General features: G+C 62.8%; 32 protein-coding genes and 1 tRNA gene. 15 read left to right on the forward strand and 18 right to left on the reverse strand.

Annotated features, from left to right (window positions below):
* Positions 1-594 (reverse strand): DNA-3-methyladenine glycosylase 2 family protein (locus FJ222_03370; protein ID MBM4163466.1); only part of this gene is annotated, 594 nt, incomplete at its 3' end.
* 185 nt (positions 595-779) lie between these two features.
* On the opposite strand from FJ222_03370, the gene FJ222_03375 reads away from it, so the two are divergent.
* The 3 genes from FJ222_03375 to hydG all read left to right on the forward strand — a co-directional run bounded on the left by FJ222_03375 (position 780) and on the right by hydG (position 4,009).
* Complete coding sequence (locus FJ222_03375) at positions 780-1,442, forward strand: 3'-5' exonuclease (protein ID MBM4163467.1); 663 nt, start codon at positions 780-782, stop codon at positions 1,440-1,442.
* Positions 1,439-2,308 carry an SDR family oxidoreductase gene (locus FJ222_03380; protein MBM4163468.1) on the forward strand — a complete coding sequence of 290 codons (870 nt, stop codon included), beginning with the start codon at positions 1,439-1,441 and terminating at the stop codon, positions 2,306-2,308. Before FJ222_03375 ends, FJ222_03380 begins: the two co-directional genes overlap by 4 nt.
* 228 nt (positions 2,309-2,536) lie before the next feature.
* Entirely contained in the window at positions 2,537-4,009 is a 1,473-nt protein-coding gene (gene hydG / locus FJ222_03385) for a [FeFe] hydrogenase H-cluster radical SAM maturase HydG (protein ID MBM4163469.1), read from the forward strand.
* A 7-nt stretch (positions 4,010-4,016) separates the two neighbouring features.
* Here the strand turns inward: hydG and FJ222_03390 are convergent, their stop codons facing one another.
* The 3 genes from FJ222_03390 to FJ222_03400 form a co-directional block, all read right to left on the reverse strand.
* Positions 4,017-5,723, reverse strand: a complete 1,707-nt coding sequence (locus FJ222_03390; GenBank protein ID MBM4163470.1) for an iron ABC transporter permease — start codon at positions 5,721-5,723, stop codon at positions 4,017-4,019.
* 239 nt (positions 5,724-5,962) lie between these two features.
* Entirely contained in the window at positions 5,963-7,768 is a 1,806-nt protein-coding gene (locus FJ222_03395) for a phosphoenolpyruvate carboxykinase (GTP) (protein ID MBM4163471.1), read from the reverse strand.
* A gap of 370 nt (positions 7,769-8,138) precedes the next feature.
* Positions 8,139-8,215, reverse strand: a tRNA-Arg gene (locus FJ222_03400).
* Positions 8,216-8,351: 136 nt separating this feature from the next.
* On the opposite strand from FJ222_03400, the gene FJ222_03405 reads away from it, so the two are divergent.
* From FJ222_03405 to hisF, 3 genes are read left to right on the forward strand one after another with little or no spacing between them, the layout of a single operon-like run.
* Positions 8,352-9,239, forward strand: coding sequence for a YicC family protein (locus FJ222_03405; GenBank protein MBM4163472.1), 888 nt, complete (start codon positions 8,352-8,354; stop codon positions 9,237-9,239).
* Between the two features lie 8 nt (positions 9,240-9,247).
* A complete protein-coding gene (gene hisH, locus FJ222_03410) occupies positions 9,248-9,874 on the forward strand; it encodes an imidazole glycerol phosphate synthase subunit HisH (GenBank protein MBM4163473.1) in 627 nt (208 codons plus the stop codon).
* A gap of 29 nt (positions 9,875-9,903) precedes the next feature.
* A complete protein-coding gene (hisF, locus tag FJ222_03415; GenBank protein ID MBM4163474.1) occupies positions 9,904-10,683 on the forward strand; it encodes an imidazole glycerol phosphate synthase subunit HisF in 780 nt (259 codons plus the stop codon).
* 7 nt (positions 10,684-10,690) lie between these two features.
* Here the strand turns inward: hisF and FJ222_03420 are convergent, their stop codons facing one another.
* From FJ222_03420 to FJ222_03430, 3 genes are all read right to left on the reverse strand, one after another.
* Positions 10,691-11,200 (reverse strand): hypothetical protein, encoded by a 510-nt coding sequence (locus tag FJ222_03420; protein MBM4163475.1) that lies wholly within the window; start codon positions 11,198-11,200, stop codon positions 10,691-10,693.
* A gap of 10 nt (positions 11,201-11,210) precedes the next feature.
* Complete coding sequence (locus FJ222_03425; protein ID MBM4163476.1) at positions 11,211-13,235, reverse strand: elongation factor G; 2,025 nt, start codon at positions 13,233-13,235, stop codon at positions 11,211-11,213.
* A 286-nt stretch (positions 13,236-13,521) separates the two neighbouring features.
* Positions 13,522-14,937, reverse strand: a complete 1,416-nt coding sequence (locus FJ222_03430; GenBank protein MBM4163477.1) for a B12-binding domain-containing radical SAM protein — start codon at positions 14,935-14,937, stop codon at positions 13,522-13,524.
* A gap of 271 nt (positions 14,938-15,208) precedes the next feature.
* Between FJ222_03430 and FJ222_03435 the strand changes: the two genes are divergently transcribed.
* Positions 15,209-15,934 (forward strand): isoprenylcysteine carboxylmethyltransferase family protein, encoded by a 726-nt coding sequence (locus FJ222_03435; protein ID MBM4163478.1) that lies wholly within the window; start codon positions 15,209-15,211, stop codon positions 15,932-15,934.
* Here FJ222_03435 and FJ222_03440 read toward each other — a convergent pair.
* Both FJ222_03440 and FJ222_03445 read right to left on the reverse strand, forming a co-directional pair.
* Complete coding sequence (locus FJ222_03440; GenBank protein MBM4163479.1) at positions 15,912-17,099, reverse strand: response regulator; 1,188 nt, start codon at positions 17,097-17,099, stop codon at positions 15,912-15,914. The two genes, FJ222_03435 and FJ222_03440, sit on opposite strands and share 23 nt — an antisense overlap.
* 81 nt (positions 17,100-17,180) lie before the next feature.
* Positions 17,181-18,422: a hypothetical protein gene (locus tag FJ222_03445; GenBank protein ID MBM4163480.1), complete on the reverse strand. Its 1,242-nt coding sequence runs from the start codon at positions 18,420-18,422 to the stop codon at positions 17,181-17,183.
* A gap of 354 nt (positions 18,423-18,776) precedes the next feature.
* On the opposite strand from FJ222_03445, the gene FJ222_03450 reads away from it, so the two are divergent.
* The 4 genes from FJ222_03450 to FJ222_03465 are packed head-to-tail and all read left to right on the forward strand — an operon-like array spanning position 18,777 to position 25,936.
* Positions 18,777-20,033: a beta-ketoacyl-[acyl-carrier-protein] synthase family protein gene (locus FJ222_03450; GenBank protein MBM4163481.1), complete on the forward strand. Its 1,257-nt coding sequence runs from the start codon at positions 18,777-18,779 to the stop codon at positions 20,031-20,033.
* A complete protein-coding gene (locus FJ222_03455; protein MBM4163482.1) occupies positions 20,030-22,561 on the forward strand; it encodes a PAS domain-containing protein in 2,532 nt (843 codons plus the stop codon). Before FJ222_03450 ends, FJ222_03455 begins: the two co-directional genes overlap by 4 nt.
* Positions 22,558-24,564: a PAS domain-containing protein gene (locus FJ222_03460; protein ID MBM4163483.1), complete on the forward strand. Its 2,007-nt coding sequence runs from the start codon at positions 22,558-22,560 to the stop codon at positions 24,562-24,564. The genes FJ222_03455 and FJ222_03460 overlap by 4 nt, the downstream gene beginning before the upstream one ends.
* Positions 24,542-25,936, forward strand: a complete 1,395-nt coding sequence (locus FJ222_03465) for a sigma-54-dependent Fis family transcriptional regulator (protein MBM4163484.1) — start codon at positions 24,542-24,544, stop codon at positions 25,934-25,936. The genes FJ222_03460 and FJ222_03465 overlap by 23 nt, the downstream gene beginning before the upstream one ends.
* A gap of 5 nt (positions 25,937-25,941) precedes the next feature.
* Here the strand turns inward: FJ222_03465 and FJ222_03470 are convergent, their stop codons facing one another.
* The 8 genes from FJ222_03470 to FJ222_03505 form a co-directional block, all read right to left on the reverse strand.
* The gene (locus FJ222_03470; GenBank protein ID MBM4163485.1) at positions 25,942-26,703 is read right to left on the reverse strand and encodes a YebC/PmpR family DNA-binding transcriptional regulator; all 762 of its coding nucleotides are present in this window, start codon (positions 26,701-26,703) and stop codon (positions 25,942-25,944) included.
* 72 nt (positions 26,704-26,775) lie between these two features.
* Positions 26,776-27,753, reverse strand: coding sequence for a radical SAM protein (locus tag FJ222_03475; protein ID MBM4163486.1), 978 nt, complete (start codon positions 27,751-27,753; stop codon positions 26,776-26,778).
* 41 nt (positions 27,754-27,794) lie between these two features.
* A complete protein-coding gene (locus FJ222_03480) occupies positions 27,795-30,782 on the reverse strand; it encodes a hypothetical protein (protein MBM4163487.1) in 2,988 nt (995 codons plus the stop codon).
* A gap of 2 nt (positions 30,783-30,784) precedes the next feature.
* Entirely contained in the window at positions 30,785-31,732 is a 948-nt protein-coding gene (locus FJ222_03485; GenBank protein ID MBM4163488.1) for a sugar ABC transporter substrate-binding protein, read from the reverse strand.
* Complete coding sequence (locus tag FJ222_03490; GenBank protein ID MBM4163489.1) at positions 31,729-32,748, reverse strand: ABC transporter permease; 1,020 nt, start codon at positions 32,746-32,748, stop codon at positions 31,729-31,731. The genes FJ222_03485 and FJ222_03490 overlap by 4 nt, the downstream gene beginning before the upstream one ends.
* Positions 32,745-33,710 (reverse strand): ABC transporter permease, encoded by a 966-nt coding sequence (locus FJ222_03495; GenBank protein ID MBM4163490.1) that lies wholly within the window; start codon positions 33,708-33,710, stop codon positions 32,745-32,747. Before FJ222_03495 ends, FJ222_03490 begins: the two co-directional genes overlap by 4 nt.
* Complete coding sequence (locus FJ222_03500; GenBank protein MBM4163491.1) at positions 33,677-35,203, reverse strand: sugar ABC transporter ATP-binding protein; 1,527 nt, start codon at positions 35,201-35,203, stop codon at positions 33,677-33,679. Before FJ222_03500 ends, FJ222_03495 begins: the two co-directional genes overlap by 34 nt.
* Positions 35,181-37,658 carry a glycoside hydrolase gene (locus FJ222_03505; protein MBM4163492.1) on the reverse strand — a complete coding sequence of 826 codons (2,478 nt, stop codon included), beginning with the start codon at positions 37,656-37,658 and terminating at the stop codon, positions 35,181-35,183. Before FJ222_03505 ends, FJ222_03500 begins: the two co-directional genes overlap by 23 nt.
* 495 nt (positions 37,659-38,153) lie before the next feature.
* On the opposite strand from FJ222_03505, the gene FJ222_03510 reads away from it, so the two are divergent.
* The 4 genes from FJ222_03510 (at position 38,154) to FJ222_03525 (ending at position 43,013) form a co-directional block, all read left to right on the forward strand.
* Positions 38,154-39,296 carry an FAD-dependent oxidoreductase gene (locus FJ222_03510; GenBank protein ID MBM4163493.1) on the forward strand — a complete coding sequence of 381 codons (1,143 nt, stop codon included), beginning with the start codon at positions 38,154-38,156 and terminating at the stop codon, positions 39,294-39,296.
* Positions 39,297-39,317: 21 nt separating this feature from the next.
* Entirely contained in the window at positions 39,318-40,619 is a 1,302-nt protein-coding gene (locus FJ222_03515; GenBank protein ID MBM4163494.1) for a trehalase / alfa-L-rhamnosidase / mannosyl oligosaccharide glucosidase, read from the forward strand.
* Between the two features lie 101 nt (positions 40,620-40,720).
* On the forward strand, positions 40,721-42,433 hold the full coding sequence (locus FJ222_03520; GenBank protein ID MBM4163495.1) for a hypothetical protein: 1,713 nt from the start codon (positions 40,721-40,723) through the stop codon (positions 42,431-42,433).
* Positions 42,434-42,602: 169 nt separating this feature from the next.
* Positions 42,603-43,013, forward strand: coding sequence for a hypothetical protein (locus FJ222_03525; protein ID MBM4163496.1), 411 nt, complete (start codon positions 42,603-42,605; stop codon positions 43,011-43,013).
* 40 nt (positions 43,014-43,053) lie between these two features.
* On the opposite strand, the gene FJ222_03530 is transcribed toward FJ222_03525, so the two are convergent.
* Positions 43,054-44,167, reverse strand: a 1,114-nt coding sequence (locus tag FJ222_03530; protein ID MBM4163497.1) for a DUF3387 domain-containing protein, incomplete at its 5' end; no start/stop codon positions are given.

Raw genomic sequence — 44,167 nt, forward strand, 5'->3', positions numbered from 1 at the left:
GCCGTCGGCTACCCGCCAGAGGTAGAGAGCGGCGAGGGATCGGTGCGGCGCCCAGCGCTCGCCCGCGAGGGCCAGAGCCTTGGGCGCGGGCATTTCCGGCAGGGAGTAGGCAATCGAGTAGCCCCGGCGCACGCCGAAGTCGCCCGAGGGGAGAACATCGGGTCGGCCGAGGGTGAAGATGAGAAACATATCGACGGTCCAGGGGCCGATGCCGCGGATGTCGGTGAGTCGTGCGATCAACTCCGCATCGCTGAGATCGCGGCAGGCGGCGAGCGTGGGCAGGCGGCCATCGCGGGCGTGTGTGGCGATATCCCGCAGCGCGGCGATCTTGTTGCGGGAGAGGCCCGCCGCTCGCAGGGCCTCATCCGGCGCGTCGAGCATCCCCTCCGGATCCGGCAGGACGCCGTTCCCGATCTGGGCGACGAGGCGGCCCATGATGGTGGCCGCCGCCTTCGCATGGAGCTGCTGGTAGACCACCGCCTCGCTCAGCGCCTCATACGGTTCGCGCCGATCAGCCATCACCCGCAGCTTGCCGAAGCGCGCAATCAGCCCGGCCATGACGGGATCTCGGGCGAGATGGAGATGCTGGTTCATAGGAGGTGCCTTTCGTACGACGCGCAGTCGGCGCTGATTCGAATGATACCCCGATACCGGCACACCGTGCAATCGTGATTTCGGGGTCACGGGTCAGGTCCGTTCAAGTCGTATCCATGAACGGATTGCCAGAGCAGCCAGATCATGTTATAAATTGGACCGAACCAACACGGAAAAAACGACGCATGACAGAAATCAAAAACGCATCGCGACAACCGGCGGATGAGCCGGTGTCAGCGGCACCCGGGCGCAAGGTCCGCACGCCGCGGTCGCCGGTTCCGAAACCCGCGTTGACCGGGCGCTACGCCGCGCTTGATTTTGAAACCGCTGATTATGGCCGCGACAGCGCCTGCGCGTTATCCGTCGTCCTGCTTGAGGACGAGCGGATTATTGATCGCTGGACCAGCCTGATCCGTCCGCCCAGACGGGAGTTCGTCTTCACCTATCTGCATGGTATTTCCTGGCAGGATGTGAAAGACAAGCCGGCCTTTGGAGAGCTCTGGCCGGCAGTTTCACACTGGATGGGCCCGGTTGACTTTCTGGCGGCGCATAATGCGTCGTTCGACCGTTCTGTCCTCCGGGCCTGCTGCGACATGTCGGGCCACGAACCGGTGAGCGTCCCCTTTCTCTGTACCGTGAAACTGGCGCGGGCTACCTGGGGTATTTTTCCAACCAAACTGTCGGATGTGGCGCGTCATTTGCAGATCCCGCTGCAACACCATGATGCCGCGTCGGATGCTCTTGCGTGTGCGCAGATTCTGGTCAAGGCGCGCGAAAAAGGGCATCAGTATGAGGAATTGCTTCAGAAACATGGGCTGAAGCCGGTCAAAAAGGAACAAGGATTATGATCAAAAAAGGCGGAACGTACGTCGTGATGGGTCTTTTGAACACCGATTCCATCGCTTATTCCACGGGTAAAATGATTGAGGAACTGGGCGGGAAGGTCATCTATACGGCGCAGAATGACCGCATGAAGAAGATCTTCTTTGACCGCGGCTGCCCCGAGCTGTCGCAGGCGGAGAAAGAGGCGATGTGCATCAAGTATTGCGACGTCACGATTGAAGACGAAGTGCGCAATCTGTTTGTGGATCTGGGCGAGGTCGATGGCGTTGTCCATTCCATTGCGTATGCCAATCCGAAAACCTGCCTCGGCCACCACATCTACACGAATTCATTCGATGACATCAAGCAGGGGTTTGGCATCAGTTGCGCGTCGCTGGCGACCGTTTCGCAGTTTGCCCAGGAGCACATGCCCAAGGGCGGCTCCATTGTCACGTTGTCGTTTTCATCGCAAGTGGCGTTTCCCTATTACAATTGGATGGGGGTGAACAAGGCGGCCCTGGAGGCGCTGGTCCGCGCATTGGCCCGTGAATACGGCCGCGAACATGTTCGTGTCAATGCGGTTTCCGCTGGGCCGCTGACCACGAAGGCGGCAAAATCGATTCCGCATTTCGCCGCCCTGACCCATACGTGGAAGAAAATGAGTCCCCTGCCGTGGGATCCGTTGAAGGACAAGCAGGCAGTCGCTCATGCGGTGGTTTTTCTGTTGGGAGACTATTCCCGGAAGATTACGGGGCAGACGTTGTATGTGGATGGCGGCGCTTCCGTTGTGGGCGGTGAACTCCTGCGGCACGAAAAGCCGATCAAGAGCATGCCGGCCAAGAAACGCTTGATCCGGAAGGTGGCGGCGGATTCGGAGCAGCCTATCACCTAGAGATTCTCGCTTATTGGCGCCTGAAGCGTGCCGGTTTTCGAGGGTCATTCAGGGGCAGCCGTTTTAACGAAGGGCCTGTTATTGAGCGAAGTCGTTTGCTATAATGACGCTGTTTTCTGAAGACAAGGAGTGCGTGTGCGCTCTGAATCCAAGGAAGGGGAACGCATGAACGAATCGGCTATCGGTGATATTCGTAAGTTTTCCGGCGCCGCGGATTATACGCGCCGGATGATCCGCCCGGAGCAAATCGGGCCCTATCTGAGCGGCGGCACGCACTTCATCGACACTGCGGCGATCGGATACGCGTTGGCGGCCGCCGCTGCACATCGGAATGACCGCGGACGCGTGCGTGACATTCTGGCCAAGTCGTCGGCCATCGAGACCCTGCTTCCGGAAGAAACCGCCGTGCTGCTGCATGTGACCGATCCGGATCTGCGGGCCGAGATGGAGGAGACCGCCTTCCGCGTGAAGACCGCGGTTTACGACAACCGGATCGTGACCTTCGCGCCGCTCTACATGAGCAACCTCTGCGTCAACCGCTGCGCCTACTGCGGCTTCCAGGCGGGCAACCTCAGCCAGATGCGGCGGACGCTGAGCATGGACGAGGTGCGCCAGGAGATCGACGTGCTCGCCGGACGCCTCGGACATAAGCGGCTGATCGCGGTCTATGGCGAGCATCCGAACACCTCCACCGCGTACATCGCCGAAACCATCCGCACCGTCTATGCGCGGGAGATCAAATCCCGGACCGGGGCCACGCTCGGCATTCGGCGCGTGAACGTGAACGCGGCGCCGCTGCCGGTTGAGGATCTGCGGGTCCTGAAAGGTGTGGGCATCGGCACCTATCAGGTCTTTCAGGAGACCTACCACCGGCCGACGTATGAGCGGTTGCATCCTGCGGGAACGGTGAAGGGGAACTACGACTGGCGCACGACCTGCATGCACCGGGCACTGGAGGCGGGGGTTGACGATGTCGGCCTGGGCGCATTGTTCGGCCTGTACGACTGGCGCTTCGAGGTTCTGGCACTGGTCTGCCATGCCCGCGATCTGGAGCGGCGGTTCAATATCGGCCCTCACACCATCTCGTTCCCGCGCCTCGAACCCGCCAGCGGAACCGATGTGCCGACCGAATCGCCGTACCTCGTGAACGACGACGATTTCCAGAAGATTGTCACCGTCACCCGACTGTCGGTGCCGTACACCGGAATGATCGTGACCTGTCGCGAGTGCAAGACGGTGCGCGACCGCGCCGTGCTCCGAGGGGGAGCCACGCAGATGGATGCCAGCAGCAACATTGCAATCGGCGGCTACAGCGAGTTTGCGAGCGAGACTCAGCAGGTGATCGACCGGCAGCAGTTTGTCTTGGCCGACATCCGGACGCTCGACGAGCTGATTCGCGACCTGGCGGGGATGGGCATCATCACCTCGTTCTGCACGGCGGGCTACCGGTGCGGCCGCACGGGCGGCTGCATCATGGACGCGCTCAAGACGGGCAAGGAGGGCAAGTTTTGCAAGATCAACGCCGTGCTCACGTTCCGCGAGTGGTTGGAGGATTTCGCCTCGCCCGAGACGCGCGCGATCTGCGAACCGGTGCTGCAGCGCGAGCTGCGCGAGGTCGAAACGAACCTGCCCAAGTTCTATCCGTCGTTCAAGGACGCCTACGACCGGATTGTGGCCGGCGAACGCGATCTGTTTTTCTGAACGCCGGCTACGCCCGGAACAGCGCTCCCATTTTGCGTCCGAGCAGAAGGCTGCTGCCGATGATCGCCACGCCCAGAAAGCCCATCGCCCACACCCCGAGGGCGGCGGCCAGGTAGCGCCCGATGCCGATGAGCTGGAATAGCTCGAAGATTGTCTTGGTGATGGGATAATAGTCGATCTTCTGAGCCAAAATCAGGCTGTCGCTCACCTCCAGCATGCTGAAGGCAAAGGCCAGCAGCGCGCCGGCGATCAGGTTGGCGGCGATCAGCGGCACCGTGATCCGCCGCAGGACTTTTAGCGGCGGCGCGCCAAGGTTGGCCGCCGCCTCTTCCAACGTCACAGACGTCTGTTGCAGCCCCGCCACGGCCGCGCGCACCATGAAGGGGAGCCGCCGGACCGCGTAAGCGATCACCAGAAACAGCGTGGGATTCTCCCGCACGTCCACCAGCGCCGCCCATGCGGGCCGCGCGTGGAACCACGGCAGATTGCACAGGCGGGTGCTCAACGCCAGAAAGCCGAACGCCATCACCAGGCCGGGCACGGCCAGGGGGATCATCGCCGCTGCGTCGAGCAGACCCCGGACCGGCAGGGTGGAGCGGACGACCACCCACGCGACCGCGACGCCCAGAATCACGTTGAGCACGACGGCCAGCGAGGAGAAAGCCAGGCTGTTGCGGATCGCGTCCAGGGTCATGCCGTGCCCCAGCGCCTCGGTGTAATGAGCGGCCGTCAGCGCCTCGGGAATGACCTGCCGGTACCACGCACCCGGCGCGCTGAAGCTGGTCAATACCACGCCGGCATGGGGCAGCAACGCCACCAGCGCCACCGCCAGAAAGGGCAGGGCTGTCATCAAACCGCGTCCGCCCGCCCGCCTGATCTGCGTGCGCGAGACGGACGACTTGGCGGTCATGGCGTACGCCTGGCGTCCGAAGAGGGCGCGGCTTGCGGCATAGAGTAGCACGCTGGTCGTGAGCACCACCGTCACCAGCGCAAAGGGGAACGGACTTGAACTCACCTCTTTCAGCGCGTCATACACCTGGACCGCCGAGCAGCGGGTGTAGTTGAGCATCAGGGGTGTTCCCAGCTCGGTGAAGCTGGCGATAAACACCAGCGTGGCACCGGCGAACAGGCCTGGCAGTATCAGCGGCAGCGTGATGCGCCGGAAGGCTCGGAATCCGTGGCATCCGAGGTTTGCGGCGGCCTCCTCCATCGCCGGGTCGACATTGGCCAGCGCGGCCGAGGCGTTCAGAAAAAGGATCGGATAGAGCGCCAGCGCCTGCAGGAGGACCACACCGGCGTATCGGGACTGTCCGAGCCAGTCCACCGGCCCAAGCCCCAGCAGCGCGTTCAGCGCGCCGTAGGGGCCGAGGATCTGGGTTAGACCGATCGCGCCGACGAACGGGGGGAGGATCAACGGCACCAGGATTAGCGCGCCCAACAGCCCTTTGCCTGGAAAGTCAAAGCGGTTCGCGAGCCAGGCCAGCGGCAGAGCGATACCGAACGCCAGGAGTGTTGTGCCGACGGCGATTCCAAAGCTGTTCAGCAAGCCCTCGGCGTAGATCGGATTGCGGAAGACGTCGGCGACATAGCGCCCCGTCCATCCATCCTCCGTCTGAAAGCCGCCCACCACCACGATTCCGACCGGCAGTACCAAGGTCACCAGAAAGATCGCAGCCAGGACGCCAAACAGAATCCAAGCCGTTTGATTTCGCATCATGTCTGGGTACCCGTTTCTCTTTTTCGCAGTGAGTGCGCGCGACCGGGATAAAGCGTAGTCAGATTTACGCGCTGCGGCAAGCCGGAAAGAGAAGACGTGAAGAGAAGGGATGTGATGCGACGGGCCACCGGATGACCGGAGAGGAATGGGTGACGTCTGTGTACGTCAACGGCGTCGAAATGCCCGAGGGGAAGGACGACGTCCTTCCCCTCGGGGGATCGGCTTCGCGCCGTTTATCACAGACCGATGCGTTTTTTCAAACCGGCGAGCTGTGTCTTCATCCGGGCTGGCAGCCTGGCTCCGGCCGAGTTGAGATAGTCCTCGATCTCCGGCACCTCGCCCTTCCAGCCGTCCACGTCGATACGCAGCAGCTCGGCGACCTCGGCCTGGCTGATCTTCAGCCCGCCGACGTCCAGGTCGGCCGCTTTCGGCACATAGCCGATGGGCGTTTCCACTGCACCGACCTTGCCTTCGATGCGCTCGCACATCCATTTCAGGACGCGGATGTTCTCGCCGAAGCCCGGCCATAGCCACTTGCCGTCGGCTGACTTGCGGAACCAGTTCGCATAGAAAATCTTCGGCGCTTTGGCTCCGAGTTTTTCGCCCATGTTGAACCAGTGCTGCCAGTAGTCGCCGATGTTGTAGCCGCAGAAGGGGAGCATGGCCATCGGATCGCGACGGATGGCCTTCTTGGCATCCAGCGCCGCTGCCGTGGCTTCAGAGGCGGACGTGGCACCCATGTAGACGCCGTGGTCCCAGTCGAAGGCTTGGCTGACCAGGGGCACCAGCTTGGAGCGCCGGCCGCCGAAGATGAAGATGTCGATCGGCACGCCGTTGGGGTCTTCCCAGTCGGGGCAGATGACCGGGCACTGCTTCGCCGGGGCGGTGAAACGGGCGTTGGGATGGGCGCCCAATACAGGCTTGCCATCGGCGTCCTTCTTGTCCGGCGTCCAGTCGTTGCCCTTCCAGTCGATGCCGTGCTTGCACTCCTTCGCCATGCCCTCCCACCAGATGTCGCCGTCATCGGTCAGCACGCAGTTGGTGAAGATGGAGTTGGTCTTGATGCTCTCCATGGCCATCGGGTTGGAGTCGTAGCTCGTACCCGGACACACGCCGAAGAACCCCGATTCGGGATTGATGGCGTGCAGGCGGCCGTCGGGCCGGATCTTCATCCAGGCGATGTCGTCGCCGATGCACTCGCATTTCCAGCCGGGGATGGAGGGCTGGAGCATGGCGAGGTTGGTCTTGCCGCAGGCGCTGGGGAAGGCGGCGGCGATGTGGAAGCGCTTCCCCTGCGGGTTGGTCAGGCGCAGGATGAGCATGTGCTCGGCCATCCACCCCTCGCGGCGGGCCATGGTGGAGGCGATGCGCAGGGCCAGGCATTTCTTGCCGAGAAGGGCATTGCCGCCGTAACCGGAGCCGAAGGACCAGATCAGGTTCTCTTCGGGGAAGTGGGCGATGTATTTCTTCTCGATGGGGGCGCAGGGCCACGTGACGTCCTTCTGGCCGGGTTCGAGCGGCGCGCCGACGGAGTGCAGGCAAGGGATAAACTCGCCCTTTTCGCCAAGCGCTTCGATGACCTTGTCGCCCACGCGCGTCATGATGTGCATGTTCACCACGACATAGGGCGACTCTGTGAGTTCGATGCCGATCTTCGAGATGGGCGAACCAATGGGGCCCATGCTGAAGGGGATCACGTACATCGTCCGGCCCTTCATGCAGCCTTTATAGAGTTTGCGCATGGTCTCTTTCAGTCCGACCGGATCGATCCAGTTGTTGGTCGGACCGGCTTCGTCCTGAGTCACGGACGCGATGTAAGTCCGATCCTCAACGCGCGCCACGTCACTGGGGTGGCTGCGGAACAGATAGCTGTTCGGCCTTTTCTTCAGCGGGGTTGCCGCGCCTGCGTCCACCATGATCTTGATCATGGCGTCGTATTCCGCCTGCGAGCCGTCGCACCAGACGACCTTGTCCGGCGTGACCATTTCCTGAACTTCTTTGACCCATTTGACCAGCTTCTCGTTCTTACATGTGAGTGCCATCTGTGTTCCTCCCTTTCGTTTTACCGACCGGTCGGCCCAATAGTGGAAAACAAAAAGACCGGCACGGAGTCCAATTGGTTACCCCATACCGGCCTGTTTGCACCTGACGGGCCGTCCCGCCTTGAGCTCTCCTGCCTCTGTTGTCGGGTGACCTTATAGCACAAGATCCCCCACACAGGCAAGCATGAATTTTTGGCATGGGTCATGGCCATGCATCCCTACGGGCGGCTTGACGGGCAACCCGTTACCTGAAATAATGGCTTCCACCTTCACCGACTGCCCGCACACCGCACAGGCCGCAAGGTGGGGGTGTGTCCGAAGTGTAACCAAAAAGTGGCGAGAATCCCAATAAAAACGGGTTTTTTTGAGGTGGCGCCCCTGGGGTGACTCGAACACCCGACCCGCGGATTAGAAATCCGCTGCTCTGTCCAGCTGAGCTACAGGGGCATGACGAGAAGACAGAATAGCCAAAAACGGCGTGGTGTGGAAGTCCTGTTTCAGAAGAGTCAGCCGTTCAGTGTGTGCAAATGAATCTGTAGCGGGATTCAATCGGGGTGACCAGAACACGGGGAGTGTGTCGCGTATGGGAGTTGTGAGCATGACCGGCTTTGGCCGGGGGGAATCCGCCGCCAACGGGCTCCGGGCGGTTGTCGAGATGAGTTCGGTCAATCGCAAGCAGTTCGATTGCCAGACCACGCTGCCACGGTCGCTTGCCGGGTTCGATGCGCGTGTGCAGACTGCGGTCAAGACCGCAGTCTGTCGCGGCCATGTCAAGACCGTGATCACGCTGGTTGCTGAAGCGGCTTCTGCGGACGCCGCATGCATCGACCTAGCCAAATGGGGGGCGCGGGTCGCCGCCGTGCGTGCGGCCGCCATGGCGTTGGGACTCCCCGACGATCTCTCCGCCTCCAGCCTCCTGAACAGCTCTGATTGTGTGGCTGCGACGGAGCGGACGATCAGCGCCGATGAAGCGTGGGCGGTCATCGAGCCTGCCTTGGGCCGGGCGCTGGATCAACTGGTTGAGATGCGCCGCCGCGAGGGCGATGCGATTCGAGCCGACATCTGCGCCCGCTTTGCCGGCCTCAGGGGCGTCGCTGCGGAGATCGCCGCGCGCGCGCCCGAGATTCCCAGACAGTACCGCGACACGCTGCGCATACGGATCAATGACCTCCTCGCAATACAGGGGCAGCTGATCGACGAACAGATCCTCGCCCGCGAGGTCGCGCTCTTCGCCGACCGGTGCGACATTAGCGAGGAACTGAACCGGCTCGCCAGCCATTTTGACCAGGCCGACGGCTTCCTGGCCGGCAGCGAACCCTGCGGCCGGACGCTCGACTTTCTGTGTCAGGAGATTTTCCGAGAGATCAACACGGTCGGTTCCAAGGCCAACGATGCAGCCATTACCCGGGCCGTCATTGCCTTTAAAACAAGTCTTGAAGCCGTGCGCGAGCAGGTTCAAAACATCGAATGAGAGCGAGCATGATAGCCATCATTGATTACCGGGCCGGCAACCTCACCAGCGTCAAGCTGGCCTTTGATGCCTTGGGCACGGAGTCGGTTGTGACTTCCGATCCCGCAGTTATCCGCTCGTGCGCGCGGGTCGTTTTTCCGGGCGTCGGTGCTGCGGGTTCGGCGATGCGCAACCTTGCCGACCTCAACCTGATCACCGTTCTGCGCGAGGTCATCGCCGCCGGGACGCCCTTCCTGGGGATCTGCGTCGGCACGCAGGTCCTGTTTGATTTTTCGGAGGAAGACGGCGGCACGGACGCGCTTGGGCTTCTGCCCGGCCGCGTGCGGCTTTTCAAGCCCGCCGACAGCCGTGACAAGGTTCCGCACATGGGCTGGAACCAGGTGCGAATCGTCCGCCCCCACCCGCTGCTCGCGGGTGTCGCCGACAACACCGACTTCTATTTTGTTCACAGCTACTATCCCGATCCATCCGATCCGGCCGTGACCATCGGGGTCACCGACTATGCGGGCGTTGCCTTTGCCGCCATGGTCGGCCGCGGCAATCTGGTGGCGACGCAGTTCCACGTTGAAAAGTCGGGGCGTCCCGGCCTGCGCATGCTGAAAAATTTCTCAACGTGGAATGGAACCGACCGCTGAACACGGCACACCCGTAATCGAGGCCACCCATGCTCACTCGCCGCATTATTCCCTGTCTGGACGTAATCCGCCGCCGCGTCACCAAGGGCGTGAAGTTTCAGAACAATGTCGACCTTGGCGACCCGGTCGAACTCGCCGCCCGTTATTACGAGGAGGGGTGCGATGAGTTGGTGGTGTACGACATAACCGCATCGGCTGAACGTCGGCCCATCGACATTGACATGGTGCGCGAAGTGGCCCGCGCCGTGCGGATACCCTTCGCGGTGGGCGGCGGAATTTCGAGTCTGGAGGACATGTCGCGGGTGTTGCTCGCGGGTGCGGAAAAGGTGTCGGTCAACTCGCTCGCCGTCCACAACCCGGCGGTGATCGCCGAGGGTGCCCGGGCGTTTGGCGCGCAGTGCGTGGTGCTGGGCATGGACCCCGTAGCCAATTTCGACGCCTCCCGCTTTCCCAGCGGCTACGAGGTAACGGTGAGGGGCTTTCGCGAGCGGACCGGCCTGGATGCAGTGGAGTGGGCCCGGCGGGCCGAGGGGCTGGGCGCGGGGGAGATCGTGGTCAACTCGGTTGACGCCGACGGCACCCGGCGGGGGTTCGAGCTGGCGATCACGCGGCGCATCGCCGAGGCGGTGCGCATCCCGGTCATCGCATCCGGAGGCGCGGGGACGCCCGAGCACATCCGCGACGCCTTCCTCATTGCCCGGGCCGACGCCGCGATCATCGCGGGGATGATCCATACCGGCGACACCACCATCGCGGCGATCAAGCGCGCGCTGGCCGGCTACGGCGTGCCGATCCGGCGAACGTTCTGAGCGGCCGCTACAGGTGTCCCGTGCCCCCGAGCAGCTCGACGACCTGTCGTTGCACGTCGCCGATCTGGTCCAGGCGCAGGCGTGGGTCGAGCACCACGAACGAATCGCCCGAGGCGCGATGTTCATAGACACGGAGGATGGTGCTGTCCGCCTGCGGTTTCGCATCGCGCTCGATGAGCTGCTTGCCGCGTTCGAGCATCACCGCCAGCACGTAGATCACGTTCTGCATGGCGGGGTCGCCCATCGTCACCAGCCGGCGCAACAGTGTCTCGGCCGACTCCTTCGTGACCGGCTCTTTCTTCGGCGCCGCCGGGGGCTTCTCGTAGACGCCCTCCCACTCGCTGAACGGCTTCCAGTCGCGACCGCCGGCCTTCCAGCAGCCGGCGCACGCATCCACGCGGTCATACCCCGCTTCCGACTCGCGCAGGGCCGAGATGCAGGGTTGTTTGGCCGCAAACGGCGCGCCGCACAGCAGGCAGGCATGCCCGCGTGATTTGATGTTCCACTCTTGCGCCATGCGTGTCTGCCTATTCGTCCGTATCCGCAGTGGCGTGTTTGGCCGCCTCGGCGATGACCTTCTGGGTGATGTTCGACGGGACGACGTCGTAACGGGTGAAAGCCATCTCAAACGAGCCCTGGCCGCCGGTGATCGATCGGAGCTCTGCGGCGTACTTAAAGATTTCGGCCAGAGGCGCTTCGGCGGTGATGACGTGCATTCCCTTGACCGAGTCGATTCCGAGGACGCGGCCGCGCTTGTGGGTGAGGTCGCCGTTGATCGTGCCGAGGAAGATCTCGGGGATAGTGATGGTGAGGGTCATGATCGGCTCGAGCAGCACGGGGCGCGCCTTGCTCATGGCATCTCGGAAGGCCCGCGATCCGGCAATCTTGAACGCCACTTCGGAGGAGTCCACGTCATGATAGGATCCGTCATAGACGCTGACCTTGACATTCACCACGGTGCAATGCGCCAGAACGCCCGATAGCATCGCATCGATGAGACCCTTTTGGATGGCGGGGAGGAAGTTGCCGGGAATGGTGCCGCCGACGATATCGTCGATGAACCACTCCTCCTCGTCGGGCCGCTTCGGGCTGACCCGCAGGTAGACCTCGCCATACTGGCCGCGGCCGCCGCTCTGTTTCTTGTGTTTGTAGTGCCCCTCGCCGGTTCCGGCGACCGTTTCGCGGTAGGGGACTTTGGGCATGGAAAGCTCGACTGTGACGTTGGATTGCGATTTCATCAGGCTCACGGCCACATCGATATGGACGTCGCCGAGGCCCTTGACCAGCATCTGTTTGGTTTCGGCGTTTTTTTCGACGAGCAGCGTCGGATCCTGTTCGCACAACCGATGGACTGCGGTGCCCAGTTTATCCTCGTCGGCCTGAGTTTTGGCCTGAATAGCCATGTAGTAGACAGGCGAGGGGAACAGGATCGGAGGGAAGACGCATTTGATGGTCGGCGCGCACAGCGTATGACCGGTCTTGGTCGCCTTAAGCTTAGTCAGGGCGACGATTTCACCGGGCCCGGCCTTTTCGAGAGGGATCTGCTTCTTGCCGACAATGGTGATGAGCGCGCCGACCGATTCCTTGGCGCCGGTGGAGGCGTTAAGCAACTCCATGCGCGGGGTCAGCGTTCCTGAGACAATGCGCACATAACTGAGATGCCCCAGAAAAGGGTCGATCACGGTGCGCCAGACGAGGCCGGTGAACGGCCCGTTGGGATCGGGATCGATGGTGCGGCCCTCGTGGTCCGCAAAGCTGCGGGCGACAGGCGAGGGGAGGAGGCGACAGATGCCGTCCAGCAGTTCCTTCACGCCGACGTCGGTCAGCGCGGAGAGGGCGAAAATCGGATGAAACCCCCCCGAGAGGATGGCATGGTCCAGACCATTGGCGACCTCTTCGGGGCAGAGATCCTGGCCGTCGAGATATTTCTCGAGGAGCGTCTCGTCGGTTTCGGCCGCCTCTTCGATCAGCGCGGTCTTGATGGTTTTAAGTGCGGCGGGGAGTTCCTGCGTGGCGAGGATATCGGTCACGCGCGTCTTGCCATCGGGAACGACCACGGGGATGCAATGGGTTCCGAACGCAGCCTGAATCGAGGAGACCGCCTTTTCAAAGTCGGCATTTTCCTTGTCGATCCCCGTGATCACAAAGCTGCGGGCCATGAGGCCGACCGCTTCGCAGGCCTCCCAGGCGCGGCGGGTGCCGACCTGAACGCCCGCCGTCGCATCGACGGCGATGAGGACGTTGCCGACGGCGCGCACGGCGCCGACGACCTGACCGTGAAAATCGGCAAATCCCGGGCAATCGGTAAACACGAGGCAGAACGTGCCGGTGGGGTTGGTGTAGACACCTTCAAAGTTCGCCGCAAAAATCGAAATCTTCCGGGCTTTCTCCTCATCTGTGAAATCCGACACGCTGGTGCCGTTGGAGACGGATCCGAAGCGATCATTAAGCCCCAGTTTGAAGGCGATGGCGTCGGTGAGCGTGGTTTTACCACTGCCTGAGTGGCCCACGATTGCAAAGTTCCGAATGTTTGCGACGGCAATGTCTTTCATACGAGACGGTTCCCCCTGTCTGTTAAAAGGTTCAGCCTTGACTGTGTCTGGTCCTTCTCCCCAACCACGAGTGGCCGGAGAGACCGGACATCGCTGTCCACACGCCAGCGTGTGTTTTGCGCACAGAACCAACGTGGGTGGTATAATACACGGATCGGGCGATTCGTACACGGAAAAACGAGCCCGACCGTGCCGGGGGTCATGGGAGGTGTTGCCGATCAAGTGAAAGCAGAAAGAATCTGTTGGGGGCAGTGAACGTGTCTACGTCCTCCGCCCGGCGGGAAAACTAACGGAGTATCCCGGCCTGCGGATCGGCCCTGTGCGTGCGCGGCACACCGACACCCCTGCCGCCGCAGAGGGGATGCACGCGCTGTTGAATCGCCTTCCGGTAAAACCGGTTGCCCATGCCGGTGTAGATGACCGGCGTCACCGGGTGCTTCAGGGGCCAGCGCACCACATTCGAAAAGCGCCGGGCGATATTGCCAACCGAATAAAAGCGGGCGAACGATTCCCAGTAAAGGGCTTCCAATTCAGCGGCATCCATGTTCCGCGGTCTGAAGACGGCGTGTGTGCCGTCGTAGAAGGAGTAGTCCCGGTGCAGGATGCGCCCCTCCTGATCAAGCTGTGCGTGAAGCTGGGTGCCTGGGATTGGTGTCAGAATAAACAGGGTCATCAGATGCACCTTCAGCGCGATGGCGATATCCGTGGTCTCCCGGATGGTCTGTGGCGTGTCGGTATCAAAGCCCACGATCAGGCTGACGTTCAGGTCGATCCCGGCGGAACGAAAGGCGGCCAGCATCTTGCCGAAATCCTTGCCGACATTGTGCCGCTTGCCCACCGAGTTGAGGCTGTTGGCGTGAAAACTCTCCACTCCCACGAAGGCGTTGATGCACCCCGACTGCCGGGCGAGATCGAGCAGCTCAGGGTCGGCTGCAGCGAGCGAGCTGAACTGGCCAATCCAGCGGTTCTTCAGCGGGATCATCGCCCGGAACAGCTCCTTGGCGCGCGTCCGATCGGCGGCGATGTTGTCATCGACCAGAAAGAAATAGGCGCCGGGATAGTGGCGCATCTCGGCGATCACGTGTTCGATCGGCCGGAAGCGCATCGTGCGGCCGAAATACCGGGTCACGGAACAAAAGGCGCACCCGTGCGGACATCCGCGCGAGGTCTCGATGGGGATGCGAGGCAGGGCGCTTGTTGAAATGGCGCGACCGGGGCGGACAAACGACGAGGTTCTGAGCAGATCGAAGCGCGGAACGGGAAGGTGATCCATGGAGCAGAATGCGGGCGCCTGATAGCGGTGCTGCAGGCGGCCTGCGGCGAAGTCGTCCAGGACGCCGCCCCAGACGGTCTCGGCTTCGCCGATGACGAGGCTGTCCACATGCGGCAGCACGAGCTCCGGCACAGCGCTCGCGCCGACGCCGCCCATGATCACCTTCACCCCGCGTGACCGGAAGCAATCGGCGATCTGGATCGCCCGTGGCACCTGCGAAATGAGCGTTGTGATGCCAACGAGATCCACCTGCGCATCGTAGTCGATCGCATCGATGCTGTCATCCGTGATGACGGTGTCGAAGTTTTCCGGCGTCAAGGCGGCCAGGTAGGGGAGGGCACGCGTCGGGGTGAGTGCTTTTTCAAGTTTACGGGGCTCGCCGTTCACCAGTTCGGCGGGCTTGATCAACTGCAGTCTGTAGGATTTCATCGGCTTTGATTCTCCCGAGCGCGCGTCCAGTGGGTCGCCTCAGAATAGACCATGTGTTTCAAACCTTAGCAGAAGGGGTTGGATGCGTCAAGATGCGGATACCCGTGATCCATCCTGACAGAAGATCGTTTGACAGTGGCGATAGAATAAGCGATGATCTAAAAACAGTCGCTTCCGAGCACAGGGAACGGTCCTGTGTACTGTTGACAGCTTCCGGAACGGTCTGCGCGAACGCGGCGGCGACGGGACGACACGCACGAAAGAGACGAGGATGAGTGACACAGAAACAAATTCGGCGGGTGAGAAAGCGGGCCGGCCGTCCCGGTATGTTGTGCTCCTGTTCCACGGCGTGACGATGCTGGTCGCCCTCGTGGTGCTGCTCCCGGTGGCTCTGTTTCCGGTCACACCCGGGTTTCCGGGAAAGGTTGCGGGCGTGATCCTTTTCGTCGCGGTGTGCGCGGAGCGCATCTGGGCCATGTACGTGAGGCAGGGGCTTGCGCGCGTCCGGGATGGAGCGGGGCGGGACTGGACGGCGATTGCCGTAGGCTATGCGTACCCGCTGACGCTGGGCGGCGCGATTGCCGAGTTTCTGCTGCGGCAGCATGCGCCGCCTTCCGGTCTCTTCGCGACCGGCCTGGCGGTTTACGCGACGGGTGTGGCGTGGCGGTATTGGGCATTCCGAGTGTTGCGGCATCAGTGGCATGTGGATGTCTCGGATACCGACGGCGAACGACATCTGGTGCGCGAGGGCCCCTACCGGCTCATGCGGCATCCGCTCTATTTCGGCGCCTGTCTGGAGATCGTCGGGATACCGCTGTTCCTGGGCGCGTGGGGCGCCCTGCTGTTCGGCGTGCTGGTCTTCATGCCGCTGGAGGTGGCGCGCGGATATTACGAGGAACGCTTCCTGCGCGAACTGTTCGGCGCGGACTACCGGCGGTATGCGGACGACGTCTGGGCATTCTTCCCGTGGCCCGTCAGGCGGCGCCGTCGGCCTTGACCGGCGCGGATCGGGGGAGCGTCAAGGTGAACGTCGATCCTTGGTTGACGGCGCTTTCCACCGTCAGCGTGCCGTTGTGCGCCTGGGCGACTTTCTGCGCGATGAACAACCCCAGCCCCATGCCGCCCAGGGCGTGGCGGGTGGTGAAGTTCGCCGTGAAGATGTGCTTCAGGTTCTGCTCGGAAATGCCGCATCCGTTGTCCGCCACGCTGACGCGGACGGAGGTGTCGAGGATTTCCGATCGGACGCGGATCAGCCTGTTGTCGGGCCGCAGAGCGTGGATCGCATTGGTGATGAGATTGGCCAGCACGCGTGCGAGTTGCACGCGGTCGCCGGTGATTGGGATGTCGGCGCCCGAGGTCTCGCACGCAATCTGGGCGTGGGCGGCGTCCGCAGCGGGCCGCACGTTTTCGACGCAGGTGCCGACGAACTCGTGGAAAAGGAACGAAGCCTGCTGGGGGGGGGTCTGGCGGATCAGGCGCTGCCAGGAGTCGAGCATGTCGACGCACTGCTGCATCGCGTTTTCGAGCATGTCCAGATAGCGTCCGGTTTCCGGCTGAGCGTCGGGCTGCCCTTGCTGCAACCCTTCGAACTCCAGCCGCAGCAGGCTTGAGGATCCGCTGGCCACGGTGAGGGTGTTGCGCAAGTCATGGACAAACTCTGCGGAGGCCTGCCCCAATTCGGCCAGCCAGCCCTTGTCCTGGAGTTCGCGGATGCGCCGCTCCAAGGCGTCCGCATCACCCAGAAGCTTGCCGCGTTTACGGCGCAGCCGGGTCTGTTCGACATGGCGCTGAACGGTGAGACGCATTTCCGGCGCGTCAAAAGGTTTCTCCATGTAGTCGCTGGCTTCGTGGCGGATTGCTTCCTGCGCTGTGCCGAGGGCGGCGAAGCCGGTGAGCAGGATCACGGCCAGATCCGAATCCAGCTTGCGGATTTCGCGAAGCCCTTCGATCCCGTTGCAGCCAGGCATGCGGATGTCCATGATCACGGTATCCGGCGTATGTTCGCGCAGGAGAGCCAGACCGCGTTCGACCGAGTCCGCGCACAACACGCGGTAGTCGTTCTTAAGCAGGAAGCGGAGGCTTTCGCGCGGTCCGAGCTCGTCATCAATCACAAGGATGGTCGGCCGCGCGTCATTATTCTGGACAGGTTCGCCGTGCTTCATGTGGGCCTCTTAGTTTACATCCACCCAAAAGTACGCAACAGAAACGGTCAGCGTCAAGCATACCAGTTTCCGGATGGGAGGTCAAAAGGCATACGTGTAGGTCAATGCGGCCAGATGGCCTTCAAAGTCATAGGTGCCCTGCCGATAAAGCGGATTCTGATTGTCACCGACCCGGCGCGTATTGAAAAGGCCGATGGCGTAGGCGATGTCAATGGCATGGCGGCCGGTCTGGTAGCCGAGGCCGACGCTGACGACCGACTGATCGACGTCCAGGGCCATCGGCGCGAATGTCCGGTTCGGTATCGGGCTTTGGAGGTGGAGGTAGCCCGCCCGCAGCGTCCAGTCGGGAACGAAGCGCCAGTCGGCGCCCACGCCGAACGTCCAGGTGTCGTTCCAGTTTTGCGGGGTGTTGGCGAGGCCCAGCATGCCCGCCAGAGGATTATTGCCGCTGGCGTCGATCACCATCGTCTTGAAACGCGAGAACTGCAGCCACTCGGCGTTCGCCTCGACACGCAGGGTGTCTGTGAGGCGCACGCCATAACCGAGTGCCACGATGGTCGGGTATTTGAACGTGGTTTCGATATCGCTCGTGGGAACCGACGGTAGAGGGAAGGGGATGCCGGCTGTCTTCATTTCGCCGCTGAATTTCAGGTCGAACGGCGAGCGGCAGGTCAGGGCGAGGCGCTGGCCGGGCGTGATGCGCCAGGTGATGCCCGCATTGGCGCCTGCGGCGAGGCCGTCCGCCTCGGCGGTGATGCGGCTGCCGGGGCTGAACGGGAGCAACTGGCGCAATTGGAGGCGCCCGTAGTACACGTCGAGCCCGGCGCCGATCGAGACCGATTCGGAGACGCGCCAGGCGAGGGCGGGCGAGATGTCCATCACGGACATTCTGCTGAATACGGGCGCCGCGTAACGGAACACGCCGTCGGTGTCCCACCGGGTCTGACGTCCGAAGGGGACGTGGACGCCGAACCCCAGCGTCAGATCGCTGCCTTCGGGCAGCGGCCAGGCGATGGCGAAGGCGGGCAGGAGGCTCCATGGCGACCCCGTGTCGGTTCGTCCGAGTTGACCCACGTAGTCGGCGTGGCTGTAGCCGAGCAGGGACGATATCTGGACCTGGCGTGACGCGACCTCGGTCAGATTGGCCGGGTTGAGAAAGACCGCCGAGGCATCGTCAACCCAGACGATGTGTTTTCCCGATTTGCCGAGCGCCGCCGCCGTGTCGGGCGGATTCCTGAAACCATCCGCCAGAATATTCAGAACCCCAAGCCCCATCAGGGCCAGCGCCAAATGAAAAACAGAATGCCGTTTCATCAAGACCATCCTCCAGTCGCTTTGCGTGTTAGGAACATTTCTGCACGGGATCACTAAGGAACATGTCTACAGCACCATTCGTGCCACCGCCATCAGCAGGCCGGGTGGCCCGGGAAAACGCATCTCAATGATGCCAATACGCCATCAGAAGGACCTCTTCGTTGGTTCTGTAAGCGCCGTATTCAGAAGCCAATCTTCAGAATTCAGAATGCGTCATTATCACACTTCGCGAAGTGTGATAAAGGCGCACGCTGTGTTCAATAATGTACGCGATGGGTCTTGTCACTAGAACAAACATCAATCGCGTACAATATTGTACTGGACATTCCACTCGGTTTGGTGCGAAACTACGGGCATCAATACATGAGGAATGTCTATTCCAATGATGATCGGCGTGCTGTTGTCACCGGAATCGGAGTGGTGGCGGCCAATGGCATCGGCGTCGACGCATTCTGGCAAACACTCATCGATGGACAATCAGGGGTCGGCCCCATCACATTGTTCGATGCCTCTGCCTTGCCCATTCGTATCGCGGCTGAGGTGAAGGGGTTTGACCCTGACATCCATTTACCGACGGGTATTAAGTGGAAGCGTATTCCACGACAAGCGCATTTTGCTTTGGCGGCTTTGGACATGGCGTTGGCAGACGCCGGACTAAGTGCTGGAAGTCTGACGAAGTCCAGGCGTCAGGTGAACGTGTTCATTGGGGTCAGCACAAGTGCAATCGAGGTGGTCGAAGGGGCGGCGCACAATGTGTACAAGGGAAGTCCGAACCACGTGCGCCCCTGGGTGGTTTGGGCCACACAACCCCATTGCGTCGCCACGACATTGGCGGAATATATTGGCACACAAGTTTCGTACCAGACCGTGGCGGCAGCGTGCAAAGCCGGATCGGATGCGGTCTTGGACGCAGCCGAGGCGATTCGCACGGGGCGAACAGACATTGCGATCGCCGGCGGCACGGATGCGTCGATTTGCGCGACCACCTGTGCCGCGTTCTGCACGAGCAAGATGCTCTCCTGTCGCAACGGGGATCCCCAGCGCGCCAGCCGGCCTTTTGATCGTGATCGTGACGGGGGTGTGTTAGGGGAGGGGTCAGGCATCCTGGTGCTGGAGAGTTTGGCCCACGCACGTGCCCGTGGCGCACGGATGAGGCTGGAGATCTGCGGCGGGGCATCGTATGCCGACGCGTTCGGCACGCCAGCGGCTGAAGGTCTGGGGGTGTGCATGTCTCTGGCCATGGCCAATGCGCGGATCGATAGCGGGGCGATTGATTACGTCTGTGCGCACGGGCCGAGCGATATCGGGATTGATCGCGTGGAAACAGCCATGATCCGCAACGTGCTGGGATCCCGCGCCTATCGCATTCCGGTTTCATCCATCAAGGGCGTCACCGGCAACCCGCTGGCGTCGGCCGGTCCGCTGGAGATCATTGCCTGCGCGCTGGCGATGCGCGACAATCGGGTCCCGCCGACGGCGAATTACACGACGCCCGACCCGGCCTGCGATCTCGACTACGTGCCCCAGGCGCGGCGGATGCGGATTGAACACGCGCTGATCAACGTCCACGGCATGGGCGGTGGCAACACCACGCTCGTGGTGCGGAGGCCGCCGCCATGACGAACCTGTTCATCATCGGGCTCCCTGTTGTGATCACGATCAACCTGCTGCTCGGCATGATCGTGTTTCTGACGAATATGGGCCGGCTGGCCAACCGCGTTTTCGTCCTTCTCTCTTTGGTGTTCGCCCTCTGGCTGGCCTGTCAGTACTTTGGGTCGATAGCAGTGAGCGAGGCGTGGCTGGAGTTTTGGATCCGCCAGGCCTGCGCCACCAGCGTGTTGATCCCCTTGTTATTCCATCTGCTGCGGGCTGCCGCTGTGCAGCCCTCGACGACGCTCGCCAGCCTGCTGCGCCGTGCGTGGCCGTGGGCGGCGGCGGTGGTTGGCGCCGCCGTTCTGTCTCAGACCCGCTTCTTCCTGGTTGGCGCCCGTTTGTCGATCGGAGGGAACGCGATCGGAGAGCCGCTCTACGGGCCGGGGTTCACCCTGTTTGTCGCCTTCTGGCTGGTCGCCGTGGTGGCTTTGGTCTGGAGTTTCTTCCGGGCGCTGGCTCGGGCGGAAGGCGTCTACCGGATGGAAATGCAGATCATGGCGTATGGATCGCTGTTCTCGTTTGTTCCTGGCGTCGTCCTGGTGCTGCTGATCCCCCTGTTCACCGAATCGTCGCAAAGTGCGCGATTCACGCCCATCACGGTGGTTATCTGGCACAGCGCGATGGCCTACGGAATCGCCACCCGCCACATCATGGGCGTGGGCGAATTCTTGCGGCGCGGGATTATCTGGTCGCTGGTGGCGTGTGCCTTGGCGATCATGTATTACGCGGTGTTCCGCCTGGTCATGCGACTTCCCTCTTATGGAGCCGATGAGTTGCAGCATCACATGGCCCATGTGTGCGCCGGCATCGTCATCGCGCTGAGTCTCGCGCCGGCGAATGCGTTTCTTCGGAGCCGGGCCGATTATCTGTTCGAGAAAGACCACGATGCGTTGTCCCAACTGGTTCGCAGGGGGGGCGATCTGGCCCGCTCCATTACCACGGTTGACGCGCTGTGCACCGATTTCAGCCGGTTGCTGCAGCACGCGCTCGGCGTCTCCCGGATGCAGGTGTACCTCCAGGACGGTTCGCGCTTCGTGCCGCATCCGGTCCCGGGAGAGGAAGCGGCGGAGCCTGTCGGGGAGGCCGATCCGCTGGTGCAGGCCTTGCGGGCGGAGCGTTACCCCTTGATCCGCGACGTGTTACGGCGCGGCGGCAACACGCCACTGGAGGTGCGGGCCGAACGCGTGCTGGCCCGGCTGGACGTCGAGGTGGCGGTCGCGCTCAAATCCAAGAACGGCCTGGCGGGCTTTCTTCTCCTTGGCCGTCGTGCGAACGGCCGGGTTTTCGGCCAGCGCGAAGAGGATGCGCTGGCGTTTCTCGGGGATCAGTTGGGTTTTGCGATCGAGAACGCCACGCTCTATACGCGGCTCCAGGACGCGCGCCTCTACAACGAGGTGCTGCTCGACAATCTGGTGACCGGCGTCGTCGCCGTCGGCGCCGACGGGCATGTCACCGTCTGCAACCGCGAGGCGCAACGCATCCTGCGCCTAGCCCCGGACGGGGAGGTCATCGGCAGATCCGCCGCTGACGTTCTGCCCGAGCCGGTCTGGAACGATTTGCGCGCCTGCCTTTTTTTGGGCCGGGGTGTGCGCGATCAGGATATGCGGCTGTATCCGCAGTCGCCCCGCGAGCAGGCGGTTCGTCTCTCCACCGCCGTTTTCGGCGGCAACGCCGGAGCCTCGACGGGCGCGCTGCTGGTCATTCAGGACACCTCCGCCATTCGGAAGCTGGAGGAGCAGATCCGGCGCAGCGACCGGCTGGCGAGCATCGGAACGATGGCGGCCGGCATGGCTCACGAGATCAAAAATCCGCTCGTCGGCCTCAAGACGTTCATCCAACTCCTGCCTGACCATTACGAGGATCCGGATTTCCGCAACACCTTCGTGCCGCTGCTCGGCAACGAGGTCGAACGAATCAACGCGATCGTCTCGCAGCTCCTCAATTTCTCCCGGCCGGTCAAGCCGACGTTGAATCCGCTCGCACTCCACGCCACGCTCGATGCCGCACGCACGCTGGTCGCGCAGCAGATCAAGGCGCGCGGACTGGTCTTCGAACGCCACTATGAAGCGGAGAACGACCGTCTGCTGGGCGATCAGGGGCTGCTGAGTCAGTTGTTCATCAATTTGTTCTTAAATGGCATGGACGCGATGGAGCCCGGCGGCACGCTGACGGTGACCACACAGGCCGTCAGAAGGCCCGATCCGCGTTGGGCTCACGCCGGGACACCGGCGGAAGCGTGGATCGAGGTGCGGGTGCAGGACACCGGCCGCGGCATTTCGCCGGAGGACAAGCCGCAGATTTTTGATCCGTTCTTCACGACCAAGGCCACCGGTACCGGTCTGGGTCTGTCGGTCGCCCACGGAATCGTGATCGAACACCGGGGCATGATCGACGTGGAGAGCATTCCTGGTGCGGGCGCCTGCTTCCGCGTGCTGCTGCCCCTGCTTGCCGGTGGAGACCCCATCGGCGATACTGAATCGAAAGGAGAGGCATGACAACACCCGCCCCCGTGTGCTTGCTGCTCACGCTCGCCCCGGATCTGGCCGATCGCCTCGCTCGATCCGCCGGCGGATTGGCCGATATTCTCGCCGTGTCGGACCGTTCCGAGCTGGCGCGCGCGGAACAGCGGCTCGGTCCGACGGTGCGGGTGCTCGATCTGAGGCACCCCGATACTGAGGCGGTGCTTGCTGCCGCCTCTGCGGAATCACGCGGATGCATGATCGCCATCGGCCTGCCCGAGTCCGAGGCTTTCCTGGCCGGTCGCGATGCCGACCTCTTTGCCGTGGAGCCGCTCGACGTCCCCGCAGCCCAGTTCCGGAGAACCGTGCGCCACGCCATCCTCCTGCATCAGGCCCGCGAGGATCTGGCCCTGGAGCGGCGCCCGCGCGCCGCCCGTGCGCCGGATCCGCATCCGGCCGCCGCCGAACCGACGATCAACCTCGCGCCGCTCCATGAATTGTGGCGCGCCTCGCGCCATTTCCGCGATCCTCAGAAGCTGCTGGAACAATTGGCCGAAGGCATTGCCGCCGTCGGCCGATTCGCCCGGGTGGGCGTTGTGGTCCGGCTCGACGAAGACTCGTCCTATCGGCTGCGGGCGGGCATCCGCTGCCCGGATGGATCCGACACGCTTGTGTTGGATCCCGCAGATCCGCTGGTGCGATGGCTGGATCGTCAGGCGCATCTGGTCTGCCGTGCCAACCTCGACCATGTCGCCGACCTGCGCGACCAGCAGATGCTGCGGCGAGCGCTGGACAGCGCCGGCGCGGAGGTGATTGTGCCGCTGATCGGCAAGCGGGGGCTGCTGGGCTGGATCGCGGTCGGCCACCGCGCCACCGGCATCCCGTTTGCGTCACACGATCTCTCAGATCTGGCCGTCATCGGCGAGCAGGTCGCCACCCTGCTTGAAAACGCGTTGCTGGTCGAGGAACTGGCCGTCCAGAAAACGCTGGCCGAAAACCTGCTGGAAGCTCTTCCCGTGGGCATTCTGGCCGTTGCCGGGGACGGAACGGTGCGCTGGTTCAACCGTGAGGCGGAGCACCTGCTGGGCGTGACCGCTGCGGAAACGGTCAACCGCCCCGTGGAGCAATCGGGCAGCCGCATCGCGGATCTGGCCCTGCGGACGATCCGGAACGGCTCAGACGTTGCCCCCGCTATTTGGACGGATACCGCAAGCCGGCGCACCCTGCGGGCCGTCGTCCAGCGCATCGGGGCGAATGACGCGTGCTGGGGCGCCATGCTACTGCTGACGGACATCACCCGCGAGCGTCTGCTGCGCGAGAAGCAGGAGGAGATGGAGCGTCATGCCTTCTGGAACGACCTCGCTGCGGCCATGTCGCATGAGGTCCGCAACCCGCTCGTGGCCATCAGCACCTTCGCGCAGCTCCTCCCGGACCGCTACGCCGACCCCGAATTCCGCCAGCAGTTCTTCAGCATCGTGACCGGTGAAGTCGGCCGGCTGAATGCCATCATCACCCAGATCAACACATTCGCCCATCCGCCGCAGCCGGTCTTCCGCAAAATCGCGCCAGGCGAGATTGCGACGCGCGCCTGCGCGCTTGCCGCGCAGCGAGCCGCTCCCGGAACATTCGACGGAGTCCGGGAGATTGAGGCGGGACTGCCGTTGATAGACGCCGACGCCGAGGCGCTGATCGACGGCCTCGCCCACGTGCTGGTCAATGCGCACGAGGCGGTCGTCGGACTCGCCTCGCCCCGCATCGTCCTGCAGGTCCGCTGCAGCGGCGTCGGCCCGGCCCAGACCTTAATCTTCGCCGTGTCCGACAACGGACCTGGCGTCGCTGTGGAGGTTCGGGACAAGCTCTTCTCCCCGTTCTGCACGACCAAGCCGCGCGGGCTGGGGCTGGGTCTGCCGCTCGCGCGGCGGACGGTCGTCGACCACGGTGGACGGATCGACGTGGATACCAACGAGAACGGAACCACTGTGACGATTACCCTGCCGCTGGAGGGACGCATCAGCTATGCTGAAACTTCTGATCGTTGACGACGAACGGGGAAGCCGCGAAGCGCTTCGGCTGATCTTTGCGCGCGACTATGCCGTGTTGTCGGCCTCCACGGCGGAAGAGGCGCAGGCGGTCTTGTCGGGCGAACACGTCGATCTGGTGCTGCTGGATGTCGTGATGCCCGGACGTTCCGGGCTCGATTTCTTGCGCCAGATACTCGCCGACCATCCCGAGATGCCGGTCATCATGGTCAGCGCCTCGACCGCCATCCCGCCCGTCGTCGAGGCCATCCGCCAGGGAGCCGTTGACTTCGTCGGCAAGCCCTTCGACGTGGCGAACATCCGCCATGTGGTGCGGCGGGCGATCGAAACCAAACGGCTGCACCGCCGGGTCGCCGTATTGGAGACCGAACTGTCGGCCGCCTTTCCGACCCAGGAGATCATCGGCCGAAGCCCCGCCTTCGCCGCGGCCATTGAGCATGTGCGGCAGGCGGCTGTCACCGACGCCACAGTGCTGATCCAGGGGGAGAGCGGGACGGGCAAGGAACTCGCCGCCCGCCTGCTGCACGCGCAGAGCCCCCGCCGGGACGAACCGTTCGTTGCCGTCCATTGCGCGGCCCTTCCCGAAAACCTCCTGGAGAGCGAGCTATTCGGACACGAGAAGGGGGCGTTCACCGGCGCAGACCGTCAGAAGCAGGGCCGGTTCGACCTGGCCGGTTCAGGGACGCTGTTTTTTGACGAGATCGGTGAGATGACGATCGCCACGCAGGTGAAGCTGCTTCGCGTGCTGCAGGAACGGGAATTCATGCGTGTCGGCGGAACCCGGCTGCTCCGCACCAACGCCCGCATCGTGGCGGCCTCGGCACGCGACTTGAGGCGGGAGACCGCTGCGGGACGTTTTCGGGAAGACCTCTTCTACCGCTTCAACGTGGTTCAGGTGCGACTGCCGCCGCTTCGCGAGCGGCGCGATGACATTCCGCTGCTGCTCGCGCATTTTATGGCCCGGCTTGGCCCCGCCCTGCATGCCGAAACCCGCGGGTTCGATGCGGAGGCCCTGAGCCGGCTGTGCGCCTATGACTGGCCCGGAAATGTGCGCGAGTTGCGCAACGTCGTCGAACGGGTATTGGTCCTCCACAGCCGCGAGCCGGAGATCGCCGTGCGGCATCTGCCTGAGGAGTTCCACGCCGGATGGCCGCAATCGGCGCCCGCTGCGGACACGGCCGCCGTCCCCGGTGCCGCGCCGCCGGACGCTGGCGGGCTGAAACTCGAAGAGGCTGTCAGCGCCTGCGAGCGCCGGATCATCTCAGAGGCCCTGCGTCGGGCCGACGGCGTTCAAACGCGCGCCGCCGAAAGCCTCGGCACCACCCGCCGCATCCTCCGCTATAAAATGGCCAAACTTGGCCTCGCCGGATAGAGGGCCTATTCTGCGTCAAGCGCGTCGGAGATCGCGTCCGGAACGTCCATGTTGGTGAACACGTCTTGGATATCGTCGAGATCTTCGAGGGCGGCAATGAACTTGTTGACGGATCGGGCGATAGCGATGTCGTTGACCGCAGTCAGCGCCACGGGGACGAGTCCGACGCGCGAATTTTCCTGATCAAACGCGATGCCCGCCTTTTCCAGCGCTTCGCACACGGCGGAGTAGGAGGACGGCTGGCAGGTGACGGTGTACCCGCCCTCTTCGGTGACCATGTCATCGGCACCCGCGCCGAGGGCGACCTCCATGACCTGATCCTCCGAGACCCCTTGGGAGGGAATCATGATCGTGCCTTTGCGCTCGAAGTTGCGCGAGACCGAACCGAGGGTGGCAAAGTCGGAGTTGTTCTTCTTGAAGACGTTGCGCACTTCCGCGGCAGCGCGGTTCTTGTTGTCGGTGAGCACCTTGACGACGAGTCCGACGCCGCCGCCGGCGTACCCTTCGTAGGTGATCTCTTCGAGAACGTCGGCCGCAAGCTCGCCAGTGCCCTTCTTGATCGCCCGCTCAATGTTGTCATTGGGCATGTTGACAGACTTGCCTTTGGCGATCAGCGTGCGGAGGGTCGGATTATTGCCGGGGTCGCCGCCGCCCTGCTTGGCGACAACCGTCATTTCCTTGGCGAGCTTGCTGAAGATCTTGCCGCGCTTGGCATCCGCCGCGCCCTTTTTGTGCTTGATGGTTGCCCATTTACTATGACCGCTCATGGTGTCTCCCCGTTTCGTTAACGCTCCCGCGCCTCAGCGCGTGCTGTGTCAGTTGAAAGCCGTCTCTCTTACTCACCGTCCCACCGCCCCTGCGCCGGCAGGCATGTCGCATCCCAGCAGATCGGCAGGAGCCTCGGCCCCGTACTCCTGCACCCATCCATTCTCAAAGCCCAGTTTCTCAAACGCATCGGTCACGCGCCCGTATTCTCTGGCGGTGACCGTTCGGTCCCATCCGAGTCGACCGAGCGCGTGATGCGTCGGCGTGTACTGCGACATCACGCTGATGTGGATGTCCACACCCACATGCGCCGCCAGCCAGTGCAAATTGTCAACCGCCTCGTCGGCGCGCCCAGGTAGCACCAACAAGCGGCAAATGACGCCTCGTCGCGCTGTGCCCGCCGCATCCACCTCCAGCGGCCCGAGATGGTCCCAAAACCACTGGACACACGCCCGCGCGACCTCGACATACGTGTCGCATGCGGAAGCCTCTCGGGCCGTCTCGTTGCGCGCATAGCGCAAGTCGACCAGCGCGATATCGAGGAGGTCGGCATAGGCCGACAACGTCTCCGGCAGCTCAAAACCGGATGTATTATAGACAAACGGCAGACGAATGCCAGCCTGAATTAACGGACGTGCCGCCTCGCGTATCCACGGGAGCCAGGGCGTAGGCGAGACGAGGTTCCAGTTGTGGCACCCCTGCTCGGCGATCGAGCGCATCCGGGCGGTCAAGCCGGCCACCTCCAGGTCCTCTCCAAGCCCCCCCTGGCTCCAGGGGTGGTTCTGGCAGTAGATGCAGCGCAGGGTGCAATGCGAGAAGAAGAGTGTGCCCGAGCCTCGCGTGCCGGAAATCGGCGGCTCCTCGCCAAAATGCGGCCCGTAACGGAACAGCCTGGGCACGGCACCCGCCCGGCAGAAGCCCGTCTCCCCGGCGAGCCGGTTCACCCCGCACCGGCGCGGACAGAGTGCGCACGCCGCCGCTGCGGCGTCAGGTGCGGATTCCCCGTGAGCGGTCGAACCCCCAGAGTCATGAATGGTTGTCATTCTGTTCATCGCGGCGCACGCTTTGTCTGATTCGTCGAAAGGGGTGTGATTCATTTTGGGTTCATCACGCTCACGCTCATCAAACCAATGACGACTTCCTGGGAGAGCGTTTCCAGCGTGACGTCTTTCACGTCCACATCGGGGCGCAGCTTGTGGCCATAGACCATGGCCCGGCAGTTCTCGCCGAGTTGGACGTGCGGGGGCGGCGTCTTGGGCAAGGCGAAGCCGTCCCGCTTGTAATCATAATCTACGCGGCCGAACCCGCAGAGCGACCAGAAATTCAGCGGCGGCACGAGTTCGAGTGTCTCTTCCTGGCCGTCGGTGTACCGGAAGCGCAGCACGGCGTTGACAATCCTGCCCTGCATCGGATTGGTCGAACCACAGACGAGCAGCCACAATGCGTCGCCGCGCGCATTCACCGGTACCATCACGGATTTTGGCCAGTTGTCCCAGAGCGACGTGAAGGCGATGTTCTTCTCCGCGCCGATCGTGCCGAACGGTACGCCTTGCGGCGTCGTGACCGGCTCGCCGGGCTTGGCGAGTTTGACTTTCGGTGTCGCAATCTTCCACGGCGTGAACGTCCACGCCCGCCAGCCGTCGTACCCGATCCGCATCGAACAGGTGTTCGGGCGCGGCGACCGGTATTCCTGCTGGAAGATCGTCCGCACATCGCCGTTAAAGCACCCGGAGATGTCGAGCGTCTTCCACGTCGCGCCAGCCGGGACGATCATGGGTTCGATCACGGGCGCGACGGCGCGGACTTTGGTGACGTGATAACGCGGCACGTCGCCAGCGACGGTCTCAAGCACCAAACCGGGCGTACTTCCGGTCTTCTCGGCGACCGGGAGCGAAACCATCGGGCCGTCTGTTTCGATGACGACATCGGCTGTGCTGCACGCCGGCACGTCCACGAACAACGCGCCGTAACCGGCCCACGGTTCGAGGCGATACGTGGCGGACTGTCCGTTGACGAGCACCTGTTTCACTTTCGCCGCGCGCACGGGCAACCGAAACTTCATCGCGGCCGGTTTGGTGAGCGTGACCTGATACCGGTTTTGCCGGTAGGACAACGTAAAATCGGGGGTGCGGATCGAGGCGTGATCCCATGCGGACGGAAACGCCGGCTCGATGCGGACAATGGCGTTCGGGTAGTCGGGCCGGTAACCGAACAGACCCTCGACCACGGCGCGGGCGAACTGTGTGGTGATATCGTTGAAATCAATGCCGCAGTTCGGGTGGCTCAGTCCGCCGGGCGAACGGATATTGATCCGGCCGCTGACACCAGCCTCGTTGCTGAAGCCGCTGCGCGGCGACGGGTCGCCGTACATCGATTGCAGCATCGTGCCGCGCAGGAGGTCCCAGCCGGTGTCACCGATGCCGCCGAGAAAATAGCCGAGGGCCATCGCGAAGTTGTCGCCGTGGTACAACTCGCGGATGGACCACTGGCCGGGCACGAAGTTGGATGTTTGCCGCATCTCGCCGCCGAACGGGAACAGAAACCGCTCCATCGCCCACTCGGTGTAGTCCATCGCGCGCCACGCCTGTTCGGGCGTCGTCATCCCGGCTTCGATGGGGACGTGCTGGGCGTAGATCCAGGCGTCCTCGTGGACGCGCTGGTGCCCGCCCTGTTCGATGTGCGAGGCAAAATGACCTTTGTCCTTCAACCAGAGCACCCGGTTCAGCGCGGTGTGAATCGTGTCCGCCTGGGCGGTGTATTTTTTCGCAGCGGTGTTGTTGCCGGCGCGTTGCTGCATCTCGGCGGCGGCCCGGAAGCCATAATACATATAGGCCGACTGGTCGCTCGTGCCGCCGCCATTGAACCAGATCGAGTCATTCGGCCAGGTGTTGTTGTAGCTCTCGTAGAGGCCGTCGCCGTCCGGATCGTAGCATTCGCGGCAGCGTTGCAGATGGAGTTCGAGCATCGGCAGCAGCCGTTTTTCGAACGCCGGGTCCGCCGTCGCGCGCCAGGCGCGGACGGCTTCGTCAAAGAACTGCGTCTGAAACTCGTAATGAGGCACCATCGGGTAATTGAGAAAGCCCGTCCCGAAGAACCGCGAATTGCCCGACTGCTGGCAGCCGTTGGCGGAATACTCCGGCTGGGTCTTCTTGTCGTCGCGTTTGACCTGTTTCGAATCCCAGTGCGCCAGCGCCGTGGCCACGAGATCGTGCCAGCCGTAGTTGATCGCGCCGCCCATGGTCCGCCAGCCGGGAATCGGGTAGCGCCACATGGAGCCGCCATGCACGAAACACGGCTCGACAAACAAGCCCAGCACCGCCGCACTCGACGCCGCGACACCCGCATCGAAATACGGGTCGGGCGTTTCGACCACGACGCGTCTGCCGACCGCCACGACGCGCGCCAAGCCGTCGGCGAATTCCGTGGCTGGCTCGCCCAGCTTCTCGCCGTCCGCCACGACCGCGATGAATTGCGGCTTGTCCGACAACGCCGTCCAGAAAACGATCCCATTGCCGGCGCCGGTCCTGGTCAAGTGATTGCGGTTCTCGAACGCGAGGCGTTCCTGGTTCTGGACCGGATCGGAGAGTCGGATTCCTTTGACCGGTTCACCCTTGCCATCCCGCCCGAACACGCACCACGCCGCCCCGTCACCGGGTTGTGATCCTTCGACAATGAGGCGGGCCGTGAATCCGTTTGCATCGGCGAGCGTCGTGCCGGTGAGCCGCACCGTCATTCCGGGGAACCGGGAATCCGACAACTCCCACTCCATCCGCCCCGCCCGGTACCGCGCGACCCGCTCGGCGAAATGATGAAGCCACACGCGCGTCTCACCGCGTTGGATTCCGAAGAACGCCATCCCCATCGGCCCGTTGAGCGACGGCATCTCGCCAGCCAGCACGACCGCCATCCGGCGGTTGCAGTACAGCGGACGGTTATTCCAGACATCGCCGTTGCGCACGACGATAGCGTCCCCCTCGGGGTGATAGACAAGCCCCGGCAACGGCTCGACAGCGCCACCCGGGCTCTTCGTCGCCAGCAACAACGCCGTCACGGCGACCAGCGGGAGATGACGATTCGTCATTGCTATTTTGACGCCTCCGAAAGATTTTCTTGGGTAATCAGTTTGACCGGAGCGAAGATTTCGCGCTGGCTGACGTCGTCGAACTGCAGGGGCTGTTTCTTCAGCAACTTATCGGTCAATTCGGCGCTGATGCGCCCCATCTGTTCGGGAAACTGAGCCACGGTGGCGGCCATCGTGCCGGCGCGAATCGATTCAATCGCCACGCCATCGGCGTTGAAACCAATCACCAGCACCTGAGCGGTCTTACCTGCTTCAGCCACGGCTTGGGCCGCGCCGACCGCCATGGGATCGTTTTCGCAAAACACGGCCACCAGGTCGGGCGTTCCGGCGAGGACGTTCTTCATCTTCGCATAGCCCTCTTCGGTCTTGCTGTGGGCCGACAGTTCGGCCACCACGGTATAGCCGTTGCTGGTCATCAACGCCTTGAACCCTTCGCCGCGCCGGATCGCGTAGATGGCCGAGGGCTCGCACTTGAGGATCGCCACGTTACGGCCGTTGCCAACTCCGAGTTTGTCGACCACATATTGACCGGCGAGCTTGCCGCCGCCAAAGTTGTCGGAGATGATGATTGCATGATAGGGCGTGCCACCGCCGCCGATATCGTTAATCACGACGGGAATTTCCGCCTTCTGCGCCGCGTCCACCACGGCGCCGAGTGCGTCGGGCTTGATCGGGCTGACAATCAGCGCGGCCGCACCCTGATTGATCAGGCTCTTGCAACCGGAGACCATCTGCAACTCATCGCTTTTCTGGTCATGCAACTGGTAGCCATAGCCGAGTTCCTTCGCCCGCTCGCGCGTCCCTTTTTCCATCATCTGGAAAAACTCATACTTCATATCGTAAACTGAAAATCCGATGATCTGCTGTTGGGAGGACGATTTGGAATCGCCACATCCTGCGGTCGCCAGAACCAGAGCCACAATCGCCAGTGCGCCTGTCGTTTTCATCATACGCTCGCTTCCTTTCGTTGTTGTTGCCGCCTTTTTCGCCAGTCTTCGACCTGTCCGCGCAGGTAGTTCATCGAGAATGCAGCCACGAGTACACCACCCACAATAATCTTTTGCACGTACGGATTAACCGCCAGAAATGAGAAAGAACACTGCAACGTTGCCAGCAGCACTGCGGCTGCGGCCGTGTTGATCACGCTGCCCTTGCCGCCGTCCAGCGACGTGCCCCCGAGCACGACCGTGGCGATCACGTAGAGTTCAAACTCCACGCCGCGCCCTGGCTGCGCCCCGCGCAACAGCGAGGCCTGCAAGACGCCTGCAATCGCGGTGAACACGCCCACGAGCGCGAAAACCGCCAGGGTGGTACGCGACACCGAAATGCCGGCCGCACGTGCCGCTTTGGGCGAATTGCCGACGGCCTGGATGCGTCGCCCCAGGGGGTGCCGGTTCAAGAGCAGCGTCCCGAGCACGGTCAGACCGACGAACACTAAGAAGACGACCGGCACACCCGCCAGATCGCCGTTGGCCAGCGACAAAAACCACGCGGAGTCAAGACGCTGATCTTGTCCGCCCGACAACATAAAGGCCGCGCCGCGATAGACGTACATCATCCCCAGCGTGGCAATGAACGCCGGAATCCGCAACCCGGCCACTAAGGCGCCGTTGAGCAGCCCGCACCCGGCGCCCGCCAGCGCCACGATGATCACGAACCCAGCCGTGCCAACGACCGGCTGCAGGTGCGGCGCCCAGGTCACGGACGCGACGCTTAACAGCGCCAGCAGCGCGCCAATAGAGAGATCGAAGGCGCCGAAGATGATGCACAAGGTCATGCCGATCGCCGCGATTCCGATGTAGGCCGAATCGCCCAAAATGCTCAGCACGTTGGACAGTGCGGCAAAGCGCGGATTGGCCGCCGATACGGCGAGAAAGAGGAGCGCCAGCGCGGCGAACACCGAGCGCTCGCGCCAGTCCAGAGCGGCCGACACCCGCCGTCCGAAGGCTGTTCGGGGTTCGTTCATGCCGCCTCCTTCCGTGCGCGGCGCACCCCATCGAGTGCCAGCGCGGTGAGGAGCAGCAGCCCGATCGCGAGGCGCTGGTATTCGTCCTTCACGTTGGCCAGATCGAGGCCGATCCGCATCACGCCCAACAGCGCCGTGGCCAGCAGCGTCCCGCCGAGATTACCAAGCCCGCCCCGCAGCGCTGTCCCGCCCAGCAAAACCACCGTGATCGCTTCCAGTTCGAAGGAGACACCCAGATTGCATCCGCCAATGGCCAGTTGGGAGGTGGTGATCGCCGCCGCCACTGAAGCCGTCAGCGCCACATACGCAAACACGAACAGCGTCATCGCATTGACGTTCACGCCCGAGGCCCAGGCCGACGTGGCGCTCGATCCCACTGCACGGAGACGCAGCCCCAGCGGCAGCCGGTAGTAGATCAGTGCGCTCAATCCGTAGGTTCCGGCAACCAGCAGCGCCAGCCAGCCCCAGTGTGCCAACACCTTCACCGCAGGCACGTGCACCAGATTGGCATCCTTGCCGCCACTGATCCAGAGCGCCAATCCGCGCCACAGCAGCATGGTTCCCAGTGTGGCTATGAACGCTTGGATCTTCAACCGTGTCACGATCAGACCGTTAACCAAGCCCGCCGCGCCCCCCATGGCCAGTCCCGCCACCATGGCGCCGGTCAGACCGAGATGCGGCACCAGCACGCCGATCGTCACACTCACCAGCGCCAGCAACGCGCCGATCGAGAGGTCGAACACGCCACAGGTGATGGCCAGCGTCATGCCGGCGCCCGCAATGGCGACGGGCGCGCTGGTCGAAAGCAGATTCAGCGCCGTGTACCACGACCGAAACCGGGGCTGCCCTGCCGCCAGCGCCACGACGGTCACACCCAGAATGGCCAGCAGTCCATAGCGGTCCCACCACCGCCAGAAGCGCGCCTCGTTCATGCCGCACCTCCCATTAGTCCGGTGGCGCATTGCATGATGCCTTCCTCGCTCATCGCGTCACGCGACAGGTTGCCGGTGAGCCGTCCCTGATACATCACCAGGGTCCGATGACAGACCTCCAGCACTTCCGGCAGATCGCTGGAAATCAGGAGCACGGCGACGCCCTGCCGGTTCAACTCGCGCAGCAAGGCGTAGATCTCCGCTTTCGCGCCGATATCCACGCCGCGTGTCGGCTCGCACAGGATCAACACCCGGCAGCCGGTTGCCAATACACGCGCGAGCAAGACCTTCTGCTGGTTGCCGCCCGACAGCAAGCGTACGTCTTGGTTCGGCCCTGCGTAGCGGATCTGCATCGAGGCGGTGTGCCGCGTCAACTCCGCCTGCTCGGCTGCGGCTGGCAACCACCCCACGAGGCGCCACGCCAGCCGCCGCAGGATCATGATCGTCGCATTCGCGCGTACGCTCATCTGCGCAAAGATACCCTCGCTACGCCGGTCCTCCGACAGAAATCCGAGTTTTCGGCGGATTGCCGCCTGTGGCCCATCCGCGGGCAACGGTTGCCCCAGCAGGTCCACCGAGCCGCAGCCGTAAGAACACAGTCCAAACACGGCGCGCGCCAGTTCCTCCCGTCCGCACCCGGCCAACCCGCACACCCCGAGTGTTTCGCCGGCATGCAGATCGAACGACACGTCTGCGAACACACCCGGCAAGCCCAGTCCCTGCACCCGCAGCACCACCTCGGTGCCAGCCTGATCGGTACGTCGGGTGTTTTCCTGCACGTCGCGCCCCACCATGAGCCGCACGATCGCCTTGCGGTCGAAGTCGCACAGGGGGCCGCCGCCGACGACGCGGCCATCGCGCATGACGGTGATCTCGTCGGCCAGATCGAAAATCTCCTTCAGGCGGTGTGAGATATAGACGATTGCGCGCCCTTGTTCCCGGAGGCGGCGAATGATCCGGTACAACACCGCGACTTCGTGCTCGGTCAGGGACGACGTCGGCTCGTCCATGACGATGACCTGCGATTGGCGCGAGATCGCCTTGGCGATTTCGACCATCTGCCGGTCTGCCAGCGCCAATTGCTCCACCGGCACATCCACCGGTATGCGCATGCCCATGTCTTCGAAAAGTGCCGCCGTGGCCCGCGCCATGGAGGCGCGATCCGTCCACACGCCATACCGGCGTGGCTCCCGGCCAAGGTGAATGTTCTCGGCGGCCGTCAGGTGCGGCGCGAGATCGAGTTCCTGGTAAATGACGCTAATGCCGGCCAGGATGGCCTCATGCGGGGAACGGAATTGCGCCGGTTTCCCGGAAACTCGCACCGTTCCGGCATCCGGCTGATACACGCCTCCGAGCACCTTCATGAGCGTGGACTTGCCGGCCCCGTTCTCGCCCACCACGGCATGCACCCGGCCCGCGCGAACCGCAAAATCCACCCCGTCCAGCGCCAGAACGCCTGGGAATGATTTGCGAATGCCATGTGCCGCCACCAGCAGCGATTCATCTGTCGTTGTTCGGGTCATAAAAAACCGTCATCTTAACGATCCCCGTTTCAACAGTAAAGAGAATATAGCGCGCGTCCTCGGACGTAAAGGTGACCCCGGGGACGGGCTCCCTCGCTTTGTCGCCAGCCCAAACGATCCTGTCGTTCGCCTCGATGCGCGCAACCGTCCGCCCCTCTTTGGGTATGCCGACGAGGGCCGTTGTCTTCGGGGGAGAGACCAGCTTGATCGTAAACGTTTCCCCGTCGCGCGCCAGGTCCAGCAGGATGTTCCCCTTGACGGTGGGGATCACCGTCCGGATGGTCGTGAGTGTTCCCATCTGCGGAAGGACGTGAAAAACCTCGTAGGCCGGCTTGACCGGCGCCACGCCTGCCGCGTATTGCGAAAGCATCGTCAGCGGCCCGCCGCTCCACGCATGGTTGTAGGTTCCGCCGCCAAAGCCCTTCTTGCCGATCCCCCAGCCCTCCCAGAGCGTGGTGTATGGGCTGTCCACCATCTCCTGGTACCGCTTCTTCATCCGCTCCAGCCCGGCCGTCGCATCGTTCATGAGGTAGAGGGCCTCGAGAACGTACTTCTCCATGTAGGGGCTCGCGTTGTGGTGATTGGTCAGGACGGCGCGGATCGCCTCGAACTGATCGGGCCCGGCCAGCCCCGCCACCACGGCCAGCGCGTTCCCGCGGTCGTCGGTTTCTTTTTTATACGCGGGCGACCGGTATTCCTTTCCGTTCCAGAAGGTCGCGTTGAAACCCTTCTTGATCGCCGCCATCCGCGTCTGCCACTCGGGGATGTCTTCGGGCCGTCCGACGAGCGTGGCCATCTCCGCCGCCCCTTGCAGAGCCAGATGGTACCACGCGCTGTCCAGCAGCCGCACGTCGATGTTATTTCCCCAATCGCCCCAGTCCCAGCCGCCAGCGCGGTGGATGACCAGCCCGTCGGCATCGAGCTTCCAGATGTTGAGGTAGTCCTTCACGCGCGGATAGACCTCGCGTATCGTCTCCGCGTCACCGGAATACAAATAGTAGGTCCAGAAACCGTACCGCCCGACGCTGGCGAGCATCTGGAGCGGCAGTTCCTTATTCGCGGAGCCGGAGGGGACGGGAGAGTAGATCGTCTTGTCCGGGCGCTGCCAGTTCATGAGTTCAAGGATAGCCTTGCGGGTGAGCGTGTAGGCTGAGGGATCGAAAACATAGAAGACCTCGCCGAGCTCGTTGACGACATCGCCCCACCACTGGGCCCGTTCGCGGTCGGGACAGTCCATGTAGGTGTCGCGCATGGTGATGTAAAGGGTGCGGCGCGCTTTCTCCCAGAGCGTGTTATAGAAGGGATCATCGCACCAGAAGGAGCCGATGGACTCGGCGTCGAAACCCGTCTCGCGGTATTTCAGGGCGAGAATCTTCACGCCCGCCGGGATCGTATAGCGGACCGAGTGGCCGTTCATCCAGCCGAGGGACTCGTATTCCTGGACACCCTCGCGGGTCACATACTCGGCGCGGACGTTCGGTTCAGAGCCACCCTTGTAGTTATCCGTGCGGATGTCGATCGTCACGCCGGCGGGTGCATCGATCTGGAGCATCGGCGTGACTTGCGCGTTGTAGGGCAGCTTTCCCGTCACGACCCCGCCCTTCGCGACCGCAGGGATCGCTGCGGCGTTGGTGTAGTGCTTCAAGCCATAGTCCTTCCAGAACGGGATGGGACGTCGGACCAGCCGGCCCCAAGGCGCGGACGGGGGCGGACCGAACTCAACCGGCGCCTCCCACATCTCGTCGTCGTAACTCGGTGCCGTCCAGCCGGCGATGTCGTTCCGGGCGTCGAAGCGAATGTTGGGCTCGGAGAGGCGATAGTTGGGCTTCTCTCCGGCGACAGGCTCGTACGCGGGATGCGCCCGCGCCTTCCACGTGCGGTCGGTCCTGAGGGTCGTGCCGCCGAGAGCCGCCTCGAAGACGAAGCCGGGCTTCCCGCTGCTCTGGTGGGAGAAGCCGTGCTTTCCCCAGTACCACGCGAGAACGGCGATCGTGTTCGGGCCCGGCGCGAGGTGCGGGGCGAGGTCGATTTGGTCGTAGTAGCCCTCGCCCGGCGCGGGGCCGCGCTTGAGCCCCCCTTCAAACACGACGAGGGTGCCGTTGACCCAAAGCCAGTATTTCGAGTCCACGGCGATGCGCGTCACGGCGGAGGGGGGGACCGCCTCTAATGCAAAGGTCTTGCGATAACAGGTCCACCCAGCGGCTGACGGCGCGGGCGGAGAGATCCAAAGCGCCGTCCACGGTTTCTCGGGGACAGGTTCCGACCCTTGGGCGCTCAACGCCCCGCGCGCTACGATCAACGATCCCAGACAGATGCCGAGCACCCATCGCCTGACGGCAGGCACAGGCTGGAGCCATCCGCTTGAGAAAAAATCGCCAGTCGGCTGCCCTGGCTCCACACGAGCCGAAACCATTCGAGAACCCGTCTCCCTTCGCAAGGTGAAGATCAAGAACATGGATTTCCTTATCGTCAGGGTAAATGACCGAAAAACGCGCGCGTAACTCAAATAATAAGGGTAGCCAAATTTACGTGCGTCGGCAAGTCAGCAATTCAAATTTTGATCGCATCCGGCCATTCGAAATCGCTATCGGTATCGGGGTCGCATTTCCATCTATTCCGTTCACCCCGATTTCGATTTGGATCCCGATAGCGACGCCCATCATTGGCGTTGCTGGGATTTGGGTGCAACAATCTTGACGTTTATCCCAGCTTCTGCCATGATTTCTCCTTTGCTATTGTTGCGTGCGCGGTAAACCACGCCGCTCCATATCGTCGGTCTCAATTGGGAATCGAAGGGGGATGAGAGATGAAAGACAGTCACATGGGTAGACGAGACTTTATGAAGTTCACGGCGGCGAGTGTTGTCCTGGCCGCCTCATCCACGGCAACTGCGGGTGCCGAAACGCTGCTCTTGCCCCGACCCAGGGATAGCAGGGAGAATCAGGACGAAATGATCTCGGACTCGGTTGACGTGCTCGTGGTCGGCGGCGGAACGGCGGGAACCATCGCGGCCATTCAGTCTGCCCGAGCGGGAGCGAAAACGCTCATCGTTGAGCGAGGCTCCCAACTGGGCGGGACCATGACCACAGGCGGCGTGGCTTTTCCCGGCCTTTTCGATGCTTGGGGTAAACAGGTGATTGCGGGCATCGGCTGGGAATTGGTCAAGGAGAGCGTGGCACTGGATGGCGGAACGTTGCCCGATTTTTCGAAGGTGCCGCAGAGTCACTCGATGAATCAGGTGAAAGTGAATCAGTTTCTCTACACGATACTCGCAGAAGAAAAGTGCGAGCAGGCAGGCGTGCAACACGCCTATTACGAATTTCCTCAAGCCATCACCCGAACCGCTGCGGGCTGGCAGGTCGATTGTGCGGGGTTCGGCACCCGGCGGCGGGTTCTGTGCAAGCAGGTCATCGATTGCACGGGTGGCGCCGAGGTGGTCGGCCTGCTGAATTTGCCGCGGCTTCGTGAAGAGGAGACCCAACCCGGATCGTTGCTCTTCTGTCTGGGCAGCGCTTATCAAGTCGGCCGCGCCGGCGTAATTGACAAACTGTATGTCCATGGGGCAGATTCTACGAACTCCCGCACGGTGACGGCGGCCAATCTGAAAGGGCGCAAGGATCTGCTTGCCAAAGTCCGCTCATCCAAAAAACGATTGATGCATCTGCAACCAGAGGCCAGCTTCCGTGAAAGCTACCGCATTCAGGGCGAAACGCTGATCACCGTCGATGATTACACCTCAGGGCGCGTGTTTGAGGACGCCGTGTGTTACGCCTTTTACCCGGTGGACTTACATACGAAAAGCGGTGTCAAACCCAAACCGTTGGCCCGTGGCAAGGTGCCGACGGTCCCTCTGGGCGCGCTGGTGCCGAAAGGAAGTTCCAATATCCTCGTGGCCGGCCGGTGTGTCTCCAGTGATCGCCTTGCCAATTCAGGACTGCGTGTCCAAGCCTCCTGCATGGCGATGGGACAGGCCGCAGGCGCAACCGCCGCATTGGCCGCGCAGCAGAATACCACGCCGATCAAGGTCGCGCTGAAAGATATTCGGGACATGCTCGACAAACATGGCGCGATTGTTCCTGTTGTGTCCACATAGTAGGGTTTTGGGAAAGAAGAAATGACAACCGAAACCACACGGTACGAGCGCATGGTGCGCGAATGGGTGCTGGGAAAACTGGGCAGGACCTTCAAGGAAGGAGCCGGGAGACTGAAGTTTCCCTTCATCGATCCGGGTGGCGGCTATGAGGGCAACCTCTGGGACTGGGATTCTTTCTGGGCGGTCTATGCCACCCTGAACTTACTCGATAAGGACGGATGCCTGGCTGGCAAGGCCAGGGCGGATACCGGACGCCCCTGGCTCGATTATGCCGAGGGGAACATTGCCAACTTCTTTGACCGCCAGGAAAAGGATGGCTATCTGCCTCCCTCCTTCGTGACGTGGATGCAAGAGGAGTCTTATGAGATTGTGAAACATCGCGAAGGCGAGATTCACAACATGCACAAGCCGTTTCTCGCCCGGCAGATGGCGCTCGTTTCCGGATGGAAGAACGACAAGGGGTGGGCCGCCCAATACAAGGATGGCCTGGCAGCCTACTTCACGCGCTACGAGGCGGACTATTTCAACACCCGCTGCGGACTGTATGTCTGGGCCGACGATGTGATGATCGGCATGGACAACGATCCGGCCACGTTCGGCCGTCCGCGCTTTTCCACGGCCAACCTGTTTCTGAACTGCTTCATGGTTCCCGAGTTGCGCGCCGGGGCGTCGCTCTTTGCCGCCTGGGGGGACGCGGCGCATGCCGCAGCTTTGCGGGAGAAGGCCGACAGACTGTCCGCCGCCATCCGGGCGGAGTGCTGGGATCGCCGGGACCGGTTTTTCTATTCCGCGGACGTGGATATCAAGACCCGCTCGTATCACTGGTACCACAAGGGGCTTGGCGTTTTCTGGAAAACCCTGCCGATCAAGATTCGCGTCTGGAGCGGTTTCCTTCCGATGTGGGCGGGCATCGCCTCGGCGGAGGAAGCGGCCGCGCTGGTGGATCTGCACGTGCGGGATGAGAAGACGTTTATGGCTCCTTACGGAATCTGCTCGCTGGCGATGGACGAGAAGATGTTCGATCTGCGGGAGACCAACAACCCGTCCAACTGGCTCGGGCCGATCTGGTTGGTCGCGCAGTATTGCGTCTTTCGCGGCCTGATGCGCTACGGGTATCGTGAGCAGGCGACGGATCTTTGTGCACGGACGCTGCGCCTGCTCGGGCGTGACCTGGAGAAAACCGGTACGCTCCACGAATACTACAATCCGTTCACCGGCGAACCGGTGATGAACGGCGATTTCGTCAACTGGAACGTGCTGGCCCTTAACATGGCGGATGAACTGCGCGGAAAGCCATCCATGGAGGATCTGATTTGCAACTAATCCCTGAGCACTGGCAGAGGAAACAGAGCATGGCGATCGCTTCATGTTTGATGTGCCCAAGGACGCCCAGGCCGCGACTGTCATCATTCAGGAGATAAACCATGCTGAGAATCTTTTCTCCCCATCCGGCGCGGTGCTGGCAGTGCCTCGACGGCACTTGGTCTCATTTCTTTCCACAGAGCGGCACGACGCTCTCGGCTGACGGATGGCGCGATGGATGTCGCGTCGATCTGGAAGTGCCCGGCTGCTGGGATCCGGACGTGGGGCGGCTTGTGGAGTGGCGGGGACAGGGGGTTGCACGCCGCTCGTTTGTGATGGACCGGCCTGGACCGGCGATTCTGCGGTTTGGCGGAGTCGGCCATACCGCTACCGTGTTCGTGGATGGCCGACCTGTCGCTGCCCATCATGACGGGCATACTGCGTTCGAAGCCGTGGTAGCGCATCTGACTGCGGGCGAGCATGACGTGCTGGTGCATGTGGACAGCGGGTTCGGTCCGGCATCCGGCCTCAATATCCCGAACGATTACTTTGTCTATGGCGGGCTGATCCGCCCGGTGGAACTGCATCAGCCGCGCCGCGTCCCCTGGCTTCGGCGGGTGGACGTCACGGTGACCCCGCGCGCTGGCGGCGGTTGGCGCGTGGATGCGATTGCGCGTTTGGCCAACCCGGAGGATGCCGCCGTGAGCGTCGATCTCTCGGTCCGACTTTGCGGTGTCGAGGCGCGCGCGGCCGTCCGCGTGGCGCCGGGCGGAAGTGACGAGCGGCTAAGTCTTGAGTTGCCGGCCACGGCGGCGTCATGGTCGCCAGCCGCGCCGGTGCTGTACTGGCTCGACGCCACCCTGGCCGATGCTGGCGGGGTGTATGATGGCTGGCGTGATCGGATCGGCCTGCGCGAGATCCGGTGCGAGGGAGACCGCCTGCTGCTCAACGGCGAACCGATTTTTCTCTGCGGGGTCAACCGTCATGAGGACCACGGCGAACACGGCGGCGCGCTGCCGGTGCGCGCGATGCGGCGCGATATCGAACTCATCCGGCAACTCAACGCGAATGCCGTGCGCACGAGCCATTACCCCAACGACGAGCGCTTTCTTGACCTGTGCGACGAGGCCGGGCTGCTCGTCTGGGAAGAGAACCACGCCCGCGGGCAGGGGCTGGATCAGATGCGCCATCCGGCCTTCCGGCGGCAGGCGCTGGATAGCGCGCAGGAGATGGTCGAGCAACATCGCAATCACCCCTCTATCATCCTCTGGGGCGTCATGAACGAGTGCGCCAGCGAGGCGCCCGAAGGCCGCGACATGTACGCCGAACAGTTTACGGCCATCCGCGCGCGCGATCTGACGCGCCCCACGACCTACGCGAGTTGTCGCCATGGGAATGACATCTGCCAGGATCTGCCCGACGTGTGCGGATGGAACATTTACCCGCAGTGGTACCACGACGGCGATCCGGTGGCCGAACTCAACGGGCTGCTCGACCGGTATCGCGCGCCCATGGGACGGAAACCCGTGATCGTGAGCGAAGTGGGTGCTGGCGGGATACCCGGGCTGCGCGATCCGTTGCGACGCTCGAAGTGGTCGGAAGACGGCCAGGCCGAAATTCTCGGGCGTCAGCTCGACGGCCTGCTGTTTCACCCGCGGATCTGTGGCGTGTTCATCTGGCAATTCTGCGATGTCCGTGTTGACCTCGCATGGAACGCCATCGGGCGTCCCGGCGGGATCAATGACAAGGGGCTCGTGGACCGGTGGCGACGGCCTAAACTGGCGTTTTCGACTGTCGCTGAGCGCTTCGCCCGTCACCGGGACGAAGCCAGGTAGCCGCCTCGAAATCTCCGGTTTCTGAGTGACGCCGAACTTGACAGCGCCAGTCCGATTCCGCTACAGTCGCGCGGTGATCAAAGTTTACCGGGTGAGGGCTCGCAACTCATCAGGCGTCTCCGGGCCTTCCAACCGTGCAGGCCCCGTGCAGGTCAGGCGACTCTGCAGGGTGGACGAACTTCAGGATTTATCGCGCACGGATGCGAAATCCGCCGGTTTGGAATTGAACAACGACTATAATGCGCTCTATGCCGAATATCTTTTCCGCGTGAAGGGCAATACCAACGAATGGCTAACCTACAAAACCGCCGTTCCCATGGACTCGGTGAAAATGACCGCTTTCTTTGCGGCCTCGGTCACCGATCTGGTCTTGCAGGTTTCAGGTGATGGGATCATATTTACTGATCTTGTGCCTGTGAAAAAGGTGCGCGTTCTGCCCAAGCTCACCATGGGCGCCGCCGCTGGCAAGAACCGGACGATGGTTGAATATCAATGTGCAGTACCGGTGGACAACCGTTACCTGAAGGTGCTGTGGAAAGGGCCGGCGGAACTTGACCGCGTGGAAATTTACCATCGTTGAATGACGGCCGAAGGCCCATCCCTTGTCTGATGGCCCGATTTCAGAACCCCCTGTCGGTGCTCCAGTCCTTGCACAACACCTCGGCTTGTTCGAGAACCAGTTCCGTCGCTCGCGCCTGCATGTCCGGTGGATAGCCGTACTTGCGCAGCACCCGTTTGACGAGGACACGAATGTGAGCCCGGGCATTCTCCCGCACTTGCCAATCAATGGTAACGCTCTGCTTCACCCGGTCGACCAGTTCCTGGGCAAGGAAGCGGAGCTTTTCATCGCCGATGACCTGCTTGGCGCTCGCGTTCTCGGCCAGCGCGTCGTAGAAGGCTACTTCATCATCCGACAGCCCCATCTTTTGCCCGCGAGACTCGGCCAACCGCATCTCCTTGGCGATGCGGATCAGTTCGTCAATGACCTGAGCGGCCTCCAAGGCACGGTTCTGGTACTTACGGACCGCCTGTTCCAGCATCTCCGCAAACGAACGGGCCTGCACCACATTCTTGCGCATCCGCGTCTTGATCTCGTCGTTGATCAGCTTCTTCAACAGTTCGAGAGCAAGGTTGCGCTGCGGCAATCGCCGGACGTCCGCCAGGAACTCGTCTGACAGAATGGAAATGTCCGGCTTCTCCAGCCCGGCGGCCGCAAAGATGTCCACCACCTCGGTCGAGTAGACGGCCCGCGAAACAAGCTGCCGGATGGCCGACTCCATGTCGTCCGGCGATTTCTCGCTCTCGGACATCGTCACCTTGATCAGTGCCGAGCGAATCTCCTGAAACAGACCGATCTCGTCTCGGACAGCCATCGCTCGCGGATTCGGCACCGCCAGTGCGAATGCCCTGGAAAGGTCGCCGACAGCGTGGACAAAGCGCGTCTTACCCTCATCCATGCTGAGCACGAACTCCATCGCCTGTGCCACGCCGCTCATGCGTTGCGCGGGGGCAGCCTTCAGGATGGCCGTGTAGTCGAAGCCGTGCAGCAGATCGCACACGACCTCGTACTTCTCAGCCATGACTGCCGCCGCCTGTTCCTGGTCAACGGTAGCCTGCCCCTTGCCGCCGCTGGCGGTGTAGGTGTGCAGCGCGTGCTTGAGGGCGTCGGCGATCCCGAGGTAGTCCACCACAAGGCCGCCCGGCTTGTCTTTGAACACGCGGTTCACCCGCGCG

The organism is Lentisphaerota bacterium (assembly GCA_016873675.1).
Classification (GTDB): Bacteria; Verrucomicrobiota; Kiritimatiellia; order RFP12; family JAAYNR01; genus VGWG01.

Coding starts and splice junctions, on each gene's coding strand:
- FJ222_03375 (MBM4163467.1), top strand. CDS start 780: ATGACAGAAATCAAAAACGCATCGCGACAACCGGCGGATGAGCCGGTG.
- hydG (MBM4163469.1), top strand. CDS start 2,537: ATGATCCGCCCGGAGCAAATCGGGCCCTATCTGAGCGGCGGCACGCAC.
- FJ222_03505 (MBM4163492.1), bottom strand. CDS start 37,658: ATGTTCTTGATCTTCACCTTGCGAAGGGAGACGGGTTCTCGAATGGTT.
- FJ222_03460 (MBM4163483.1), top strand. CDS start 22,558: ATGACAACACCCGCCCCCGTGTGCTTGCTGCTCACGCTCGCCCCGGAT.
- FJ222_03435 (MBM4163478.1), top strand. CDS start 15,209: ATGAGTGACACAGAAACAAATTCGGCGGGTGAGAAAGCGGGCCGGCCG.
- FJ222_03390 (MBM4163470.1), bottom strand. CDS start 5,723: ATGCGAAATCAAACGGCTTGGATTCTGTTTGGCGTCCTGGCTGCGATC.
- FJ222_03495 (MBM4163490.1), bottom strand. CDS start 33,710: ATGCGCCACCGGACTAATGGGAGGTGCGGCATGAACGAGGCGCGCTTC.
- FJ222_03380 (MBM4163468.1), top strand. CDS start 1,439: ATGATCAAAAAAGGCGGAACGTACGTCGTGATGGGTCTTTTGAACACC.
- FJ222_03430 (MBM4163477.1), bottom strand. CDS start 14,937: ATGAAATCCTACAGACTGCAGTTGATCAAGCCCGCCGAACTGGTGAAC.
- FJ222_03485 (MBM4163488.1), bottom strand. CDS start 31,732: ATGATGAAAACGACAGGCGCACTGGCGATTGTGGCTCTGGTTCTGGCG.
- FJ222_03395 (MBM4163471.1), bottom strand. CDS start 7,768: ATGGCACTCACATGTAAGAACGAGAAGCTGGTCAAATGGGTCAAAGAA.
- FJ222_03450 (MBM4163481.1), top strand. CDS start 18,777: ATGAGGAATGTCTATTCCAATGATGATCGGCGTGCTGTTGTCACCGGA.
- hisF (MBM4163474.1), top strand. CDS start 9,904: ATGCTCACTCGCCGCATTATTCCCTGTCTGGACGTAATCCGCCGCCGC.
- FJ222_03440 (MBM4163479.1), bottom strand. CDS start 17,099: ATGAAGCACGGCGAACCTGTCCAGAATAATGACGCGCGGCCGACCATC.
- FJ222_03515 (MBM4163494.1), top strand. CDS start 39,318: ATGACAACCGAAACCACACGGTACGAGCGCATGGTGCGCGAATGGGTG.
- FJ222_03500 (MBM4163491.1), bottom strand. CDS start 35,203: ATGACCCGAACAACGACAGATGAATCGCTGCTGGTGGCGGCACATGGC.
- FJ222_03425 (MBM4163476.1), bottom strand. CDS start 13,235: ATGAAAGACATTGCCGTCGCAAACATTCGGAACTTTGCAATCGTGGGC.
- FJ222_03510 (MBM4163493.1), top strand. CDS start 38,154: ATGATCTCGGACTCGGTTGACGTGCTCGTGGTCGGCGGCGGAACGGCG.
- FJ222_03455 (MBM4163482.1), top strand. CDS start 20,030: ATGACGAACCTGTTCATCATCGGGCTCCCTGTTGTGATCACGATCAAC.
- FJ222_03405 (MBM4163472.1), top strand. CDS start 8,352: ATGGGAGTTGTGAGCATGACCGGCTTTGGCCGGGGGGAATCCGCCGCC.
- FJ222_03490 (MBM4163489.1), bottom strand. CDS start 32,748: ATGAACGAACCCCGAACAGCCTTCGGACGGCGGGTGTCGGCCGCTCTG.
- FJ222_03520 (MBM4163495.1), top strand. CDS start 40,721: ATGCTGAGAATCTTTTCTCCCCATCCGGCGCGGTGCTGGCAGTGCCTC.
- FJ222_03470 (MBM4163485.1), bottom strand. CDS start 26,703: ATGAGCGGTCATAGTAAATGGGCAACCATCAAGCACAAAAAGGGCGCG.
- FJ222_03480 (MBM4163487.1), bottom strand. CDS start 30,782: ATGACGAATCGTCATCTCCCGCTGGTCGCCGTGACGGCGTTGTTGCTG.
- FJ222_03420 (MBM4163475.1), bottom strand. CDS start 11,200: ATGGCGCAAGAGTGGAACATCAAATCACGCGGGCATGCCTGCCTGCTG.
- FJ222_03475 (MBM4163486.1), bottom strand. CDS start 27,753: ATGAACAGAATGACAACCATTCATGACTCTGGGGGTTCGACCGCTCAC.
- FJ222_03465 (MBM4163484.1), top strand. CDS start 24,542: ATGCTGAAACTTCTGATCGTTGACGACGAACGGGGAAGCCGCGAAGCG.
- hisH (MBM4163473.1), top strand. CDS start 9,248: ATGATAGCCATCATTGATTACCGGGCCGGCAACCTCACCAGCGTCAAG.
- FJ222_03445 (MBM4163480.1), bottom strand. CDS start 18,422: ATGGTCTTGATGAAACGGCATTCTGTTTTTCATTTGGCGCTGGCCCTG.